50 protein-coding genes and 1 pseudogene (2 of these 51 cut by a window edge) are annotated in these 57,671 nt (G+C 40.5%); 5 read left to right on the forward strand and 46 right to left on the reverse strand.

The window, feature by feature from the left end:
* The 12 genes and pseudogenes from WMO62_RS05380 to WMO62_RS05435 all read right to left on the reverse strand — a co-directional run.
* Positions 1–356: the beginning of a hypothetical protein gene (locus tag WMO62_RS05380; protein ID WP_129974457.1), read on the reverse strand. 520 nt of this gene lie to the left of the window's left edge; only the first 356 of its 876 coding nucleotides appear in the window; the start codon lies at positions 354–356; its stop codon lies beyond the left edge, outside the window.
* Positions 357–505: 149 nt separating this feature from the next.
* Positions 506–748 (reverse strand): annotated as a pseudogene (locus WMO62_RS05385) (tyrosine-type recombinase/integrase); the annotation flags it as partial.
* Positions 749–869: 121 nt separating this feature from the next.
* Complete coding sequence (locus WMO62_RS05390) at positions 870–2,447, reverse strand: recombinase family protein (protein ID WP_227589473.1); 1,578 nt, start codon at positions 2,445–2,447, stop codon at positions 870–872.
* On the reverse strand, positions 2,444–4,135 hold the full coding sequence (locus WMO62_RS05395) for a recombinase family protein (protein WP_227589474.1): 1,692 nt from the start codon (positions 4,133–4,135) through the stop codon (positions 2,444–2,446). The genes WMO62_RS05390 and WMO62_RS05395 overlap by 4 nt, the downstream gene beginning before the upstream one ends.
* 1 nt (position 4,136) lies before the next feature.
* Positions 4,137–5,828: a recombinase family protein gene (locus WMO62_RS05400; RefSeq protein ID WP_117555535.1), complete on the reverse strand. Its 1,692-nt coding sequence runs from the start codon at positions 5,826–5,828 to the stop codon at positions 4,137–4,139.
* A gap of 108 nt (positions 5,829–5,936) precedes the next feature.
* Positions 5,937–6,185 (reverse strand): DUF6870 family protein, encoded by a 249-nt coding sequence (locus WMO62_RS05405; RefSeq protein WP_015568866.1) that lies wholly within the window; start codon positions 6,183–6,185, stop codon positions 5,937–5,939.
* Positions 6,166–6,546 (reverse strand): type II toxin-antitoxin system PemK/MazF family toxin, encoded by a 381-nt coding sequence (locus tag WMO62_RS05410; RefSeq protein ID WP_015568867.1) that lies wholly within the window; start codon positions 6,544–6,546, stop codon positions 6,166–6,168. Before WMO62_RS05410 ends, WMO62_RS05405 begins: the two co-directional genes overlap by 20 nt.
* A gap of 153 nt (positions 6,547–6,699) precedes the next feature.
* Positions 6,700–6,873 carry a hypothetical protein gene (locus WMO62_RS05415; RefSeq protein ID WP_226840949.1) on the reverse strand — a complete coding sequence of 58 codons (174 nt, stop codon included), beginning with the start codon at positions 6,871–6,873 and terminating at the stop codon, positions 6,700–6,702.
* Positions 6,874–7,126: 253 nt separating this feature from the next.
* Positions 7,127–7,600, reverse strand: coding sequence for a sigma factor-like helix-turn-helix DNA-binding protein (locus WMO62_RS05420; protein WP_172677211.1), 474 nt, complete (start codon positions 7,598–7,600; stop codon positions 7,127–7,129).
* Positions 7,601–7,925: 325 nt separating this feature from the next.
* On the reverse strand, positions 7,926–8,357 hold the full coding sequence (locus WMO62_RS05425; protein WP_227589475.1) for a hypothetical protein: 432 nt from the start codon (positions 8,355–8,357) through the stop codon (positions 7,926–7,928).
* Between the two features lie 7 nt (positions 8,358–8,364).
* The gene (locus WMO62_RS05430; protein ID WP_227589476.1) at positions 8,365–8,577 is read right to left on the reverse strand and encodes a sporulation initiation factor Spo0A C-terminal domain-containing protein; all 213 of its coding nucleotides are present in this window, start codon (positions 8,575–8,577) and stop codon (positions 8,365–8,367) included.
* A gap of 150 nt (positions 8,578–8,727) precedes the next feature.
* The gene (locus WMO62_RS05435) at positions 8,728–9,045 is read right to left on the reverse strand and encodes a helix-turn-helix domain-containing protein (protein WP_008688152.1); all 318 of its coding nucleotides are present in this window, start codon (positions 9,043–9,045) and stop codon (positions 8,728–8,730) included.
* Between the two features lie 179 nt (positions 9,046–9,224).
* On the opposite strand from WMO62_RS05435, the gene WMO62_RS05440 reads away from it, so the two are divergent.
* The gene (locus WMO62_RS05440) at positions 9,225–9,431 is read left to right on the forward strand and encodes a DUF6219 family protein (protein ID WP_008688150.1); all 207 of its coding nucleotides are present in this window, start codon (positions 9,225–9,227) and stop codon (positions 9,429–9,431) included.
* Between the two features lie 76 nt (positions 9,432–9,507).
* Here the strand turns inward: WMO62_RS05440 and WMO62_RS05445 are convergent, their stop codons facing one another.
* From WMO62_RS05445 to dinB, 5 genes are all read right to left on the reverse strand, one after another.
* Positions 9,508–9,879, reverse strand: coding sequence for a hypothetical protein (locus WMO62_RS05445; RefSeq protein ID WP_055059686.1), 372 nt, complete (start codon positions 9,877–9,879; stop codon positions 9,508–9,510).
* Between the two features lie 9 nt (positions 9,880–9,888).
* Complete coding sequence (locus WMO62_RS05450; RefSeq protein WP_227589477.1) at positions 9,889–10,461, reverse strand: ArpU family phage packaging/lysis transcriptional regulator; 573 nt, start codon at positions 10,459–10,461, stop codon at positions 9,889–9,891.
* 250 nt (positions 10,462–10,711) lie between these two features.
* Positions 10,712–10,951, reverse strand: coding sequence for a hypothetical protein (locus tag WMO62_RS05455; protein ID WP_054335621.1), 240 nt, complete (start codon positions 10,949–10,951; stop codon positions 10,712–10,714).
* A gap of 12 nt (positions 10,952–10,963) precedes the next feature.
* On the reverse strand, positions 10,964–11,176 hold the full coding sequence (locus WMO62_RS05460) for a LexA family protein (RefSeq protein ID WP_117457280.1): 213 nt from the start codon (positions 11,174–11,176) through the stop codon (positions 10,964–10,966).
* A 14-nt stretch (positions 11,177–11,190) separates the two neighbouring features.
* On the reverse strand, positions 11,191–12,438 hold the full coding sequence (gene dinB / locus WMO62_RS05465) for a DNA polymerase IV (RefSeq protein ID WP_138344134.1): 1,248 nt from the start codon (positions 12,436–12,438) through the stop codon (positions 11,191–11,193).
* A 192-nt stretch (positions 12,439–12,630) separates the two neighbouring features.
* Between dinB and WMO62_RS05470 the strand changes: the two genes are divergently transcribed.
* Both WMO62_RS05470 and WMO62_RS05475 read left to right on the forward strand, forming a co-directional pair.
* A complete protein-coding gene (locus tag WMO62_RS05470) occupies positions 12,631–13,365 on the forward strand; it encodes an XRE family transcriptional regulator (protein ID WP_117457278.1) in 735 nt (244 codons plus the stop codon).
* A 57-nt stretch (positions 13,366–13,422) separates the two neighbouring features.
* The gene (locus tag WMO62_RS05475; RefSeq protein WP_054335619.1) at positions 13,423–13,623 is read left to right on the forward strand and encodes a helix-turn-helix transcriptional regulator; all 201 of its coding nucleotides are present in this window, start codon (positions 13,423–13,425) and stop codon (positions 13,621–13,623) included.
* 58 nt (positions 13,624–13,681) lie between these two features.
* Here the strand turns inward: WMO62_RS05475 and WMO62_RS05480 are convergent, their stop codons facing one another.
* Entirely contained in the window at positions 13,682–14,113 is a 432-nt protein-coding gene (locus tag WMO62_RS05480; RefSeq protein WP_054335660.1) for a flavodoxin family protein, read from the reverse strand.
* Complete coding sequence (locus WMO62_RS05485) at positions 14,113–14,484, reverse strand: MmcQ/YjbR family DNA-binding protein (RefSeq protein WP_054335618.1); 372 nt, start codon at positions 14,482–14,484, stop codon at positions 14,113–14,115. The genes WMO62_RS05480 and WMO62_RS05485 overlap by 1 nt, the downstream gene beginning before the upstream one ends.
* A gap of 249 nt (positions 14,485–14,733) precedes the next feature.
* Here WMO62_RS05485 and WMO62_RS05490 point away from each other — a divergent pair, with 249 nt between their 5' ends.
* Positions 14,734–15,057, forward strand: a complete 324-nt coding sequence (locus WMO62_RS05490; protein ID WP_015528451.1) for a MobC family plasmid mobilization relaxosome protein — start codon at positions 14,734–14,736, stop codon at positions 15,055–15,057.
* A complete protein-coding gene (locus WMO62_RS05495; protein WP_118721484.1) occupies positions 15,024–16,403 on the forward strand; it encodes a relaxase/mobilization nuclease domain-containing protein in 1,380 nt (459 codons plus the stop codon). Before WMO62_RS05490 ends, WMO62_RS05495 begins: the two co-directional genes overlap by 34 nt.
* Positions 16,404–16,418: 15 nt before the next feature.
* On the opposite strand, the gene WMO62_RS05500 is transcribed toward WMO62_RS05495, so the two are convergent.
* The 27 genes from WMO62_RS05500 to WMO62_RS15885 all read right to left on the reverse strand — a co-directional run.
* The gene (locus tag WMO62_RS05500) at positions 16,419–16,655 is read right to left on the reverse strand and encodes a hypothetical protein (RefSeq protein WP_015528449.1); all 237 of its coding nucleotides are present in this window, start codon (positions 16,653–16,655) and stop codon (positions 16,419–16,421) included.
* 123 nt (positions 16,656–16,778) lie between these two features.
* The gene (locus tag WMO62_RS05505) at positions 16,779–17,147 is read right to left on the reverse strand and encodes a metal-dependent transcriptional regulator (protein WP_015528448.1); all 369 of its coding nucleotides are present in this window, start codon (positions 17,145–17,147) and stop codon (positions 16,779–16,781) included.
* 11 nt (positions 17,148–17,158) lie between these two features.
* Positions 17,159–18,907 carry an ABC transporter ATP-binding protein gene (locus WMO62_RS05510; protein WP_015528447.1) on the reverse strand — a complete coding sequence of 583 codons (1,749 nt, stop codon included), beginning with the start codon at positions 18,905–18,907 and terminating at the stop codon, positions 17,159–17,161.
* Positions 18,908–20,692: an ABC transporter ATP-binding protein gene (locus tag WMO62_RS05515; protein WP_138344132.1), complete on the reverse strand. Its 1,785-nt coding sequence runs from the start codon at positions 20,690–20,692 to the stop codon at positions 18,908–18,910. It lies immediately after the preceding gene.
* A 126-nt stretch (positions 20,693–20,818) separates the two neighbouring features.
* Entirely contained in the window at positions 20,819–22,285 is a 1,467-nt protein-coding gene (locus tag WMO62_RS05520) for an ABC transporter ATP-binding protein (protein WP_054335617.1), read from the reverse strand.
* Complete coding sequence (locus tag WMO62_RS05525; RefSeq protein WP_055222061.1) at positions 22,282–23,034, reverse strand: energy-coupling factor transporter transmembrane component T; 753 nt, start codon at positions 23,032–23,034, stop codon at positions 22,282–22,284. Before WMO62_RS05525 ends, WMO62_RS05520 begins: the two co-directional genes overlap by 4 nt.
* Positions 23,034–23,630, reverse strand: a complete 597-nt coding sequence (locus WMO62_RS05530) for an MptD family putative ECF transporter S component (RefSeq protein ID WP_015535748.1) — start codon at positions 23,628–23,630, stop codon at positions 23,034–23,036. Before WMO62_RS05530 ends, WMO62_RS05525 begins: the two co-directional genes overlap by 1 nt.
* A gap of 130 nt (positions 23,631–23,760) precedes the next feature.
* Positions 23,761–24,726 carry a helix-turn-helix domain-containing protein gene (locus tag WMO62_RS05535; RefSeq protein ID WP_015528443.1) on the reverse strand — a complete coding sequence of 322 codons (966 nt, stop codon included), beginning with the start codon at positions 24,724–24,726 and terminating at the stop codon, positions 23,761–23,763.
* Positions 24,727–25,025: 299 nt separating this feature from the next.
* Positions 25,026–25,760, reverse strand: coding sequence for a class I SAM-dependent methyltransferase (locus WMO62_RS05540; protein WP_055222064.1), 735 nt, complete (start codon positions 25,758–25,760; stop codon positions 25,026–25,028).
* Complete coding sequence (locus tag WMO62_RS05545) at positions 25,753–26,853, reverse strand: Gfo/Idh/MocA family oxidoreductase (RefSeq protein ID WP_055222066.1); 1,101 nt, start codon at positions 26,851–26,853, stop codon at positions 25,753–25,755. Before WMO62_RS05545 ends, WMO62_RS05540 begins: the two co-directional genes overlap by 8 nt.
* Positions 26,850–27,875, reverse strand: coding sequence for an NmrA family NAD(P)-binding protein (locus tag WMO62_RS05550; RefSeq protein WP_118721479.1), 1,026 nt, complete (start codon positions 27,873–27,875; stop codon positions 26,850–26,852). The genes WMO62_RS05545 and WMO62_RS05550 overlap by 4 nt, the downstream gene beginning before the upstream one ends.
* Positions 27,865–31,671, reverse strand: coding sequence for an amino acid adenylation domain-containing protein (locus WMO62_RS05555; protein WP_138344131.1), 3,807 nt, complete (start codon positions 31,669–31,671; stop codon positions 27,865–27,867). The genes WMO62_RS05550 and WMO62_RS05555 overlap by 11 nt, the downstream gene beginning before the upstream one ends.
* 3 nt (positions 31,672–31,674) lie before the next feature.
* Positions 31,675–33,414 carry a non-ribosomal peptide synthetase gene (locus WMO62_RS05560; RefSeq protein WP_171030276.1) on the reverse strand — a complete coding sequence of 580 codons (1,740 nt, stop codon included), beginning with the start codon at positions 33,412–33,414 and terminating at the stop codon, positions 31,675–31,677.
* A 19-nt stretch (positions 33,415–33,433) separates the two neighbouring features.
* On the reverse strand, positions 33,434–34,426 hold the full coding sequence (locus WMO62_RS05565; protein ID WP_138344130.1) for an alpha/beta hydrolase family protein: 993 nt from the start codon (positions 34,424–34,426) through the stop codon (positions 33,434–33,436).
* A gap of 13 nt (positions 34,427–34,439) precedes the next feature.
* Positions 34,440–35,873, reverse strand: a complete 1,434-nt coding sequence (locus WMO62_RS05570) for a condensation domain-containing protein (RefSeq protein WP_015528437.1) — start codon at positions 35,871–35,873, stop codon at positions 34,440–34,442.
* The gene (locus tag WMO62_RS05575; RefSeq protein WP_227589479.1) at positions 35,873–43,546 is read right to left on the reverse strand and encodes a non-ribosomal peptide synthetase; all 7,674 of its coding nucleotides are present in this window, start codon (positions 43,544–43,546) and stop codon (positions 35,873–35,875) included. The genes WMO62_RS05570 and WMO62_RS05575 overlap by 1 nt, the downstream gene beginning before the upstream one ends.
* Positions 43,547–43,560: 14 nt before the next feature.
* Positions 43,561–45,150, reverse strand: coding sequence for a (2,3-dihydroxybenzoyl)adenylate synthase (locus WMO62_RS05580; protein WP_227589480.1), 1,590 nt, complete (start codon positions 45,148–45,150; stop codon positions 43,561–43,563).
* Between the two features lies 1 nt (position 45,151).
* A complete protein-coding gene (locus WMO62_RS05585; protein WP_117457266.1) occupies positions 45,152–45,838 on the reverse strand; it encodes a 4'-phosphopantetheinyl transferase family protein in 687 nt (228 codons plus the stop codon).
* Between the two features lie 10 nt (positions 45,839–45,848).
* A complete protein-coding gene (locus WMO62_RS05590; protein ID WP_179961961.1) occupies positions 45,849–46,568 on the reverse strand; it encodes a thioesterase II family protein in 720 nt (239 codons plus the stop codon).
* 89 nt (positions 46,569–46,657) lie between these two features.
* Complete coding sequence (locus WMO62_RS05595) at positions 46,658–47,257, reverse strand: accessory gene regulator ArgB-like protein (RefSeq protein WP_055650139.1); 600 nt, start codon at positions 47,255–47,257, stop codon at positions 46,658–46,660.
* On the reverse strand, positions 47,257–47,415 hold the full coding sequence (locus tag WMO62_RS05600) for a cyclic lactone autoinducer peptide (RefSeq protein ID WP_005344225.1): 159 nt from the start codon (positions 47,413–47,415) through the stop codon (positions 47,257–47,259). Before WMO62_RS05600 ends, WMO62_RS05595 begins: the two co-directional genes overlap by 1 nt.
* 101 nt (positions 47,416–47,516) lie before the next feature.
* Entirely contained in the window at positions 47,517–48,758 is a 1,242-nt protein-coding gene (locus WMO62_RS05605) for a sensor histidine kinase (RefSeq protein ID WP_227233615.1), read from the reverse strand.
* 50 nt (positions 48,759–48,808) lie between these two features.
* Positions 48,809–49,546: a LytR/AlgR family response regulator transcription factor gene (locus WMO62_RS05610; RefSeq protein ID WP_008688094.1), complete on the reverse strand. Its 738-nt coding sequence runs from the start codon at positions 49,544–49,546 to the stop codon at positions 48,809–48,811.
* An 88-nt stretch (positions 49,547–49,634) separates the two neighbouring features.
* Complete coding sequence (locus tag WMO62_RS05615; protein ID WP_008688092.1) at positions 49,635–49,874, reverse strand: helix-turn-helix domain-containing protein; 240 nt, start codon at positions 49,872–49,874, stop codon at positions 49,635–49,637.
* 284 nt (positions 49,875–50,158) lie between these two features.
* Positions 50,159–50,365: a PIN domain-containing protein gene (locus tag WMO62_RS05620; protein WP_024728263.1), complete on the reverse strand. Its 207-nt coding sequence runs from the start codon at positions 50,363–50,365 to the stop codon at positions 50,159–50,161.
* A gap of 27 nt (positions 50,366–50,392) precedes the next feature.
* The gene (locus WMO62_RS05625; RefSeq protein ID WP_227589481.1) at positions 50,393–53,152 is read right to left on the reverse strand and encodes a YodL domain-containing protein; all 2,760 of its coding nucleotides are present in this window, start codon (positions 53,150–53,152) and stop codon (positions 50,393–50,395) included.
* Between the two features lie 80 nt (positions 53,153–53,232).
* A protein-coding gene (locus tag WMO62_RS15885; RefSeq protein WP_349144057.1) for a helicase-like domain-containing protein crosses the window boundary here: on the reverse strand, positions 53,233–57,671 show its 3' portion. It continues 3,244 nt past the right edge of the window; the window shows 4,439 of its 7,683 coding nt (coding positions 3,245–7,683); its start codon lies beyond the right edge, outside the window; the stop codon is at positions 53,233–53,235.

Here is a 57,671-nt window from a genome sequence, read left to right on the forward strand (position 1 = left end):
TTATCAAGCACATCTTCATCCGGCATTCTTTCCACTTTTTCAGGGATTTCGTCCTTCAACTTACAATATATTTCTATTCCATCATAAACATCTTCTATAATCTCATTACATCTAAAATCCTTCTTCAGCATCTTTTTACTATGATAGACCTGAGTAATATAAATAATCAAAACCGCTAAAATACTACATAAGATGCTGCTGACATACGAATTCTTCATAATTGATACTATCGTTTTAAATACAACACATGTACTAAGTCCCTTAAAAACCTCTATTTTAATTGCAATTGCTATAAGTAGCATGAGACAAATCATTAATAACACAAACATTACCTGTCTATACAAAGATTTTTTCAATAATTCACACCTCCATTACTCCAGCCTTTTAATCTTTCATCAGTTTACCACAATTTCTCCCACGTCACAATAAAAACAGCCACATAACGTAGAAAGGGCAGTTGCTCGGATTCAATCCAAGCAACTACCCTTTCATATCAAAATTCTTTCTATACTACTTTGAACATCTTCTGAGTCACAGGCTTCTCCCCAATGGTCTTTTCCAATTCCTTCTTGGCAGCGTTCAGTTCCTCCATACGAATCATCTCGTCTTTCGCATCCTCCAACCCCAAATGGGTGTATGTGTTCATGGTAACGCCGATGTCCGAATGCCCCATGAGGTACTGCAGCGTCTTTGGATTCATTCCCGATTTTGCCATATTCGAGCAATAGGTGTGTCGGCATACATGTGGATGTGTCAAGTATAGGACAAAAAAAATTTTATTTTTTTCTGCCGAAGACTATCTGACGCTTCCATCAGGTAGTCCCAGCACCTTTATTATCTTCTGATAAGTCCTTCTTGTCCTGCTCAAGTTACCTCTGTTCCGAAAAAATATCGTCAAAATTCCATTCGATTTCAATTTCATCCTGACAATGAACACGGATCACCTTGATAATCTCACGCAACTTCTCTGTATCGAACTTCTGAATTCCCAAGAAATCTTTTAGTTTTATTTTATCAGAAAGTTCATTTTGTTCAAGAAGCTTTTTACTATTCTCCGCATCTTCTATCTTTCGTTTTATTTCCTCCAGCTGTACACTTATCTTTCCAGCTCTCTGCTTATACGAATCACGATCTATACGACCATCTTTGTAAGCATCATAGAGTTTCATCTTTTCCGAGGTCAACTGTCGGCTTTGTTTTTGCAATTCTGCGGTATTGATCTCTTTGTCGTCGCATTGCCTGTTGGAAGATACTTTCTTTTCTTTTTCCAACATTGACGCTGCATACTGATGGACAAGCCCAAGGATATTCTCCTCCAGCGGTTCCCGTCGGATCACCAGACTTCGACACACAGGATCTCCATTGGTTCGAGCATCTGAGCATTTTAGCAGATGCTCCGTTTCTTTTAGTAAAGAATGCCCACAGTTGGCACATATCAGTAATGCCGGCTGTTTTTTACGCCTTTCCAGAGTAAAATTGGTGCGTGATTCCGCAACACTTCTCTTCTTTTTCGGATGCATTTCATTTGCTTTTTCAAACAATGCTCTGTCTATAATTGCCGTATGATGATTTTCCAGGCGAACCCATTCTGTTTCATCATTCAGAACTGCTTTATGACCGGTATGCATACTGCAACGTGTTTTTCCCCAGATTCTGGTTCCAATATAAATCTCATCCCGGACAATTGCCGCTACTGTCGTAGGGCTCCAATGTTTCTTTTTGATCGTGTCAAACCTCTGGAACTGCACCTGATCCCCTCTTGATAATTTCTGCTCATCACAAGTGGCAATCGCCTGTCTGTTCAATTCCCTTGTAATATCTGCGAAACTTGTTCCTTCCGCTGCCATCCGAAAAATCATTTTCACGACTTTTGCAGCCTCCGGATCAACTTCCAGTCTTCCGTCTTTTCCTTTTTTATAGCCATATCTGGCATTTACCGGAAGGCGTGTACCATTTCTCGTTCTTGTCTGCAATGCTGATGAAATTTTCTTGGACAAATCCAGGCTATACATATTGTATATCAGATTCTGCAATGCTACATTCATTCCACCAGTCATTCCGCTGCTCGCTGCACTGTCATAGCTGTCATTAATCGAAATAAATCGAATCTGTAGAAGTGGGAAAATATATTCAATATAAAATCCAACTTCCAGATAGTCTCTTCCAAATCTGGAAAAGTCTTTCACAACTACACAGCCGATTTCTCCGCTTTTCATGTCATCCTGCAGCTGTTGAAATCCCTGCCTTTTAAAATGAGTACCGCTAACACCGTCATCCACATATTCCAGAATATCCAACTCAGCTACACCCAGCTCATCAATTGCAAATGATTTTAACAGAATTCTCTGAGAAGTTACACTGTCGCTCTCTTTTTTGGCTCTGCCATCTACATTGTCATCTTCTGCAGACAAACGGATGTAAACAGCTGTTTTTCTAAGATCTGTCATCTTGACTGCGCCTCCTTCTCTTTCTTTAGTTTCTGTAAATCTGCAAACTGATCGTCATATACCAGCTTGATCTCATAATCATACTTACCACGGATAATAATTGAATCTACAAAGGCATCTGCCATTTCTTTTGTCAGCTTACGCTTTGACATATAAGTATGTATCACATTTCCCCAGCCTTCTTCAATGTGGTAATCCTGGGAATACCGAACCTGTGCCGCCAATACTGTGTCCAGACGGCTCTTGATATTCTCAATTTCATTGGAATAGATCCGAGAAAACTGTATGTATTCTTCTTCTGTAATCAAACGTTCGGAATAGTCTTCATATAAATCCGATTTACGCTTACTGATACGGCTTAGTTCCCGTCGAAGTTTCCCCACCTCTTTATCCAAAAGCAGGTACTGTGTCTGATTTTTGGAAGCTGCATTCATTTCCTGAATCATTTTTTCTGTATCCAATACGGTTTTCATATGCGTTTGAATCAGGCGAAGAACATCGTCATCCACATATTCTTTTCTGACTCTGTGCCCTTTGCATTGCTTTCCTCCGGATTTATGGTTAGTATTGGCTCCGCAGATATAAAAGAATGTGCCATTTCTTTCTCTGGACAACGTCATGCGGTTGCCACAGCCTCCGCACCATATCTTTCCTGTATAGAAATTATGGTTTCTAATAGCTCCATTGTTCTGCTGATGTTTCTTCTTATAAGCTTCCGTATATTCCTGGATTTTAGATTGTACCTGTTGAAACAACTCTCTATCTATAATCCCTTCATGCGTGTTCTCCACATGCACCCATTCACTCTCTGGTCGATTTCTCTGTTTATTTCCCTGGAAAACACTTTGCTGATATTTTCCAAATACAGAATCACCTGTGCAATGAACATCCTGAAGAACTCGTTTCACTTCATAATTGTTCCAGGGTTTTGACTCCGGAAGCGGCTTTTCACCGGTTTTATAGAATTTTCTCTGTAAAGTCGGCGATAAAACTCCATCTTTATTGAGCTGTCTTGCAATATCACTATAGTTCCTGCCATCCATATACATAGAAAATATACTTTTCAAATGTTCTGCAGCTTCTTCATCAACGATCAGCTGATGATGGTCTTCTTCTGACTTTCTGTAACCATACGGTTCCCAGGCACTTGTAAATTTTCCTTTTTTCCAAAGAGCTTTTTTTGCGCTGCTGCTCTTTTTGGCAAGGTCTTTCGAATAGAACTCATTGATAATATTCTTCAGTGGAACTGTAAGATCCACACCCTCTCTGAAGGAATCGAAATCATCTGTCACAGCCAGGAATCTTACATGAAAAAACGGAAATACTCGTTCAATATAGTTGCTGGTTTCGACATAATTTCTTCCAAGTCTGGACAAATCTTTTACAATAACACAATTGATTTTTCCATGCTTGATATCTTCCATCATCTGTACGAATCCAGGACGGTCAAAATTTGTACCTGAATAGTCTGAGTCCTTATAAACTTCCGCAACCGAAATATCTTCCGTATCTGCTACAAAGTTTTTCATCAATTCCACCTGGGTTTCTATCGTCCCTCTTTCTAATGTTTCTTCTGTTTCCATTGAAATTCTGGCATACAATCCTGCCCGGAATGGTCTTCTCACCTCTGTCTGGACGGTTGCACTGCCGACTACTTCCGGAATGTTTTTCCTACTCTTTCGTGCCATTTTATACAACCTCCTTTACCTTAACCTGCAGATTATTATCATCATCTATTACCGTATCAACTCCCATAGCCGGTAATTGATTCAGCAATGTCTGATAACAATCATCAAAATCAAAAGTGATCTCTATATTCTTTTTATCATATACTCGGATTTTCCTGATCAGTTCTACCACCACTGTGCGGGACAGTTCTTCAATATCCTGATATTTCACAAAATAATCCAGCCAGGTATTGGCATTGTCTGCTTTTTCCAGCTCACTATCCATTTCTTTCTGGATTGCACGGATACTCTCTTCCGCATTTCTAAGCCTCTTTCCATAGGCTGCATGAAGCTCTACATAGTCTTCTTTTGATACAATGCCCTCTTTCATATCCGAATAGAGCATCATCCGTAACTCCTTACAACGTTCTGTCTCCTGTTTTTTCTTCTCCAGCCTGTCCTGCAGCTTCTTCATATTGATCTCCTGAAATGGCACAGTACCAACAAATTCCAGGACTCTTTTCAGGTGCAGGATATTCTGGATATGCTGTTTCAGCATCACCAGTACGGCATCTTCCAGATCCTTTTCCGGTATTCTATGACTAGAACAGCGTTTTGTTTCTTTATTTGCGGAACATAGATAATAAGCATATTTTTTCCCTGCCACAGTAGAAACCTTTCTTGTCATAGGTGCACCACAATCCGCACATACAGCAATTCCGGATAACAGATATACTTGCTTTTGGTCAGGCGAAGTACGTGTATCCATGCCCAGAAGTCTCTGAACAATTTCAAAATCACGGTCACTCACCAATGGCTCATGATTTTTCTCAATCCGGATCCAGTCATCTTCCGGTTTCACATAAGTCTGCTTCACTTTATGGTTCGGTGTCGTCCTTTTTCCCTGCACAAGGTTTCCGATATAAACCTCGTTTTCCAGTATCCTGCGGACGGTAACGGAACTCCAAAGTGCCTGTTCTTTCTGCCGGAAGCCTGTTTCATAATGACTGCCACTGCTGATTTTATACTCAAATGGGGAAAGAATACCCAGTTCATTTAAACGATTAGCAATCGCATCCTGACTCATTCCCTGCAGCTTCATCTTAAAAATATCCTGTACTACACTGCCTGCAGATGGATCAATCTCTAATTTATGCTTATCTGTCTTTGTCTTCCTGTATCCAAAAGCTACAAACGGAGTCACGCATTCGCCTTTTTTCCTCTTAATCTCAAGATTACTCCTGATCTTAATAGAAATGTCACGGCAATAAGCATCATTGATTAAATTCTTAAATGGGATAATAATTTCGTCTGCCTGATTCTTTCCCTTGAGACTGTCATAATTGTCATTGATGGCAATAAAACGCACACCAAGAGCCGGGAATAATCTCTCGATATACTTCCCAGAATCAATATATTCCCTTCCAAATCGTGATAAATCTTTTACCACTACGCAGTCTACAATCCCACGCCGGATATCTTCCAGCATTGCCTGGAATGCTGGGCGCTCAAAATTAGAGCCTGAGTAGCCATCATCAACTCGGACTGAAACAACTTCTATATCTTTTTTGTCTTTCAGGAAATCCAGAATCAAAGCTTTCTGGTTAGAAATGCTGTTACTTTCCAGTTTTGCTGAACTGGAAATATCGCCATCTTCTTTAGATAATCTGACATAGATGGCGGCATGATAGATTTTATTGATATTCTGATACATATCTTACCTCCTTTTATTACGTCAGAAAATCCATGTAATAAAAGGGGGCTGCATAATTTGTCCTTACCGACATTCTAACACAGTCCCCTCAATCTTGCCAGTACTTTTTCAGACACTCAGAAGCATATTCTCAAATGCCTGCTCCATAGATATACCGTTATTGGCAAATCTGACTTTTACTTTCATATTGCCGATCCGGACCAAATATGGATTTCCTACTTTATTCAGAAAAATATCTCTCCGTTCCTGAAGCGATTTATTTCTGTCTGCTTTTATCATCCGTAGATCAGTCATTTCATTGATATCTACATCACTGAAATCCTGCTCCAGATAGTTTCTATATTCCTCTGCCGTCATGCCCTTCTCCTTCCATTCCCATCTGAATCTGTACTGCTTTCAGTACCCGATCCAGGCTCCACTTGTTCACTCTTCCGCATTTCTCAATAATACATTTCGTAGAAATGCTCATAACCTGTTCAGCCAGTGCCAGGCTTCCTTTTCGGATTCCCGTCATATCATATTTGCTGATAAATACATGTGTTGGCAAATACCGTTTCTTATAAATTCTTGATGTCAGCGGAACTACCGTTATGACTGAACTGTATGTATTGGCTTTATTATTACTCACTACGATCACCGGTCTTACTCCACCCTGAACAGATGTTGTAGGAAACATACCGAGATCTGCCCATAAAATATCTCCTCTGCGGATTGTCATTTGTCCTCTCTCCAATCTATTATTTTTATTTGTAAAGCATCCATAGCGCTATATTGGCTCCACAGGAATACGGCAGAGTTTCTTTCCCATAAGGAAAGCTCTGCCGCATAACCTCTATAGCCAATTTGATTATTAAACAGTGCTCGCTCGATTCTATTTATCCTCGATACCCCGAATCGTTACTCCCGCATATGCAGGAAGGGAATAATAACCTGCCCGGATGCATACTCCGGACCACAACCCGGAAACTCTCGTTTCCAGGCTCCAGCAGTTCATAGGTTTACCAGTTACAGACTTCTCAGGATCTGCAAGTGTATCGCATCTCATACATATCATCGCATCACCAGCCTGCCAGCTGGCTTCGGTCAGTGCTTTTTCGCAGCATTACGGACTGAACTAAAAATCTTTGTTTTGTCTTATAATCCTATAGCGGCATCTTCCTCGTGCTCTTTGCATGAAATGTCACGTCAGTTATTATTGGATATTCAGTTATCATGGTTCATTTTAGGAAGTCCTTTAACTTCCTCTAATTACTAAAGTCAAATGACTTTGGCAGATGCAAAAGATTTTGAAAAATTTTTTAAAAAAATTTATTCATATACATTTCACGCATCTTATTAAGAGTGGATTTCAGCTTGTATGACAGCATCTGTCTGGAAATCCCCATAATCTCCGCCATCTGTGTCTGTGTCTTGTTTTCAAAGAAAATGCCATAAATAATCATGCGTTCCTCTGAGTTCAGTTGATTGATCACTGTGTGAATATCCTGCTGTTCCATTTTTGTCAGTACACAGTGCTCCACATCACAGTTCAGATCTGGAAAATCCTCAATCATGAAGCCTTCTCCATCAATGGACTGACCGCTGTAAGGTACTTCTCTCAGCATCTTATCCACAACCTCACCCAGTTCATTCTTAATCTCAACTTTTTTTGCCTTGCTGCTTCTGTAAAAATTATTCATCGCATACGCAACTTCTTTTGTAATCTCGATCATTTCTCCATCAATATTTGCGTAATACTTTCCTTCGTAAAAATATGGGTGTTCAATATACATATCCGTTCCTCCTGAATTTGAAATCTTGTTGCTCGTTTCAAATCCAGAAGGCGGACCTCTGTTTAGGATCATGCCTGCTCCGCCTTTATCCTGCCGGGATACGCCCGCAGTTATTGGCTGAGAAATTCAGGCACGAAAAAAGCCCCAGTAGTTTTTTCTTAACTACTGAGGCTTTCGTCTCTTTCTTGTATTCAATTATCTATGCCTTCTTTCATCAGCATAATCATTGTATCAGGATAAAGTTCACAAAGTATCCGCAATATATTCCCATAAGTTCATATCATTATTGGAATCGTACATATTTCAGTATAAAAAGTTCACCGTGTTATTCTTCTACTTCTTTTCCATCTATATATAGTTGAAATTTATCAGGATTATTGACTACATCATAGTCCTTTCCGTATTCTACAGGTCTGTATTCAGCTGTCATTACCGATTCCCCTTCTTCAATATTCTCTTTCCATAAATAGATGTTCATATCAAGGCTCGTCGCATATCCCCTGTCTGTGGAGAATTTTGTCGAATGAAAAGAATCATCCTTGTACATCTGCAAAAGTTCTCTTGCAAACGCTTCTCTATCCTCAATATTTTCCCGGTTAGCGACCACAGTTAAATTTTCATCCCGATTTACGGAAAATGTTCCTACTACATCCGGTTCACCTCCCTTATGACCGGATTCAGATTTCCAACAAATACTTCCTGTAGCAATTATCAAGATTACTGCTCCTGTAATCACTGCAATTATCTTTTTCTTCATATTTTCATTAATTTCCTTTTAATTGTTTTACTGCGAAATTGATTACTTCTTCCGGTGTGGGTCTGTTTCCTTTAAGTGTCATTTTCTTCCATTCTTCCTGGACATCCGGATCAGGATTATCAAATCCTGCATCTATGGCTATCTGCATTTCTCTGCGTACTTCTTCTGGTGTTGTGTTGTACTTTTCTGCAATCTTCTCATAAATAGTTTTCTCTCTCATTCATTTTCCTCCAATATACAAGTAGAATTATATCTTGTTCTATAGAACTAATTTAGCATATTTCTATTGTCATGAAAAGACACTTTACAACTTAAAGCTGAATAAAAGGTCAAAAAAAGAAGAGCTACTTGCTCTTCCCAGTTTGTCATATTACTCTTCCAATAATGTATGGATTACTTTGATAATTTTTTTCTGCTCTTTGATCGGAAGTTTTTCTATTTTCTCTGTCAGCTCATTGGTAACACCTGTAACTGAATGTGCCACAACATCAATCAAAAGAGTATCTGCAGAAACATCTAATGCATTTGCAATTGCAACAAAGGTATCCAATTTTGTAACTTTCAAACCTCTCTCTATTACACTCACATGCGTCGGGCTTAAATTTACTAATGCAGCCAGTTCCTCTTGCGTGAGATTTTTTGCTTCTCGTGCTGATTTGATTCGCTGTCCTACTGCTTTCAAATCCATCGTAACACCTCCTCCAGAACGAATAATCGTTCTGAATTTAGTATACTTGTGGATATCTTAAATATACAGAATCGCAAAGCCAAGTTCTAATTCTACAGAACTATATTCAAAGTTTTTCTTTGCATTTTCGTAAAAAAGCGTTATGATTGAATCAGTTAAATCAAAGGAGGTATCAAATCATGAAATCACATAAATACTGGTCCTTAGGCGCACTTTTCTGTATGTTGGGATGCATTTATTCTGGAATCAAAAAATCTATGACTGCACATAAATACTTTGCCTATTCTTCATTGCTTTGTATGGGCATGTCCATTTATTCCGGTCACAAACTGGTTTCTCCAAAGAAGAAAAAAATCACTGAATCAAATAATAGTGAGAATAGTTAAATAAAAAATTGACCTTTATTCATCAAAGACAAAGTTGCTGGAGAATATTTTTTCTCTCCAGCAACTTTCTTTATCTTTAAGCCATTGAGATACAATACTGTCCAATCAGCTTCATCCAACTATTATATTTATTCTTTTCACACACCTTTCGGCAAATTTCATTTTCCATCAATACACAGAACATCTTATCATAATCAAATGCCCAAACAGCACCATTCACATGGTTTTCCACTGCTTTCTGATCTATGCTTTTCAAGCGTGTGACCATTTTTTCAATTTCTCCATTTCCCAAGTTACCGATATTTTTGCAGATAAACCGAAAGAAATTCAACGTTGCATATTCATCATGCCAATGGAACTCTTCTGGATTGTTTTTAATTTTACTGGCTCTCAGCTGTTCTTTGATTATCTGAGCAGCTACACCTTTCATCGAATCTTCGTATCTCATATTATTCACCTACTCTTCCTCAACGCCCAGTGACGGTTTAAATCTTTTATCCTTTGCCTGCGGTACCACGATCTCATAAAAATAAAATCCTAAATACCCAAGTGCCTGCTTCTTCATTTTATAAAAAGAAGTCCTGCCTATTCCTAACTCCTGTTGTACTTCCACATCTGTCTTATTATAATGACTGCAAAAACAGGAATGAAGGATTTCACTGAGCATCACACCATTCGGTGCATAGAACTTCACCAAAGTCATTCCCCGATAGATCATGTCCGACAATCCATAAATAATCATCAGATTATTCATCTCCCGGTGCATCTTTGGCACATTCAGCTGGTTGTTATAAATGCTCAGATAACTCAATGCATATGCCATATCTTCATTGATTTTCTCCTGGCATTCCATATCCAGTTCTTCTAACACAATTTGATTTTCCAAAATCAATTTCTGATAGCTTGTCATCAGTTCCTTGATATCTGTATAATGTCTCTCCATCGTTACTTCCAGATAATCCTGTGCATGGCTTGCCATCTGGAAGGTAATCTCTTTCATTGATTTAATTGCATAATCTCTGTCTGTCATCAGTTTCAAAATCTCCTTATCATCATCACACTAACTGGCGGTCTTTCAGACCAGTTCGCTTTCCCCATGATTTTGATGGGAAGCAATTACTTACTACAACTTGCAGAAGCGGATATCCAAAAGGCATTGTGGGAGCTGCCTTTGCTGACCGGAATCCATCTTCTTATGTAAAACCTACAGGAATATAAAGGGAAAGTGACTATCCCTGCCGGTTAATAATCCAAATAATATCGTCTATACCAATCTCTCCTTATGCTGTTTTTCTCTCCATAAACCATTTATCCACTTCATAAAACAAATGGCTTTCCTGTCCCTGTATCATACAGGTATACATCATTCCTACACCGCCTGCCTTTCTGCTGGCACATCGCTCAATTTTCAAAATTCTGTCAATGTTATATTTTCTTCCATCTTCCCAGGTGAAAAATATAGGAACCAGTTTTCCGTCTTTCCGAAACTCTGCCACTACATCTACATACACTTTATTCATACCGACACCTCACTATAAGATCTCTATTGCTCTTGGCGATGCCGGAATCCTTCGGATATATCCGTTTTGTTCCAACTGCTTAATTCTGGAAAAAGCAGATGACGTTGATCTTACTCCGATCAGTTTTCCAAATTCCCGAACTGTCGGCGGATATCCATGCTCCTTCGTATAATTCAAAATGCACTGATAGCTTTCTTCCTGTTTTCTGGTTAATGTCTGTTTCAAATCTATCCCTCCCATTATCCATGAAAATAACTGTGTGGATGAACTGTATGTGTACCAGCGTCCAAGTGGGATAAGACTTTATCCTGATACATAACTGCTCTCTGTATACTGAAATACCCAAACCGTCGTCTGATCTCATCTACAGTGCGATCCATCTTTTCCAATTTTTCCTGTTTCTCTTGATTACCAAAAAGTTCCAACTGGACGGGAATATCATCCAACACAAGATCTACTGCTCGAATACCAAGGCTTCTGATTGGATGCTCCCATTTATAATAATCCTTAAACAATTGAAATGCTGCTGTAACAATCTCATCTGTTATATTTGTTGGATGATGTAATTGTTTCTGCCTCGAAAAACGAAACAAGCCATTGTCTCGGACCGTAATTTCTATCGTTTTGCATTTAAAACCATGTTTTCTTAATCTTGCTGCAACGCTTTCTGCCAGTGCCATCTGAATGATCCAGACATCCAGATCATCTTCTAAATCTCTTGGAGTTGTGGTACTATTACCAATTGACTTCACCGGAGCTGTATACCCATCTTTGCAAACTGGATCATCGTCCCAGCCATTTGCAAATGACCATAACACAATTCCCATCTTTCCAAAATGGCTTTCTAACATTGCTTCATCACTTTCTGCAAGTTCCCCAATGGTTCGAATCCCCAGCTTCTGAAGTTTCTTCCGAGTCTGTCTTCCAACATAAAGCAGATCCGATGCAGGAAGCTGCCAAATCATACTTTTATAATTCTCCCGGTTAAACTCTGTAATCGCATCTGGCTTTTTGTAATCTGAACCAAGTTTCGCATAAATCTTATTCCAGGAAATTCCAATACTTACCGTTACACCCAGTTCGTATTTAATCCGATGGCTGATTTCTCTTGCAATCGTTATTCCGCTTCCTTTCAGATTTCTACTGGCTGATACATCCAGCCAGGCTTCATCAATCCCATATGGCTCGATCTTGTCCGTATACTCCGAATAGATTTCTCTTGCCATCTGTGAAAATCTCAAATACAAGTCCATCCGTGGTGGCACAAAAATGATTTCCGGACAAATCTGTTTTGCCTGCCATAATGCCATTCCGGTCTTTACACCTTTTCGCTTTGCAATATAATTTGCTGTCAGCACAATTCCATGTCTGGCTTCCGGATCACCGCCAACTGCAAGAGGCATTCCGGCAAATTCCGGGTGATGCAGCATTTCCACACTTGCATAAAATGAATTCATGTCGCTATGAAGAATTGTCCTGTCTCCCATTAACTCCACCACCTTCTCTCTGTTTGGTTTATTGTCTTATCAATTTCTGTATGCTTAGTATATATCTCCGTATTGGAGATAGTCAAGCGACATCTTGGTCGTACTATCTCCTTTTCGGAGATTTTTCTTGATTTTTGATTTTATTCGGGTTATAATGCATATAGAAAAATCAAAAAGAAATGAGGCGAACATATGCGTGCTTTCGGAGAAGTATTAGTAGAAAACAGAAAAAGGAAAGGCTACTCCCAGGCGGATCTGGTGGACTTACTTGCTCAGGAAGGAATTGAAGTTACTACGAAAGCAGTCTCCAAATGGGAGAATCTAACAAGAGAACCCTCCTTACACACAATCCTGACAGTTTGTCAGATTTTAGATATTGAAGATATATACGAAGAATTTTTAGGTGAAAATCCATTTGATCATGTCATGGAAAATTTGAATGAAGACGGCAAAGCTAAGATTATTGAATTTGCCAATCTTCTGCGGGCGTCCAGAAAGTATCTTCCGCATAGAGCCGATATCATTCCATTTGAAAATTATCAGCCGATTGCAGTAGAGCCAGCTTCTGCCGGTACTGGAAATTATATTGAAGACAGTGTAAAAGAAAGTTACAATGTCGGTCATCTCGCACCTGAAAAGACGGATTTTGGAATCCGTATATCTGGTGACAGTATGGAACCAATGTATCATACCGGAGATGTTGCATGGGTTCATAAACAAGACAGTATCTCCAACGGTGAAATCGGTATCTTCTATCTCAATGGCAATACCTATATCAAAGAGCTACATGACGGTCCGGATGGAGTTTATCTGGTTTCATTGAATGAAAAGTATCATCCAATCCAGATTTATGAATCTGATTCTTTTAAAATCTTTGGGAAAGTAATCGGAAAATGCAAAGGAGCAGAAATCCCTGGTTTTCATTAAAGATCAACTGCAGACTTCTAGCCTGCTCTTGCTGAAAATAATAAAGGAAGTGATAAAATGGCAATTAACAACACACTTAAAGATATCCGTGAAGAACGAAATCTCGTTCAGGCAGATCTTGCAAAAGCTGTCGGTTCTTGCAGTGATACCATCGGACGCATTGAGCGTGGTGAGCGAAATGCCTCTCTCGAAATTGCAATCCGTCTGGCACATTATCTGAAAATGCCAGTAGAAGAGATTTTTCAAATTGAAGACTGAACCGCAAATATCAGAAAACCGAGGACTGTTCCCCGGTTTTTCTTTTTCGCTAAACTATTTAGAGTCCTTTTACAAACTCAACTGCATTTTTTATATCTTTTCCATCTGGATGTCCTTTTGCTATACCACCCACCAGTTTAAATGGGCCAAATGTGTCATAGCCCTTGCATCCGAATTTTCCGATTGCTGTAGAATGCTTCTTGCCCAAAATCTGCTCTATGGATTTATAATTCGCACTTCCACCATAAGTACAGATCAGAAATACCCCTTTGTCGTCCGGTAGATTCTTCTCTGCAAATCCCAATATCGACTGATGAAATTTTGAAAAATAGATTCCTGATGCAAACCCAATCGTATCATAACTGCTCAGATCTGCATCTGGCTGTTTTACAGCATCAATCAAATCAACCTGACACTCTTCTGCAATGCTCTTTACTAATTTCTCTGTGTTTCCATGATGCACAGATGAATATACGATTACCTTTCTCATCATTCTTCCTTTCCTCTATTCCCATCAATCATATCATAGCTCATATCCAAAAAATCTAATGTCTTTGCTTCACTTACTGAACCATCCAGTAAAATTGTGATCCAGTGCTGTTTGTTCATATGGTATCCTGGCAAAAATCCAAAGGTCTGAATAATCATACTTGTCATTTCCGGATCACATTTTACATCCATAATATCGACAAATTCATTTCCTTCTAATCCTAGTTTGCATTTTTCAACGCTCATGACCACAGCATACCATTTTCCATTCTTATGTCGCAACACAGCATTATCTGGTGATTGTGCCCATAAATACTCCGGCATCGTACCATACTGTTTCTTCACATATTCAAAAATTTCTTCTTTCTTCACAATCTATTCAACTCCTGATTCTCCTGATATCCTGCCCATAATCATACCATATTTTCACTTCCCGTGCTACCTGCCAAATTCTTTTGCATTTTCCCGGTTCTCCTGACTTTAACTAATAGAGGGGTAAAACAGCAAGGACAGGAAGTGAGGATACACTTCCGGGAAATCCCAATTTAGGGTACCCTGCCCTAAATTGAAAAACGTTGAAAGCAACGATACTACTGTCCTCTCAGAAAGGAGAACCCACCAATGGCTGAAAGAAAGAGAAACAAAGAAATCCATTTTTATGTCACCGAAGAAGAAAGGAAGCTTATACGCAGGAAGATGATAGAATCAAAAACCAAAAACATGGGAGCTTATCTGCGTAAGATGGCAATCGACGGTTACATCGTCAACACCGATACCACCCCACTGAAGAAACAGTATGAGGAAATGCACAAGATTGGTGTAAATATCAACCAGATTGCAAAAAAGGTAAATACCACCGGAGATCTATATCCAGAAGAAATGCAAGAATTGAAAGAGATGGTGAAAGAATTATGGCGTATCTTAAAATCTTCCCCATTAAGGTAACTGACAAGAAAGCTCTGGACTATATTACAAATCCAGATAAGACAGATGAAAAACTGTTAGTTTCCAGTTTTGGCTGTTCCCCGGAAACTGCAGATCTTGAATTTTCTATGACAAGAGAAATGGCAAAAAAGAATGGAATGGATAAAGGCGATAACCTGGCATTTCATCTGATCCAATCATTTAAACCTGGAGAAGTTGATGCCGAAAATGCCCATCGCTTAGGTCAACAATTTGCTGACGAAGTGCTGAAAGGAAAATATGAGTACGTGATCAGCACACACGTTGACAAAAATCATATTCACAATCATATCATCTTCAACGCTGCAAGCTTTGTTGATCATCACAAGTATGTTTCCAATAAGCGGAGCTACCATAAACTCTGCAGAATCAGTAATCGTATCTGCCATGAAAATGGACTTGCCACCAGCATGCCAACCGGAGAAAAAGGTAAAAGCTATAAAGAGAACATGGAATATCATCGTGGCACCAGTTGGAAAGCCAAGCTACGTGTCGCAGTTGATAAATCAATCTGGACTTCCATCAACTATGAGGAATTTCTGCAAAAGATGCAGTTAGCCGGATATGAAGTCCGGCAGGGAAAGCACCTGTCCTTCCGTGCACCGGAGCAGAAGAACTTCACTTATATGAAATCTCTCGGAAGCTATTATTCCGAAGAAAATGTTCGCATCCGTCTGGCTAAAAATCGTAGCAAAGTAAAAACTCCAAGACATCTGTCCAGAGAAGCTCGCTTGTATATCAATATCTCCACTTATGTCACAACTGGAAATCGAGAGGGATTTGAACGATGGGCAAAGCTCAATAATCTAAAAGAGGCAGCCCGCACCTTCAACTATCTTTCCGAAAATAACTTGCTGAATTATGACGATTTCAGGCAGCATGTATCTGACATTGAAGCTTCTGTGAAAGTTGCCGACCAAAGAATAGCACAAATCAACAGTGAGCTGAGCACGCAGAAAGTCATTCAGAAACACTGCAATTCTTACCGGCTTTGTCGTAAAGTAATTGAAGATTGTAAATCTGCTAAAAATCCAAAAGCATACCGCACCAAACATCAGGCAGAATACCAGCTCCACGATTCACTAAAAAAAGAGCTTCAGGATCTCGGTATCACCAAAATCCCAAGCTCTAATAAAATCCAGAAGCGGATTGAAAATCTTGAATCTGAACAGGATGCTACTGTCCGGGAAAAACAGGAATTGCAGAAAAAGCAGAAAACCCTAGAGATCATTCAGCAAAATTTCACTGTACTGCTCGATGCTCCAGAGATCAGTTCAGACTTACTTCCGGCAAAAAAGGAACCTGTTTCTGTCACAAGAGAAAAATAAGATTGCACTGGCAACTCACTCATTTTCTTCCAAATCTTCCCAAGGTTTCAAATCCTTTTCCTCCCAGGTGACACCATACGGTGCACCTCCGGAGGTATAACCAGCAATACAGAAAAATCGGTCATCTTGCAAGATCTCTTCTTTGGTCAGATTATCTCTTGCTTCTTTTTTCCGTTTTGCTCGCCTCTGTTTCCTCTTTTGTTTCGCAACAGCTGCTTTTTCTTCCGGCGTTTTCCTATGTCCTTTTGCCATAAGTGTTTCTAGTGTAATTCCACTCTGAATGTCTTTTAGTATACGAGTTTCATACCCTGTTTCACGTTTCTCAACAATTCTATAGTATGATGAACATAAAAGATTCGGTGAATCAACATTGTACTAATACTTTTTTTCAACCGAAGTTTTCAATTTTTCAAAAGCTTCTTCACTGATTACATGTTCTATCCGACAGGCATCTCTTTCTGCAGTTTCCCGATCAACCCCGACAGCTACAAGCTGCTCCGTAAAGAACTGATGGCGTTCATAAATTTTCTCGGCAACCTCCCGCCCGGCATTAGTCAGATTGAGGTATCCATCTTCATCGACAGTCAGGAAACCGCCATTCTTTAACACACCTACTGCATGGCTGATGCTCGGTTTACTGAATCCCATGTGCCGGGCAAGATCAATGGATCGGACCATACCCTGCTTCTTTTGAAGAATCAGCACAGCCTCCAGATAATCCTCCCCGGACGCATGAATCTTCATCGGTTCCTCCTTTATGCAAGGCTCCAGCCGGAAGCCTTTTTACGGATATTTACAAAATCCTGATAAATCCCGGCTTTTGCCATAAGCTCGTCATGGGTTCCCTGTTCGCTGATCCGTCCATCAGAGATCACCAAAATCTGATCTGCCTGACGGATGGTATTCAGGCGATGTGCAATCACAAGTAATGTTTTACCCTTTACCAGCTCATTGATTGCCTCCTGGATATAGCTTTCATTATCGGTATCAACACTTGCAGTCGCTTCATCCAGAATGACAATCGGTGCGTCCTTCAAAATGCATCGGGCGATAGAGATTCTTTGCTTTTCGCCGCCGGACAGAGTAGCGCCGCCTTCACCGATGACTGTCTGGAATCCATCTGGCAGCGCCATGATAAAATCATAGCAGCGGGCTTTTTTTGCAGCCTCATAGACTTCTTCCTCGGTAGCGTCCGGTTTACCCATGCTGATATTGTTGTAAATGGTATCCTGGAACAAGTACACCCTCTGGAAAACCATGCTGATCTGTTCCATCAGTTCGGCGAGAGGTACATCCCGAATATCTGTACCACGGATTGTCACTTTGCCGGATTTCACATCCCACAGCCGCGCCAGAAGGTTCGCAATCGTGGATTTGCCACCGCCAGACGGTCCCACAAGTGCGGTCATGGTATTCTTCTGCATAGAGAAGCTGATGTTGTGCAGGACTTCCTTGTCCTGATAGGCGAAGCCCACATCGCTAAATTGTACTTCTGGCTGATCCGGCTGTGCCTGTGACAGAATATGTTGATTTCCGTTATCGGGAAGTTCGGGCTCGTCCAAAACAGCTTCAATGCGGTCTAATGCGGCATTCATCACGGTCAGTCGGGTTGCTTCTCCATAAAGAGCTTTCAGAGGTCCAAAGAGATCAAAGACAAACAGCAGCACGCCCAAAAGATAAGCCAGGGAGAGTACGCCTTCCTGATGTAAAAAAACGGATAAACCGAAGATAGCGGCAATACCCACGCCATAGAGAATGTTTAAGCCAGTGGTCCACGGTGTCATTTTCTGCTCAAACTTCGTATTGACATCCCTTGATTTTTTGAAGTTTTCCGTTAATTCGTCAGATTTTTCTCCGAGCAGATTGTAACTTTTGATAACCCCAATTCCTTCAGCAAAAGACAAGACCGCATCCGTCAAATTCTCGCTTTGGTTTTGACGCCCGACAGCCTCCTTGAAGGAAACCTTATTCATATATTTTGCAACCAGTGATGCCAGCAAGGTAATGATTACCGCAATCAGCCCAAGTCTCCAATCCAGTACGAACATAAAAACAGCTAAAACCAAAGTAGACAGCATATAGCTCATCATGTTGCCAATGGTACTCATAGAAACTTCCTCAATGAATACCATATCCGTACTGAGAACAGAGCTGATTTTTCCAATATTCCCCGATGTAAAGTAACCCATCGGCATTTTTCTTAAATGATTTCCCAACTCCATCCGTTTATCAGCAAAGATCATAAATCCAGCGGCACTTTGCAGACGGTCGCTCAAATAGTGAACCACTGTCTGAACCACTACAACAGCTAATAATCCAAGTCCGACAAACAGACAGGTCTTTCCAGTCAGCGTATTATCAGCAAACCCGGCCAAGACAATAAACGCCATGAAGATCGGCATTTTGGAGAGAATGGACTCGACAAATGCACATAGAAATGCAGCCTGAATACGGCTTTTATACCTCCCGGAGAGGTTCAGGATTCTTGAAATCAATGCAAACATTTATCTTCCCTCCTTTGCAGTAGATACTTTCCACTCGGCGCTGTCCTGAGCCGCTTTCCACAACTTTTGGTATTCTGGGCAAGCTTGAATCAGCTCCTGATGTTTTCCGGTTGCCACCATCTTTCCGTGATCCATAACGCATATTTGATCTGCGTTCATTATAGCGGGAAGTTTGTGAGCGATAACTACCAAGGTTTTTCCCTCCACCAGCTCCGCAATAGCAGCCTCCATTTTTTCCTCATTTTCTGGATCAGCATAGGCCGTAGCCTCGTCAAGCACTACAATCGGGGCATCCTTCAATATTGCCCGCGCCAGGGAAATTCGCTGGCGCTGCCCCCCGGAAAGCATTTTCCCCGCATCGCCCGCCATGGAGTGAATACCTTGCGGCAGCTTTTCCAGAAACTCCATACACCGGGCTTTCTTCGCCGCCTGCATTACTTCCTCATCGGTAGCATCCAAACGTCCAAGACGGATATTTTCCAGCAGGGAGGTGTTAAACAGGTACTGATCCTGAGCCACATAGGAAATGCGGCTGTTCAATGCCTCCAGGCTCATATCACAAAGTTTATGCCCGCCAATGGAAATGCTCCCTTTCTGCGGGTCATAGTAGTGGATCAACAGTTTTGCAAGGGTGCTCTTGCCAGAACCGGATTCACCAACTAGGGCAGTTTTTTGTCCTGCTTGTGCCACAAAGGTAATATCGTGGAGGACTTCGTTTTCCGCTATTATCGGTTTCCCATCTGGGCCAGGCTGTGTCGTCTGATACGCAAAGGAAACATGATCGTAAGAAATGTTAAAATCCTGTCCGTGGAAATCATCCTCAGCAGCTTGCAGCGGTGCCGTATTTAACATCTGTTCAAGTGCCGTGATCTTATAATTCAGATTCGGAATCGTCTCCATAAAGCCCAGTGCTTTCAGGAGAGGAATCCCAATGCTGAGGGAAAGGCAGAGGACTAAAATCAAATCAGGTAAAGTGCTTATGCCACAGAGAACAAACCATGCCCCAAGAGGCAAAGTCAGAATAACAGTGCAGGGCAGTAGACTTCCGTATATCGCCATCCAGGGCCAGGCGGCCTTATACCATGCCAAGGTATAATCCCGATAGTCCGTTACATCCTTGCGGAAGTTCTCGTAAGATTCGCTCTCCCGGTTGAAAACCTTGACAACCTCCATACCATTGATGTACTCAATGATCGTGTTGTTCATTTTCTGTGCAGACTGATAGTAGGGACCCATGCGCTTCATTCCAACAGAGTACATAATGACCATGGAGAGCAGGCTGATCGGGATAGAGGCCAAAGACATAAGAGCCAGTTTCCAGTCCGCACAAAACATAGCAACATAAATCACCAGCGGGATCAGTAAATTTGCGATACCCTCTGGGACTGAATGAGCAAGGAGCAATTCCAAGCTGTCCACATCATCGACAAACAGCTTTTTGATTGTCCCTGTCCCTTTTTCCTCCACAATGCCAAGGGGAAGTTTCTCAAACTTCTTTTGCAGAGATACCCGCAGCCGCAACAATGTGTTATATGCTGCTTTATGAGAAATTGATAATCCCCATCCATAAAAAAACGCCTGCAAAACAAGACAGATCAAAACCCCTATAACACGCAATAAAACAAATTCTGTTTCAACAGAATCGCCCATAACCAATGGCGAAATGACCTGATAGGCCAGCACAAAAGGCAGGATACCCGTAAGAACGCTGACCAGTACGACAACCGTGGCCACATACATATTTTTCTTATATGGCCCTGCGTACTCAAAGATTTTTTTGAACATAAGCCCTCCTTATATTGAGCCGTACTGTCTGTGCTTCAAAAACAAGAGGCCGCCAAAGTAAAGCGGCCTCTTATCATTATCTTTCTGTCCAGTCAAGGCGGCCCTGACATTCATAATTTCTAAAATTCACTGGCGGATTCGGAAAAAATCCAAAACCTTTTTACTGCCGGATTCGTCCAATGGATAGCTTTCTTTTACTTGCCCTTTTTCCATATGGACTACATACGAACATCCCGCCATCACCAACTCCGGATCATGCGTAATAACAAGAAGCGTTTTGCCCTGATCCGCGAGTGACTTCAAACTCCGCGCAACTTCCCTCATATGTTTGAGATCAAGCCCGCTTGTTGGTTCGTCAAACACAATGATCTCCCGGTTACTCACAATGGCAGACGCGATCGCTACCCGCTGTTTTTGCCCGCCGGAAAGAGAAAGCGGGTGCCTGTCTTTATATTCCAGCAGATCAAACTGTTTAAGGATTTTATCCACAACAGTTTCATCCTTGTTGTCCATGCTCAGAAGCACTTCATCCGCCACGCTTTCGGTAAATAGCTGATGGCTGGTATCCTGCATTACCATGTAGCAATGTTTGAGCCGGGCTTTCCAATCAAGGGTTTTCCCCTCAACCTGCAAAAAGCCACACTTCTTTTCCAGTCCGCAAATACAGCGGGCCAGAGTAGATTTTCCAGCGCCATTCAGACCGATAATGGCAATCGTTTCTCCAACAGGCAGTTCTGCACTCGGAATATGGAGGCTTTCCGGTTCGCGCTTTTTATACGCAAAGCAGAAATTTTGAAATTCCATCTGTTTAGCTGTATGCGCCTGATACTGATTCGCAGGCTTCAACTTCGAGAGAGAAAACGGCCGCAGCCCTATTTCTTTTCGAGTGCCATCCGATAAGCTGTCAAATTCAGCAGGCGTGTATTCCCGTTCAATCTCCCCATCTTTTACATACAGCACACGATCTGCAAGATCGTGAAGGTAGTAAAGGCGGTGTTCTGCGATCAGAATTGTTTTGCCCTGCTTTTTCCAGAGGCTTAGGACCTGCCGCAGGTCATCAATAGCAGCCATATCCAAATTAGAAGATGGTTCGTCCAGGACCATAATTCCCGGCAGCAATACACTTGATGAAGCACAGGCTATTTTTTGCTTTTCGCCTCCGGACAGAGCAAACACGCTTCGCCCCATCAAATCTTCAATATGATAATCGGAAACTGTCCGGTCAATCCTTTTCAGGATATCCTCCTGAGGATAGCCTAAATTTTCACAGGCAAAGGCTAATTCACTATCCGTATCCACGTTGAAAAACTGACTTTTGGGATTCTGGAATACAGATCCCACCATAGCAGCCAAGTCATAAAGCGGCGTATCTGATACGCTTTTTCCGTCCAGAAGGACATCGCCCTCTAATTTGCCCTCGTAATAATGAGGCACCAGCCCGTTTACCAAACGGGTAATCGTTGTTTTCCCACAGCCGGATTCTCCCGTGAGTAAAACAAATTCCCCTGTGTTTATGGTGAGATTGACATTTCTAATCCCTCCGCCGCTGGATTCTTCACCATAAGAAAAAGAAACATTTTGAAAATCTATCATGGCAAAATCCCTCCTGCGGAAATTATCGGGGAAGCAATCGCCCAAAACACTACAAAGCAACAAAACAAGATCAGCACCACATCGGCAAAATTGAATTTAAGCTGGCAAATGTTTGTGCGTTTGACAGGAGCGCCGAGGCCACGGGTAATTGCCGCAGCGGAAAGTTCCTCACCGATTTTCACGGAGCAGGTAATCATCGGGATCAGCTTATACTCCAATATTTTTGAAGATTTTTTCCCTCCAAGTTTAATCCCACGCATTTTCATAGCGTCACTGATTGCTTCTGACTCCTGAAAGACAGTTGGAAAGAAGCGGAACATGACCGTTAAGGGGATCGTCACTTCTTTAGGCATATGGATTCTTTCCATGCCGGAAATCAATTCACTGACCGTTGTTGTTTTCACTGCATAGGCAGCAATCGCAACACTGGGAAGGATTCGGCAGAAGAATCCTATTGTAAACAGAACAAGGAAATTCAATATCCCCGTAAGGTGCGGCAAAACATAAATTTGGACAGCATAAAAAACAGAAAACACAGCAATATAGCCCACAGCTTTTGCACATTGTTTCGAGGTAAGCAGCAATATAGCCGGAACCACACAAAGAACAAGGCGGATCAGTCCCATAGCTTCTCCGCCTGTTCCACCCATGACAAAAATGCTTATGATGAAGATGAGCAACAGTTTTGTACGCGGATCGAGCCGCAACCCTTGTTCTGTTTTTTTGCTGAGCAGAATTTCCCGCGCCATTATGCAATACCGGCACGCTGGAAGTGCTTTTTGCAAATGGCTTTCCCAATCATACCTCCGACAAGGCCAAACACAAAGCAGGCAACCAGCAAAATAGGCGCAATCCACATAGGCATATATGTATTAAGGGTAGCTGCATATTCAGCGCCGTATCCTTCAGTCAGCATTACCATATAGCTTTCACGGTTCAGGAAAATGGGAGCAAAGTTGCCAAACACCCAGATGCTGAACACACCGCAGGAAAGGACTGTACTCTTTGCACTTTTGTAGTCTGCCTTTTTCAGGATCACGTCAGCCAACAGGCCGCCAACAAGACCAGTTACCATAGTAAGATAGCCGTTGCCGAAGAACACCATGATTAGGCCAATCAGGAAACCCATGATTGCAGTCATCCCGAATTTTTTAGCCTTTGTAACATACAGCATATAGGGGATGCCGCCAATCAAAGGACACAGCACCGCCATCAGCGGAATAAAAATGGGGATGAAGCCAAGCATCGCCACCAGCATAACAATGACGACATAGATGACGGTGTAGATGCCGATAGTAATTAAATCTTTTCCCTCAAGCCGGGAACTTTTTTTCTGGGAACTCATACCAGTATCCTCCTATCTAAAAAATGGTGTAGTTAGCATTTTCTAACTACACCACATATAATAACAATTTACGCCTACATTTCCAACCCAAAAACGGTTTTATTCTACCCAAAATCGGTATTTTTTAATTTTAACCAATCGTATTTTCCGTTTTATAGTTTTTAGGAATTACCCCATACTTCTTTTTGAATGCCGCAGCAAAGTTACTCGGTTTTGAATAGCCTACAAATGCTGCCACCTGACTTACGTTCAAATTACTTTCTAATAGTAGACTTGCCGCCTTTTCCAATCGCTGATCTATAATATACGCATGAACCGATGTTCCAAACAGCGAGGAAAAACCCTTTGACAATTTTGAAGTACTAATATTGACTTTTCGCGCCAATTCCTCACAACTTGGTGCCAAAGCAAGCTGACTGTCAATGATTCTCTTCGCTTCTATGATGGATTCTCGGTCACTTCTGGAAATTGCTATATAAGTTGACGCAAGAATACTCAGTTCCAAAATCTCACTCAAATATACAGATAACAACTCAAAAACTTTGCTTTCCAAAAACAGGTATCCCAATCCGCCGCGATATTGCGTGAAGTCTTTCAGTTCCGCAAAAATGTGCTCCATATAGGGAGTAATACCTACTTTTGATATACCTTCCAATAGTTTTTTCTGATAAACCTCAATCTCACCAACATCAAAATAGTCATTCATAATTTTACGGAAATACGACAATGGTACTTTTACATTTTTGAAAAGGAAATCGTTTTGTTTGGAATAGCACAGATATTCCATTTTCCCGTGTCCACGATAAATACAGGACTCACCTTTTTGTATGCTGATACTTTGTCGGCTATCTGCAATATTCCAGGAAACTCCATCATTGAAGCAGAACAACATTTGAATGTATTCTTCGCTACTCACTCCCTGCACGTTCATATCTGAAAAATAATTCATTTTCCAGTCCGAAACAACTGCTCCCTGTTTCGTGACCACCTGTAAAATCTGCCCTGTCCCCATGTCTGCTGGAATATCTATGGTTATTGTCTGCGGTGAATTAGAGAGCAGATCACGATAAAGATTATTCATGTATTGGTTTGTCATGTACAAGCATTCCTCCCGAAGTTAGATAAGACTAATTAAATTTTACAACTTCCAAAGTAAAAAGTCAAATTTTGTAATCATGTAAAAAGCAGACACTACTTAATGTAAATTACAAACTTCACTTACTTCCATTTCTTTCTGCATCTCACAAGACGATAAAGTCACTTTTAAAACCCATTGTACTGACAATTTAATATTAATTCTCATTATTCTCCCTGCACATCGCTAAATTATCTTATAAATATGGCATTTTAGGAACACCTGACAGTTCGAGAGTTAATTTTATCTGAAGTTCATATTTATCGTGCTTTTATTGCAAGTAATAATGTTTCTGATAATTTAGCTGTTCTAAAGTGCATTTTTGTCAATTGGTTTAAAATTTTTTCCACACTCTGATAATTCCACGACATTAGGCTATCTACAGTACTAACTATGTTTTTACCACAAAAAACTTTATAGGTCAATCTCCATGTCCATTGATCCATCCCCACTTGCTTTATATCGGTAATATACGTCTCATAGCGCAATCTTCCTTGAGTAGCCACCGATATTCTGCTTCCTACTGGCGCAACAAGAAATTTCGGTTCTAAAAGTTCTATCAGGATTGGGACATTTATATTCAAATTTTTATCTAATTTATACAATAATTTTTCTTGTTCATCCCTTTTTAAATGACCAAGTACTCCCATGCACATTACACCACTTATTTTATCTCGAAATGAATATTTACCTACATCTATCGGCAATAGAGAAATTCTCTCTTTAACTTCATTATGCTCCATTAATCTTGCCATAAACGCTGTTCTCATATAAGCCGATGGTTCTAAAGCAATTATTTCTTTATCACATATCATATTAGCCATCTCTATTGTTGTTTTTCCAGTTCCTGCACCTATATCCAAAATGATTCCATCTAAATCCTTAACCATATCAGCAAATTTGTTTAAAACAATTTTTTTGTTCCCTATCTGTGAAAGAGCTGATAAATCATAAAATTCTACTGTCTCTCCGTATACATTCTCAATTTCATTCAATCCCGTCATTCTCCTTTTTTATTAAATGTCTTTTTTCCAAATCATAAAATATATTTTTTATGTCACCAAAATTGTCATAATCAACGATATTCATATAGCCCACTTTCTGACATATTTCAGACCATAATTTTGATACATATATTTGATATTGCGCCATGGACATTTTTTCTGTTCTATTTTGCTTAAATAAAATCTCTAAAGCTTTCTTTACTGCATCCGGCCATATTTGTTCAAACGTTTCTTTTACTGATGGTAACATTACATTTCCTATAGTAACACCAGAGGGTATATTTACTTCCTCTTCTACATTAATACTTAGTGTTCCATATTCATCTCTTGGCATATGCAAGAAAGGAAGCCATATTACCGGACCATGGGTATTGACCAGACAGAGCCGCCCTGTGGAAAATGTCAATTCTATTCTATGATATAAATGTAATGGATGGTCTATATCGTTACGATCCACATTGGTATTCACTATAAATGTTACCGGAACCATTCCAATTATACCACTAATAACTCTGTTACCCCCTCCTGCCATAGAAGTTGTATAAGATTCTGCTACATTTCCCAATTTCCATGTTGATAAGCCTCCCAACGCACACCCCAATATATCTATTCCATCATATAATACATGTATAGCGCATTCCAAGGATGCATTTATAAGATGAGCATGTTTACTTATTATTTGTGCCGCCTCTAAAAAATCTCGAATTGGCTTGATATACCGATAAAATGGATTCAACATAAAAGCGGCACTTCCGGATTCTCTTATACAATTAACAATTTCTACCTCATGAGCAGGATGTTCTAATAATGTTGGTATCCCTTTTGCAAGTATACTTTTAGCTATATTGGCACCGTTTCCACCTCCAGCCGCATTAGGTACAACTACACATGCTGCATCAACATTTTGATTTATTTCTTTAATATCCGTATACATTGGCACATTTAGATTCTTTGAAAGAAGTCTGGATCTATCGCTTCCTTTTCCCAATATACCCATAAGCTCATATTCTTTACTTTCTGCAATAGCTTTCAAATAAATTTTCCCAAATCCTGTTCCACATACTAAAATCTGTTTTTTCTTCATATCTTTCCCTCTGATTTGAACTTATCTATTTTTTTAAGTTCATCTAACACTTGATATTTTTCAAGATAACTTGCCATTGTATAAATTCCATCCTTCCTAGGCATTTCAAATATTGCATTGGCAGTAATCGCTAATATTTCGCCAGTTAAAACACTCGGATTTTTTCCTTCAAAATAAATGCATCTACTATCATTTCCTTTATTTTGTCTTACCCATATAAAAGCTTTTTGGTTGCTATTTTTCTGTCCCATTAATGCATTTACTAAATCTTTTTTTTGACAATGCGCCTTATTTACTATTGAAAATAAACTTACAGGTGCCGCCGTATATGAATCAATATTAAGCATATATTTCCCTTGTATAATTTCTTGAATTTCTTCTGTAACATATGGCAATATAGATAATTTCGAAATTCTTGTTGGAAGATTCAGCGGACTTCTTTTCTGAGCAGGTAAAATTTTTCCATTTCGCACACATGCCATAGGAATTCCAGCTTTATAACTTTTTATTTCTTCCACATAATCGATTGCGGCAGCTTTTGAAAAATTATAGACACCTCCAATAATCATCTCTATTAAGTCATCATTGAAAGCTTCTTTAAGCACAGAAGACAACATCCATCCTGATAACCCCGGAAATATTCCCGAACCAACTATAGCGGTACCTTTCATGCTAGAATTCCTCATTTTTCTAATTAAATGAATTCCTCCTGGGTCAACATACGGAATATTCTCTGCCATTGCTCCAAGTAACATTTTTTCACTATAGTCTGCGGAAGGTCCGATTGCTCCTATTACCAAATCACTTCCTTTAAAGAATTTTCCAATATTACTTTCCTTATCAATATCAAGTTCAAATAATTGGATGTTGGGAGCCATATACATTCCTGTATCTTTTATTGTTTCTATATTCCGTACACTGACTCTTAATGAATAGCCTAACTTACTTAAAACCTTACACGCTGTCACACCAACAGTACCTGTTCCGCCAAGAATACAGATTGTTCTGCGATTATTTATCATTTTCTAGTTCCCTCATAATAATATCAAAAATGTCATTACTATTAGATTCAAATTCTCTAACGTTACCTAAAACAGCCTTTTCCCAAGATTTAATAGCAACTGAATTTCCGTCAATTATGCTTATATCTCCTAAATATAAATCACTTTCTTTTGCTTTAGATGGATTTATTAAAAAAATGCGGTTAATAATAATGTTTTCCCCCAATAGTTCACTTGCCTTAGTTATGCATAAAGAAGCCATTTCGGAAAAGGCAATAATATATTTCTTTTTAACATTTATGTCTTCATGACATCTTTCAATTATTTCTTGCCCTCCCACTCTCTTACAACTTATGTTTGAAGCGCTCAACTTTTCTATAAGAACATCTCTTATTTCATTTTCGTTATCCCCAAATATATATACAACAGTATATGAATTTCTTGTTTGATTTCCTGCATTACTATGCATTTGATTTTTTGAAGGATTTTTACAATCCGATATATACTGAGCAATCCCCATAATTGTTGGCATCGTCAACGATGCCCGTAATATTTCATCAAATCTCATGCCTTGTGCTTCTTGTATGTCACTAACTATGCGCCCAGAAATCTGAGATAATAACAAAGAATCAAGTCCATTTTCTAATAAATTATCTTCATAATCAATATAATCATTTCCAGAAATAGAGCATACGATTTTTTTGATACTTTTAGCAAGTTCTACATATTCCTTCTTTTGCGAAATTAAAGTTGCTTTTGCATTATGCTTTACCTTGATGTTCTTTTGTATACTCTCTGCCAGTCCTTTTCTGTCTATTTTGCCATTAGTAGAAAGTGGAAAACTCTCTACATTTACAAACTCTGAAGGAATCATTGCTGGTGGCAAAAAAAAGGCTAACTGCTTTCTGTATTCTTCTTTCGTATAGGAAATGCTCGATATTTTATTTTTTATAAAAGCTATCAGCACACCCTTCCCTATACTTTGATTATAAACCACGCAACAATCTTCAATATTTTGCATTCCACGTATTGCATTTTCTATTTCCGCAATTTCTATTCTATGCCCATTGATTTTTACCTGATTATCTAATCTGCCTAAAAATTCAATGTCGCCATTCTCTACATATCTTCCATTATCTCCAGTGAGATAAATCCTGTTCTTTTCTTCTTCCAGATAAACAAATTTTTCTTTTGTTAATATTGTATCTCCTAAATAGCCTTCTGCCAAAGAATATCCTCCTATGGCAATTTGCCCCGAAACATATTCCGGACAAATTCTCAATTCCTCGTCTACAACTCCCATCCACTGTCCAAGCAAAGCTTTTCCATATAATATAGTAGGCCTTTCTTCTATTTCATCAATTTCATGATATATAGACCAAATCCCACCTTCCGTAGCGCCTCCCAAACTAATCATTTGAGCGTTGGTCATAATCTTTCTTAGTCTTCCTGGCAGACTAGTATTTATCCAATCTCCGGATAACAGTACTAATCTAACTGTCGGATAACTCTCCGATTTAGACGCAAAAGCATCTAACATTTCCGCCTGCGCTGGAACACTATTCCACAAGGTCACTTTGTATTCATTAAGTAATCTGCCCCAATGGGATGCATCTGGTCCTTTTTCTGGATTCGGTAATACTAATGTTCCACCAACTCCCAATACACTAAATATATCAAATACAGAAAGATCAAATGACAGTTCCGCAATACCAAGGATTGTATCCTCTTCCGAGATATTATACATATTTTCAATAGATATAAGAGTATTTTGTGCCGCAGTATGTGACATTACTACACCTTTAGGCTCTCCTGTAGAGCCAGAAGTAAATATTACATATGCAATAGGATTTTGGAATTCTGGATGCTTTTCTAATCGGTATTCCAAATTCTGAAGTATCATATTTACTTTTTTCTCATCCAATTCCACAATAACATTTGCTTTTGATAAAATTTTTTCTTGTCGTGCCAATGGCTGTTTTATATCAATAGGTAAATAAGAAAATCCAGCAATCAAAACACCCATTACTGCTGCAATTTGATTTACAGATTTTTTCATTCTTATCGCAACCAGTCCAGTTCTATTTTCCACAAATTCTTTTCTTAAATAACCTGCTATATATTCTGCTCTTTCCAACAATTCTCCATATGTCACTGTTTCAACAGCATCTATTACGGCAGTTTTATTAGAATTCTTTTTCGCATACTTAACAAATCTCTGTTGAATACGAGATTGATTCGTAATACCTTTATTTCGTTCGCAAATTACTTTTTTCTTACTCGCACTTGGCACTATAATTTCCAATGGATTCTTCCATTCTTCCGAATGTTTTATTCCAAGTATTCTTATTGTTTCAGTAAAAGACTCAAACATCTCCGTTACAATAGATTCTTTTATCGCACCTTTTCTTGTATCCCAGCTTATCATCAGGCCTTTTTCTTGATCTTCTGAATCTATCTCATCGACTATCTGACAATCAATCCATACTTGAGGGGTATGACTAAACCCATATTCAATAGTGCCTACAGTGCCATCAGTCTTCAAAACCCCTGTAAATACGATCGGCATTAATAATTCCTTTTCTTCAGACACTTTACTCAGTTCTCTTAGCACTTCGACACCAGAAAAAGAATTATGCTCTAAATCCTCCATCAATCTTTTTGTAATTTCTTTGACTCTTTCTATAAAACTCATATTTTGAGTTACATTTACTTCTAGCAAGTTCACTGCTGTAAAGTCTCCTACTATGGAATTAGTATTATTTCCGATAGTTGGTCTATTTTGAATTGGTAAATTGAGTGTAAAATGTTTATTCGAACTCCACCTTGAAATAACTTCTGCGTATATACCAATAAGCACCGATGAAACTGTTACTCCGTATTCTCCTGCAATTTCCTTTATACGTTTCCAGTCAGACTGATTAATATGTTTCTGAAATCGATAAAATTCATATGTATTTTCACACTTATCTGCGGCTCGTCCATCTTGTGGAAGAATTGGAGCCTCCGGTAATTTTTTCAGTCTTTCTAACCAATACATTCTATCCTGATGCCATTTTAAACTTCCTTTACGTTGTTGATTGAACATTGCATAATCTGAAAACTTATACCTTATTTTTTCTAATGAAGCTCCTTTCAAAAGTTCTCCCATTTCAGAAATCAGAAGTTGCACACTTGCAAAATCTGAAACAATTAAATCAACAAGTAGATGGAAAAAATTTCCTTCTATACGCTTCGTTATTAGCACTTTAAATAATGGAGGTTCCTCCGTATGAAAAACATATTCACTAAAATCTTCCCTAATCTTAGATAAAGTATCTACTTTTTCCCTCTCTGCCATTTTTTGTAGATTTACTATTTTAATTTCATAATCAATCTCATCTCTCTCTAAAATTTCAAATCCGACCTCTGTTACTTTCGCTCTTAGCATTTCATGCCTATTTACCAATACTTTCCAAGCTCTTGATAGTTCTTCTGCACTGTAGGAACCAAAATCAACCTCAATATATCCTTTACATCCAATTCCACCCCACTTCACAGCTTCTGTTTTTCCAACTAAATAGGCTGCTTGCACATCAGTCAAAGGATATACATTAGTTTCATAATCATTATCCGTAATAAACTCGTCTATCGTTTGTTTTTTCTTCAAAATTTCAATTATTTCTTCTTTATATTTTTTAACTTTCTCTTTAGAATTTTCTGTAAAATTCCCTTTGGAATCTTTATATTTTAATTTTCCATCAACAGTTTCAAAAGTAACGCCTTTTTTTTCAAGCTCTACTAATAATTCTCCTGCTACTTTTTTCGTGTCCTGCATTTTTTAAATTTCCCCCTCTTCTACAAATTCTGCTATATCTGTATTTTTTCTCTTATCAACCAATTTTGTTAGTGCGTTAATTGATGGATTCATAAAGACCTCTTTCATGCGTACCTCTATTCCGCAACGAGCATTAATAGCCGCAACAAATCTAGCCGCAAGCAAGCTGTCTGCACCTATCTTAAAAAGGTTCTCATCCAAATCAGCCACTTTATTTTTCAATAGCTCCTCCCAAATCATCAGTACAATATTTAATACTTTGTCAGACATTATTTCCACACTATCAGTTTTCTGATATTCTGCCAATCTTCTTCTATCAACTTTTCCATTTGCATTAAGAGGAAAATTTTCTAATCTGTTTATAGAATTCGGTATAGAATACTCAGGAAGATGTATCTTAAGATAATCTTCTATTTCACTCTCTGCAATGTACTCTCCCAAGTAAAATGCAACTAATTCTTTATGGTATTTATCCCCCTGAGCAACAACTACGGCTTCTTTTATTCTTGAAATACTTTTTAATACACTTTCAATTTCTCCCAACTCAATTCGATGTCCACGTATCTTTACTTGGGTATCCATTCGCCCTAAAAACTCTATCGTTCCATCTGCCCATCGCCTTCCCCGATCTCCTGTTCTATACCAACGTTCCCCTTTTACATCCGTAATAAACTTTTTCATTGTTAGCTCTTCATCATTAATATAGCCTTTCGCCAGACTTCCACCTCCAATTTGCAATTCACCAGGAATATCAACTCCGCACTCCACAAAATTTTCATCCGTAATCCTATATTTCTGTTTTGGTAATGCTTGCCCATAAGGAATAGAATTCCACAATTTATCTACTTTTGAAACGCAATAATAGTTGGACCAAATTCCGCCTTCTGTCGCTCCGCCCAACGCTACAAATTGCGAGTTTGCTGAAGTTACTTTATACCATTTCTCCGGTAAATATAAAGGAATCCAGTCCCCTGACACTAATGCCAACCGCAATTTACCAAAATGATTATTTTCCCCCATTATCAAAAACATGTCCAATAACGCGGGGGCACTATTCCAAATAGTAATTCCATAAATCTCTATCAGATTTTTCCATACTTCTGGATCTCTAAAGTCGTCTTCATCAATTAAAACAATTGTCCCTCCAACAGTTAAAAGACCAAATATGTCAAAAACCGACAAATCAAAATCAAATGCTGATATATTTAATACGGAATCTTCCGCACCAATATTCCACATATGTAAAATTTCTTCTATTGTATTCATTGCAGCCACATGACTCATTTCTACTCCTTTAGGTTCTCCGCTAGAGCCCGATGTATAAATAATATAGGCAGTATCTTTTGAATTATTTTCAATACACCCAGTCCATGGATTCTCTTCTAAAAAGGCTTCATCCTGCAATACAAGAGCCGGCTTGACATTTTCTATGATTTTTTTCCGACGTCCTAACGGCTGCTTCATCGCAATCGGAACATACGCTGCACCTATTGCAAGAATTCCTAACAATGCAGCTACTTGTCCAATACCTCTCGGCAATATAACTACAATCTTATCATTTCTTCTTACTCCTCTTTGCCACATATAGTTTGCTGCACGCAACGCATATAAACGCAACATCTTATAAGAAACTTTCTCATTTTCATAGATAAGCGCAATTCTCTCTGGATATTTCAATGCATTTTCATAAAATTCTCCATGTAATGTTTCCTTTCTATTAGAAAACTCTCGATCGTTCATCATATACATTTCCTTTCCTCAACTATTCCACATTCTTTTTAAGCCATTCTACGACTCTCACAATAACCTCATCTTCTATAGTACCGCCTTCATCCTTTAATGGAGAACTTACCTTAGAAAGTGAATGTCCCAACCCTTTAAACAAAATTATATCTGCATTATTCCTTGCTGCCTTTGCTATTTGCACAGCTTCTACCGGAGAAATCCATCCGTCATTCAAACCATGAAGTACTAAAATAGGTAATTGGATTTTTTTTATGTCATCTAATATTCCTGCCCATGTTTCTCCAGGAGCATTTTCAGCAAATCGAATTAAAGTAGTAGGATCTGCAACTATTTCATCTGCCAATGGTATCCAATTATCTATTATGCTGAATCTTCCTTTCCCTTCTGGATCAAGTTCTTCATTAAATTTCATATTTCCCTCCTTATCCGTACCAAGAATAAGTAAATACAGAGAGAAAGAGATAGATGTGGAGTCCGGTATGCAATTCAAAAAATCCGAAATTTCTAATATGCTATCATTATTGTTATCCAACTCTTTCAACTTTTCTACTGTAAGTTCGCGCAATATATAAGAGAAATAGGAACTCCATCCTTCTGCAATACCCGACTGAAGAATCAAAGCCTGCGCATTCGGAAAATCTGAAACTAAAGTTGTACAAACTCGTACTCCTTCACTCCATCCATAAAACAGAATTCCTTCCACTTCAGACAAGCCAGAAACAAATCTCGTTACCTCTCTGGCATCCCGAATAATTATTTCTATATCATAATTTTCTCTTTTATCATAACGAAATACCGCATATCTAGCTTTCACAAACCCTTCGCTCAATAAATCAAAATTACGGGATACTATACCTCCCATGGATTCAACTGTAGCGTGCCGATCAGATGGACCGGAACCATGAAATAAAATAATCGTTTTCCATTGACCTTGCCTTTCTGGCAAATCTAATTCTCCTGAAATTTTCATTCCATTTTCCAAAGTAATTTCCAATTCTTTTACAAACATATTTTTATTCTCCCTAATATTTTTCCATAAATTTCTTTATATTATTTACATAAGCGCCAAAAATATCAGTAATATATTGTTTATCAAAGATGTCAATAATATAATCCCATGAAATCTTCAAATATCCCAAATCATCTCTTACATGGTGATCTAAAACCACCTGCGGTGTTTGGCTTATCGCATATTCTTCTTTGAATGAATATCTTTTTTTTGTTACCTTAGACACATTCCCCTCCAGCATACAAGTAAACACTACTGGCATAATCGCTTTTCCTGCTCTACCTGAAGAAAGCATTTTTAATATATTGCTTCCTTCAAATTTTCTATATTGAACTAACCGCCACATCTGTTCTTGAGTTGCTCGAATAGCATCCAATAAAGAATCCGTTTTTTCTTGGTATGATATTACTGCATTGTTAGTAAATTCACCCAGTATCCCATTCACATCTTCATGCAATAACTGTCTATTAAACAATGTTACATTTATGGAAAGTCCTGGAGTTTCACTATATTGTGCCAGTGTTTTCATAAAAATTGTAGAAATTACTGCAGCAGGAGTAAAATGATAGTTTTTTATTTTCTGATATAATCGTTGTGTTTCTATAAAAGAAAAATCACATTCAATTCTATCAAATCTTACATTCTGCACTTCTGCAAATTTTTTCTGGTAATTCAGTTTGGGAAAGCTCGGCATATTTTTTACTTTTTCTTTCCAGTATTCTTCAGCTTCCAAATCTCCTTTATCTGTTTTTAATCTCATGTAATTCATAAAAGAGATTCGTGGAAATTTAACATCTTTTCCATAGTACAAACTGAAAATCTCGTTCAACAGTAATTTTGCACTCCATGCATCCAAAATAATACAATCAAAATCTACATGTAAAACACTTGTCTTTCCTGATGTTTTCCCAACGCAAAAATGGAACATGGGCCATTTATAATAATTATACCTATGATGACTTCTCTCTAGCCGCTTTTGCTCTCTATCATTCCCATCATATAATGAATAAACTGGCACAGAATAATATGGCACATTATCTAAAAAACTCGCTTTCCCCTCATGTGTTACAATCAACCGTAATGCATCATTTTTAGAAATAACCAGATTTATCATTTGCTCAAGTCGTTCAACATCCAAAGATTCTATTGTATATTCGATGTAATAATGCGCATTTATATTTCCCAACTCACACCCAGCCGTTTGTCCCACAACATAAGCTGTTTGTATTGATGTTAATGGAATCACATTTTTTTCGATCATTCGAAAGAAATCTAAAATTTGACCTTTAGCCATTTTAAGAATCCTTAATGTTTCCGGTGCCAATTGTCTGTTTTTAGATCTGTATCGAATTTTCTCCCCTTCTCCCCAAATTTGAATGCCATTCTCTCTAAGTTGCTCCAAAAACTCCAAAATATCGGTATCATTATTAAATATGTATTTACTCATTACGTTTCCTCTAATATATATCTTTCGATTTTGCTGATAGTCGGATACTCAAATAACTTGCCGATATCCATAAAACACCCTATTTTCTCCGTCATTTGGTTAGTAATTTGTATTGCCTGTATCGAATTTCCACCTATTTCAAAAAAGTTATCATTTATATCAATATTTTCAATTTTTAAAACTTCTCTCCAAATTGCGAGTAATTGCTCCTGAAGTTGAGTAAGCTGTTTACAATTATTATTCTTTTTAAAAATAGGCTTTCTATTTTTTTCTGCAACAATCAAAATTTTATGAATATCCTTTTTCCCATTTGAATTAAGCGGAATAGCATTCGTTTTAATATATTCTGTTGGAATCATATAGATCGGAAGATCTTTTTTTAACATTTCCTTATAAAACTTGTCTATCCGGTCACGATACCTTTTTTCCTCTACTAATACAGCACATATGTCTTCTATCGCATTATCCCTTTTAAAAAAAACAAACGCTTCAGTTATACCTTGAATCCTTCGTAATGCAGCTTCAATTTCGCCCAATTCTACCCGATATCCATTGATTTTTACCTGATTATCCAATCTTCCAAGAAATTCAATATTACCTTCATTCCAATACCGTCCCACATCTCCAGTACAATACAATCGTTCCCCAGTTCTATCTAAAACAACAAACTTTTCTTCTGTTTTTTCATTATCGTTTAAATATCCCTGTGCAACGCCATCTCCGGCAATATAAAGTGTTCCCGGTACCCAGTCAGGGCAATCTTCCATATTCTGATCCAGAACATAATACTTCTGGTTTGCAAGCGGTTTCCCATACGGAATACTCTTCCAATCTTCCGGCACAATCTCTGGGATCTCGAAATGATTGGACCAAATACTGCCTTCCGTCGCTCCTCCAAGTGCAACAATCTCAACATTCTGAAACAGATTACGGATTCTCCCCGGAAGTGAAACCGGAACCCAGTCGCCACTCATCATTACCAACCGCAACGATTGTGAAGTTACCTGCCTTTGATATTCCTCATATTCTGCCAGCATTTCTACAAAAGCTGGCACGCTGTTCCATACGGTAATATTCTCATGATTCAACCAGTGAATCCAATGCGCTGGATCTTTTCCATATTCCGGATCCGGAAGAACCAATTTCCCACCTGCGCCTAAAACGCCAAAAACATCATAAACAGACAGGTCAAAATGAAGATTGGAGATTCCAAACGCCGTATCCTGTTCTGTAATCTGATAGCGTGCATTGATATCCAGTATTGTATTCACTGCATTATGGTGAGTAATCATTACTCCTTTCGGCATCCCGGTTGTTCCCGACGTATAGATTACATACGCAAGGTCTCCCGCCTTATTCTCCTGTGCTTTGTATTCAGAATCGGTTTTTAATCCAGACACAGAAATACAATCCCACTCGTGCAGCCATTCGGTATCCTGATCATACGCCTGATTCTGCACAAGAATGATTCTTGTTCCACTGTCACGGAGAATCTTTTCAACTCGTTCTCTCGGATTATGGATATCTATCGGAAGATATGCGGCTCCGGCAAACAGGATTCCATAAACAGCAACTACCTGCTCCCACCCTTTTTCCATAAATACAGCTACCGTCTCTTCTTTTTTTATTCCCATGCTCTTCAACTGCCCGGAAATGTAAAACGCCTCTTCTTTTATCTCCCGATAAGTCATCCGCCTGCTGCACGTTACCAGCGCCTCCTTATCCGGAAATTTGTCTGCCGCCTCCAAGAATAATCCATCCAACGTTTTCTCTTCAAATTCAGCCGCCGTTTCATTCGCCTGACGCCGTTTTTCTGAAATTTCCGCTGTTACCAGACTTGCCGTTTTTTCCTGCATGATCTCCGGATGAACTGCTAGCGTATGAAGCAGGCCGGTATATGCCCGGAACATCTCATCCAGCATTCCCGGATAAAATAATTCGTCCACGGAATCCCAAAACAGGCATAAACAGCCATCCATTTCAACCACCTGATGATCCAGCCACACCTGCGGCGTCTGTGAAATGTTATAGTTCAGTTTTCCAAGCCACTTTCCTTCATTCCACTGCTCCACGCCAAGGCCACTGGTAAACACTACCGGCATAATAGCGCCCCGCATATTTCCAGTCTTTTTCTTTAATTCGCGCTCCAGTTCAACCGCGCCATAAGCTGTATGCTCCAGATCTTCTGTAAGCTGCTTCTGAATTGCCTTTGTCCTTTCCGCAAAATTATTCCCTGCATTCTTTATCTCCAGCAATGTCAGTGTTGTAAAATCTCCAACCAGATTGTTCACTTCCGGATGCAATTGTTTCCGGTCAAACTGCGTCAGATTAAGTGTAAAATCCTTATTACCGCTCCACAAGCGGAGAGTCTCCGCATAAGCACTCATCAAAAGAACAGAAGGCGTTACCTCCAGTCTTCCCGCCGCGTCTTTTACAGACTGCCATTCTTTCTGTGACAGTTTTGCGCTCCGGCGACAGAAACGCTGCTCTGTAATCTGGCTTTCGTTCTTTGCAAGCGGCAGATCCGGTGCGTCCGCAAAAGTCTCCACCCGGTCTTCCCAATATTTTTTATCTTTCTCATAAGCAGAGGTAGACTTTATCTGCTCCAGTCCCAGCACGTAATCCCGGAAAGACAAAGTAATCGGCATTTCCGCTTTTCCATTTCGATATACTTCTGCCCACTCATTTAAGAGATGGAACATACTCCAGCCATCAAAGATAATATTGTCAAAACTGATATGGATTCTATGCTTCTGGTCCTCTATTTTAGTGATTCGCACATCAAACAGAGGCCATTCATCTGTCTGAATTACCTGATGAGACATCTCTGCCCGTTTTTCATCCAATGCCTTTTCTTTTTCTGTCACTTCCAATTGTCGGATATCCGTCACGTCAATATGATACTGGGGAGTATTCTCCAGTATGCGCTGCATACCATCCGGCTGGATAATAACACGCATCATCCCATGCCTCTGTATCAACAGATTCCATGCCGTCTCTGCGCACTCAGTATCAAGGCCGTCTGCATCCAGTTCAAAATAACAGTGCGTTGCAACATTCCCCAATTCATACAATCCGCTTCTGCCAAGCCAGTAAGCATACTGCACATCGGTTAATGGGAACGGATGATATGCTTCCTCCAGATTCGGTTTGATCTGCAGTGTATCTTCTTCTTTCTGTTCGGACTGTTCAATAGCTTTTGCCAGAGATTTTACGGTCAGATTTTCAAAAATCGTGCTGATCGTTATTTTGCAGCCGAAGGTTTTCTGTACTTCCGAGATCAACCTTGTGGCAATCAGCGAGTCTCCCCCAAGGCTAAAATAATTATCTTCAATTCCGATATTTTCATATCCAAATAATTGTTTCCAGATATCTAAAAGCTTTTCTTCTGTTTCTGTCGTTGCCTTTGAAAATCGGATAACCGCAGTTTCTTCTTTAAAATCTTCCCGCAATTGCTTCCTGTTAATCTTCCCATTGGACAATGTTGGGAGCTGCTCCATGAAATGATAATTCTGTGGAACCATATACTCCGGCAGTTTTTCTGACAGATATTCCCTTAGTGCTCCATTATGATAGGACAGGACAGACGCCTGCTGTCTGCTGCAGCATATACATCTTCCATATCTCTCTGTCACAGCACAGTCTTCGCCCAATCCTGCCTCTGATAAACATTCTCTCCACAGCAGGCAATCCGGGGTAACCAGCCCTGCTTCTTTTCTCTTGTCCCGAATATCCGCAAAACCATTTTCCAAAAAAGCCGCTGTAAGTTCCTGAAGGTATGTCCTTACCACAAGGTCAGTCATCAGCAATATTCCGTTTGGCTTCAGTAATTCCGCTACTTTCTTTACCGCATCCGCAGCATCAATATTTCTATGTAAAGCATTTACCGATATCACAATGTCATAACTATGCAAGGACATCTGCTGCTTATCCATGCCTTCTTCCAGATTCAGCATCTCAAACTCGACTCTCTCATATCCCGCAAGTTCTTTCTCTGCTTCCTGCAGAAAATATTTTGAAGAATCCGCATAAGTATAAGCCACGCTTACATCTTCCAGTGCATTCAAAAACTGTCTTGTAATTGCAGTGTCCCTTGTACCAATTTCTATAATCTGGAGTGGCTCTTTTCTGCGTTCTTCTGCCAGAAGCCTTAATCCCTGCACCAGTCTTTCCACTGTTTCCTCGCAGCCCGGAATCCTCCGAAGCAGCATATTCGGAGCCAAAGCCGGCTCTTTCTGGTAAAATACGTCCAGCGGAACTTCATTCCCAGTAACCATATGCTTCAGATACGGCTTCAGTTTATTAAAATACGTTTCCGTATCTCCAGCTTTTTCCGGTACAGCCACTTCCTTCCCGGTACGCGATAGTCTGCCGTCCTCTTCTCTCAGGATTCCTTCCTTCTTTAAAATTTCCAACCATCTTGCCACAGTATTCTTCTGTGTTTCCGTAATGCTCCCTTTTTCAAAAATTTCCTTCTGCGAAAGAACTTCCTTCTCTGATACAAAAATGCCTAACTCTATGAGTGTCTCCAGCATAAGCTGTACACATCTCTGGTCTGCATAGGCAAGGAAATTTTTGTATGCTGTCTTCCGTTCCTGCTGCATCTGCCAATTGCTGACATCATCCTTCAGTTCTTTCCAGCCCCCGCCAAAGATATCTGTGCCGTACAAATACGTTGTAACTTTAGAATCTTCCTGTATCGGCGCTCCGATATAAGCAGCCAGCGTTTTATTGCCATGACCATCACTAACTGTATCAACAACTGCATGAGCCACACCCGGAAACTCCTGAATCGCATGTTCAATTTCTCCCAATTCAATCCTGTGTCCACGGATCTTTACCTGATGATCTTTTCTTCCCAAAAATTCAATTATCTCATCATCCCAGATTCTTCCGAGATCACCGGTCCGATACCATCTTCCATACTGATCTGTGATAAATTTCTGCCCCGTAAGCGCAGAATCTCCCCTATATCCTTTTGCTACACCAAAACCGCCAATCCAGAGTTCGCCTTCTGCCCAGTAAGGGCAATCCCTTCCATACTCATCCACAACACGATATGCCTGATATCTGAGTGGCTTTCCATAGGGAATAGATTTCCAGTTTTTCGGCATCGGCAGGGTAACATTCTGATAATTGGACCAGATACTTGCCTCTGTAGCTCCTCCCATAGCGACAAACTGGCAATCCTCTGTCCATGCCGCAACCCTCTGCGGGAGATCCATCCCAATCCAATCTCCGGAAAGCATAACCGCCCTGATCGGCAGTTTCTGTTTCATGGATTCCGCCCGTATCAAAAGCATATCCAGAAGCACCGGCACTGAATTCCAAACGGTAATCTGATATTTCAACACTTGTTCCAGCCAGTAATCCGCATTCCTTCTCTCCTGCTCTGGAAGCAATACCAATGTTCCTCCTGCGCCTAAAATTCCAAAAACATCATATACCGACAGGTCAAAATCCATAGCTGATACAGCCAGCGCCCGATCTGCACTTGTCACATGGTACTTTTCATTAATATCCTGAACCGTATTCCATGCGCTTTCATGCGCAATCTCTACACCCTTCGGAACACCTGTAGAGCCTGACGTCATGATGATATAGGCGCTGTCCTTCGGCGACACCTCTGGCAGTCTCACATTTTCCTGTCCCTCTTCCATACCTTCCATCACAAGGATTTCCGTACCTTCCGGCCAGTCCAGTTTTTCGGATAATTCCCGATTCGTGACCACATAGCGGACTCCCGTCTTCTCATGGATTAACGCTCTCCGATCTTTAGGCTGGCTTAAGCTGACCGGAAGGTATGAATTTCCGGAAAGCAAAATTCCTAATGCCGACTCGATCTGTTCTATCCCGCGCGGCAGGGTAAGTGCAACCGGGACGCCCTTAATATCCTTTTCTGAAATTCCTGCCGCCACTGCTGTTGCCCGTGCTTTTAATTCCCCATAGGATACCGATCTTCCGCTTCCCGCATCAATAAGCGCAATATCTTCCGGGCAAACTTCCGCATGGTTCATAACAGCCCAATGCAGGCATTCCACACGCTCCGGCACTCCTGTACGCGCTGTATCTTCAATTTCTCTTTTTCTTTTTTCAGGAAGCACATCAAATCTCTGATTCCAGTCCTTCTTTCCCAATTCATGCAGAAGAATCTCAAAACTCTCCAACATATCCGGGATCATATTCTCCGGGAATAACTCATCCACGCTGTCCCATGTAAGCTGTACGCCATTTTCATCTTCATAACTCTGAAAATCATTCCACACCTGCGGCGTCTGGGAAATCATATAGGAAAACTGCCCCAGTTCATTCCGGAACGTATCATTTACCAACGGCGTTCCCAGATTGCAGGCAAAAACAACCGGCGCCACTGCCGATGCGTCACCACACATCTGCGCAATGTCTCTCTGTACTTGCACGCCGGAATATGCCGTATACTTCATATCCTCATGAAGCTGCTTCTGAATCCTGTCCAACAATTCCGCAAAAGTCGGATTTTCTTCGCAGTTAATCTCCAGCAATAACAGAGTAGTAAAATCTGCTATTACTTCCTCTAACCCCTGCTGCTCTGTTTTCCGGTTAAAAAACGGAATGTTAATAAGGAAACAATGATTCCTGCTCCATCGTTCCAGAACCACCGCATATGCAGTAAGAAGAACCATTGCCGGAGTTGTCTGGTATTTTTTTGCCCGCATTTGCAAATGATCCCATTCTTCCTTTTCGATTCTCACAATCCTGCGGTTGAACACCGTTTTTTCCACTTCTTGCGGACGTTTTGCCAATGGAAGGTCAGGGCCTTTTGGCAAATGCTCTAAACGATTCTTCCAGTATTTTTCTGCGTTTTTCCGTTCCTCCCCTTCTTCCTGTTTCTGCCGTTCTAGATAGGAAGCAAAATTCCACCCTTTTGATTCTTTCGGCAGGTTTTCCCCTCGGTAAGCAGATGCCAAATCCCTCAATAATATCTGCAGACTCTGTACATCAGCAACCAAAAGTGCCATGTCCACATGAAGGCGTGCCTTATTTTCAGGAAAAAGCGTAAGCTCTATTCCTGCTACTTCGCCTTCCTCAATCTTTAACTTCCGATGGGATAAACGTTCTCTGACAGATACTGCCATTGCCTCTGCTTCCTCAGATGACATCCGGGAAAAATCATGAACCTTTATTTTTTCACAATACGGCTTATCCAGGATTTTCTGTGTTCCATCATCCAAAAAGCAGGCGCGCAGCATAGGATGATGATACTGCAGTACATTCCATGCTTTTTCCAGACGCTCCGGATCTATATTTCCCCCATCAAACTCTAAATACGCATGACAGTCTATTCCTCCAAGAGCCTGTTCTTCATCCCTGCCAACCCAATATGCATACTGTACGTCTGTTAAAGGAAACGGCTGTTTCATATCCTTTTCCGGCGTTATCTTAGATTCTTGCGCCCGTTTTTTGCCCGCTTTTTTCTTCATGCTGCGCTGGATCAGCGCCCACCAGCCTTCAAGGGTAGGATTTTCCATCAATGAACCGAATGAAACCTTAACCCCCTGTTTTCTCCACTGGTTTACCAGACGCATGATTGTCAGGGATGAAAGCCCAAGCTCCAGCAGATTTTCGGAATCCCCCAAATCTCTGGCTACCGGCAGCTTTTGTTTGATCTGTTCCTTTATCTCTATATATTCCATGATTCTGTCTCCTTCTATTTTTCCTGCGCCATACGTTCTAATGCTTTCTTATCTATTTTTCCTACGCTGGTCAGCGGCCATGTCTCTACCCGTTCTATCTGATCCGGCATTTTATACGCCGCAACGCCTATTTCCCGCAGGAACCTGTGTATTTCCTGCAAATCGATCCCGGTTTCATCATCGGTCACAAGGAATGCACATATCCGGTTTCCAAGGGTTTCATCCGTAACGCCGACAACGGCTGCCTCTTTGATTTTCGAATGCCTGCAAAGATAAGCTTCAATCTCTGAAGGCATGATCTTTTCTCCGGCGCGGTTAATCTGCTCTTTGATCCTCCCGCCCAAACGTAACCTTCCGTCTTTCGTCCACATAGCTTTATCGCCCGTCCGGTAAAATCCGTCCGACGTAAAGCTCTTTTTATTCGCTTCCTCCGCCATATAATAACCATCAATCGTATACGGGCCTCTGGATAATAATTCCCCAAAAACTCCTTCCGGTACGGCCTTATCTTCTTCATCCACAATCTTCACTTCATCCGCAGGAGACACCGGAGTTCCCTGGCATCTTGCGATCAGGGAACCTTCATCCTCCGGGCTAGTAAAGGACAGTAGCCCCTCCGCCGTACCAAATACCTGCATCAGTTTACACGGCCATTCTTCAATGATCTTATCCGCAAGGGAATCTTCCAGCATTGCGCCGCCCACCTGCAAAATCCGCAGGCTGGATATATCATAATCTTCATCCCATTCCAGCATTTCCATGCACACAGTAACCATAGCAGGAACCAATGCCGTTATCGTGACACCTTCCTCTGTAATTGCGTCAAGGATATCATCCGGGCTGGTCGCAGACGCAAGCACAACTTTTCCTCCCACGTCCAGCGTGCCTAAAAGCCCCGGGCAGCATAACGGGAAATTATGAGCTACCGGAAGAGACGCCAGATAAACGTCACTGCTATCCAGACGGCATCTCTTCGCGGACATGCGGGCATTATACATATAATCCGTATGGGTGCGCGGAATCAGTTTCGGAACCCCTGTCGTCCCGCCGGACAGCAAAAGCACCGCCGTTTCATACCCATCCACAGCCGGAAATGCTCCATTTTCTCCATACGTTTCCGCAATCATTCCACTGATATCCCCGGATTCGCTATCTACAAATATATGCCGGATACATGAATATTTCTCTTTCATCGCATTTGCCATCGGCACATATGAAAATCCCAGATATTTCTCCACCACAATATAAGCGGCCGGCTTTGCCAGTTCAATAATTCCTTCCAGTTCCGCCTCCCTGTGGGCCGGCAGCATCATGATTGGCACCGCCCCAATCTTGGAAAGCGCAAAAAACACGATCACAAAAGAAATCCTGTTCGGAAGCTGCACAAGCACTTTGTCTCCCTTTAAAATCCCTTTACGCAGAAAAGCTGCCGCAAGACAATCTGCTTTTTGCTTTAATTCCATATAACTGATCTCGTCTTCACTGTCCGTGACCGCAATTCTTTCTCCATATTTTTCCGCCCACCTATCAAGCTGTTCTCCAAATCCACATCTCTCCCAGCCTTCCAGATTCTCATATTTGCTCATATCTTTCTTATAACCCATTTTATCTGTCTCCTTTCTTATGCGCCGCCACATACGCAGCATATCCTTTGATCCTGACCGGATACAGAAACCAGTCCTGATCTTTCTTATCTTTTTCTGCAATTTTCTCGTTTCTGACAGAGAAGAAATCCATTCCTCTTCCTAATCCAATTCCAAGCGCCTTTACATATGCCTCTTTCGCCGCCCAGTACTGAAAAAACAGATCCGGTCCTTCATTTTTTACATCTTCCGCTTCTTCTGCAGTATAAAAATTTTCCGCTATCTCCCTATAGTCCGGGCACTCTGCCATCTCCTGCACATCTACTCCGATATCCATTCCGACAGCGAATACCGCCAGTATGAATTCACCCGAGTGCGAAATGTTAAAATCCACTGTCCGCTTTCCCGCAATCTTTTTATGATAAGGCTTACCCAGTTCATTGACAGAAAAATCAATCGTTTCCATATCTAAGTATCTTTTTAAGAGGATCCGCACGACAACCTTCCCGGCTATATAACGCATCCTGTCTTCAGGAAAACGGAATCTTCCGGCTTGCTCCAATTCCTGCCCACTCAGGATATATTCATGGTTCTTCCAGAAATCTGTCATTTCAGGCCAGCGGATACACCATATATGTATCTCATTTTCACGGATATAAAGTTTGTCTGCTGACAGAAATTCCTTTTCTCCGTATCGTTTAATCTCCATTTTTCATTCTCTAAAGCAGTCTCATGACCTCACTTATTACTTCGTCTTCACAATCCCTCAGATAAAAATGTCCTCCCGGAAATATCCGGTAGTTAAAATCATTGTCCGTATACTTTCCCCATTCCAAGATCGCACTCTCATCCGCTTCGTCGTCCTTTTCTCCGCCAAATGCAGAGATAGGTGTATGCAGCACTACTCCCGCTTTATCATAATACGTTTCATCCATGGTAAAATCCGCCCGCAGCATAGGCAGAAAGAAATCCAACAATTCCTGATTCTCTAGTATCTCTTTTGGCGTCCCTTCAAATCTTCCCAGTTCCCTCTTAAACGCTTCATCCGGAAGATGATAGATTGGATTTGGCTCCGGAATACTAGGAACCCGGCTGCCGGAAATAAACAGACATTTTGCAGTATATCCCGCTGCCTCCAACCGTTTTTCCAGCTCATAAGAGATCTTCCCACCCATACTGTGTCCCCATAAGGCATACGGTCCGTACACAACCTTTCTTACAGCCTCTTCCAGGTCATCTAACATAACCGACATATCTATATACGGTTTCTCCATGATCTGTTCTTCCCTTCCCGGAAGCTGAACTGGACATACCGTTACTTTCCCCTGCATCTTTTTCGCCCACTGGTTATAAGCAGAAGCACCGCCTCCCGCAAATGGCAGACAAAACAAGGTTATTTTCTCTTTACTAATATTTTCCGTATTTTTTATCAATTTCATATTCACTTTTATATTCCTCTGGCATAATGTTCTTTTTCTCTCTGTTTACCATCATTTTGTAATATGTTTTTCTCAATCACTTCTTATTTCTACCTGTAATTAGTTACATCTAACTCTTTGTCAAAAAAATTTTTGATCCATCCCAATATCAAACCGGACGCCAAAACAATATGCGCTACCATAATCCCGTTTACGATCAGGGAATATCCAATCACAGAAAAAACACCTGCTATCGCGCATTCAATAACTAAAATTACCCTCGCGCGCATCCCATAAACTTTTTTCTCTTTCGCATCCAACTTCTTGCTGCTGGCATCTACCGGCGCCATGATAAATATAACGCCAACTGCGACAAACCATATGATCCGCATTTGCCATATTACAGCCGGAGCAGACGCCAGATACAGACTGCATAGAAGGACAAGGATACCGGAAACAGCCATGCAGCCCCCTGCCTTTTCCAAATGAATCCCTCCGGCATACTGCCTTAAAACAGTAAAGGGCAATAAAAAGACTATCATCTCCATCCAATTCCCCGTTATGATGCCAAGTATGACGATGATAAGGTATATTACCACCCTGCCCAGCAGTACGCCGTAAGCATATTCATACAGCCTGCGGTCTTTCTCTTCAAGAATCCCATTCCTGCTTTGTAGTTCAAAAAGCCGGCCAGCCATTTTTTTCCACACTAGAATTTCCTCATTTTCTTAACTTCTTCCGGCTCATCTTCCTGATAGTACAGCCAGTTGCACGCCAGATTTGCCGTATACGCCGTCAAGCAGAGTGCAAGACAGTTTACAGCTCCAAGCAGTTTGATTCCCAGGTTTTTTCTGATTATTTTTTTCATAGTTACAAAGCCTCCTTTTTTCCGAAAGTTTACACAAAAATCGCCCTCTTTTCAATTACCGTGGCAAAAACGGTAACTTTTTGGGCGATTTTTGCACGTCCTTATTTGATTGTAAAGATCAGCTTAACAGAGAACTCCCGTTCTCCTGCCTCCACTCGCATAATTCCCGCATACTTTTTAACCAGTTTTCCAACCGTGTGCAGTCCGATCCCGTGACTGTCCGCGTCTCTTTTGGTGCTTATGTACCTGTCCTTGTCCTTTAACAGAGGGACGACATACCCATTGCAAAATTCCATGACAAGGAAATGCCCCGCATTTCCCATATACATCCTGCATTCCACATATCTGCCATCTTCTGTCTTTTCTGCCGCTTCCAGTGCGTTATCCAAAAGATTCCCTACGATCGAGATCAAATCCAACTCTTCCAGAAAATCCAGTCTGAGATCATTACCCAGGGTAATCCTATAGGATATATCCTTAGATTCTGCAAGAAATTTTCTTTCACATAGGATGCTGTTCAAGATCGGATGCTCACAATATACACTTTTTTGAAGATTCTGAATCCGGACGCCTAAATGTTCCATGATGTCCTTAACCTCTTGATTCTCTCCTTCTTCTATCAAGCCGGCTACTGTACAGATAAATTTATTTATATCGTGTAAGAATGCTCTGTTATCCTCATTAACCTTATTCATATACTGCAGATTGGCAATCTCCGCCCTGCTTTTCTGGTATAGCCGGTCCATCTTCTTCACTTCTTCTGATTTTTCTACAAACCTGTCAAATACTGTGAAAATGAAGATATTCGTCATTAACAGAAGCGAAGCTCCTACCGGAACCATGACCCTGTTCATTCCTTCAAAAGAAGTGTGCGAATAAAACATACATCCTAACATAACGATCGTTGCGGTTGGCAGCATGAGCAGCACTGTAAATGTTTTATTTTCAATCGTCAGATAATCCCTTTTCCTTGTTACCTGATTAATGCATTTAATAAACAGAAATGTCATGGTACTCATCAGCAGGAGTGCTAATGTCTTTTCTGTTTCAGTCCTGAAGCCCTCGGACGCACCAGTCACGCCATATGCATTCGTAAGTGCCGCAAAGAGAAATTCGGGAATAATTGCCAGCACATAATAGCAGCATACCGTAACCAGCTTCTTCCATATATTTCCCCGGAACACAACCATAGACGCAATCATATAGATTACCGGAATCATTACCATATTAAGTATTGAGGATTCCAGGCGGTTGGTTCCGAACATTGCCAGTGCTGCGATACAATATACGAGAAATTTTTCCCAGAATCTTTCTCTTCTGTATGGGAGTATGTTCTTTTCCAAGTCCTCCAACAGATACATCTGAAGAAGACAAATCAAATAATCTCTTATTATCATACCATGCCGTTCCTTTCCCCAAGAAATGTTATCAGTGCGTCGGCAAACTGTCCTTTTCTCGACCTCGAAACATTCAACTGGATTCCAAACGGCAGCAACGCAACGTTCTTTTCCAATCCTTCCACTTTTGCCAAATTCACAATATAGCTGTTGTGTGCATACTCAAATCCCCTTCCGGCCAGACACTCATACAGATCACTTAAAGATTCCTTGCAATGCATCTCTTCTATCTTTCCCTGTCTGGCAATGTATATCGTACAGCCCCTTTTCGCCAGACAGATATATAAAATGTCTTCCGTATGGATGCGCATTATCCTTCCCGCCGATGTAACTGTCACGGAAGAATCTCCACAGCACAATTTCACTTTTAATAAAATCATAGGTATTTCCTTTTTCAGACTTCTGTCATGCAGATCCTTCATGATGTACCGGAACGGTTGTCCAACATTAATGCTGTCAGGAGTCGGTTCAAAACAGCCGGAGCAGAACACCAATATCGCTGCTTCATTATATTCCCTCAGCTTCAGTACTGTTTTATTTCCATCCAATCCAGGCATACGCATATCCATAAAAATCAGATCATGCAAAATATCCGCATCTTCCAATAATTCTTTTCCTGATTCATATTCATAAAACCGTATCTCATTCGAAGACAGAATCCCTTCCGTTTCTATGACCGTCTTTATTTTCTCCCTGTATTCTTTATCATCGTCGCAAATTGCTATTTTACACATATTCATCCTCCAGTGTTAGTTTCTTCTAACCCTTTCCCATAAAAAAACCATCTTGCAGAATCTGAATCCTAAGATTATTTGCCTGTTCCTATAACTCCGGTTCCAAATCTGCAAAGATGGGATCTTCAAAAAATTCCTGTATTGTAATATCCAATCCATCGCATATCTTTTTAATTGTAACTACGCCAGCATTCCTGCTTTGTCCATACAAAATATTTTTCAGTGTTGAAGGCGGGACGCCTGAGCGCACCGCCGCTTCATTCACTGTGATATCTTTCTGCTTAATCAGATCGTTTAACCGATATATGACCGCTGTTTTTATATCCACGGTATCGACCACCTTTTTTTCTTCTATTTTATATAAATCGGCTTTAAAAGGTCGCCCATATATAGTCTTTTTGATCTATGCACGATATTTTTTTAACAGTTTTTCTTATTCTAGCAGAAATCCGCTAAATTTCTATATTTTATTAGATACATGAAACCCTGTGAGAACATTTCTGATCCTACGCAGGGTTTTCCACTTTGTTATAAAATTTTTATATTTTGCAGTATGCTGGATCGGAGTTATCATTCAACTTTCCTTCTGCTGCCGATTGTAAAAACATATTTTTACGAATAAATATTCAGCAGTTCTTCCGGAGAAAGCAGTGTAATCCAAAAGGAAAGAAAATCCTTTTTATTCCTTGTCACAATCGCATCACACTGATTCTCCTTCGTACAAGTTGCAAGTAGGCAGTCTTCAAAATCAGATACTCTCTGCAAATAAGCAGGCAGCACATCTTCGTTCGTCACTGTCAGCACTTTTGCTATGTCCAAAACGGAGCCAAGTGCCTTTCTATAAATTTATACCGTTCTTACATCCCGATCAGCTCCTCTCTCCAGCTCATCTTTTCCCTGCTTTTCTTGGATTTTTCTCTTATTGATTTCCAGTCGTTCATGAATAGATGGCTTCTTTGCCTTCGTAGTTGCTTTATTCTTTTCTGTTTGCATACTCGAAACTACCTTTTTCACAGCTTTGTCATTATCCCCTTTTGTCACATTCGCTGCTCTTGACGCTTCTACTCTGCTGTCCTGCTTTTCTGCAACCTGCCGTTCCTGCTTTTCCTGCACACTTTTTTCTTCCAGACTGCAAAAGCTCTGCAAATATGGCAGCACATGGTTCTGCATATCGGTCAGATCTTCCATACACTTCTGAAACTCTTCATTTCCCTTGTTTTTCAGATAACCAATCCAGCTTTCATCCGTAAGTTTCAGTTCATTTTGGAGTTTCAGCTGACTTAAAATACCGCCATTTCCTGTTCCAATATCTATTTTCCCTTTGAAATGTTGCATCATTTTATCGCCTTTTTCCGCATAATATATAGTAAAAAACATCTGGGCTGTTACCATCGGCTCATCCGTCCTCGGATTACGGTCTGCGTACCATTCCTTATCCTTCTGTGCAGTACGGGAATCCAGATCTGAGAGCTTCTGACAGCGTGGTTCCATCAGCTCTCGCTTTTCACAGTAATTCACATACACCATCGGCTCTGTTTCTTTGGATATATCTGGTGCGTAGGATTTCAGCCGTTCCAGCAAAACACCTGCCCACACGGACTGCTCACAGTCTTCTTCAATCACATCCTTCAGAAAGGAAATATAAGAACCAACATTTCCACTTTGCAGATCCAGCATGACTTCCTGTATGGTATCCTGCCCTGGCTCTACATGGTCCCGATAGTCATACGGATCGAAGTCTTCCGCAATCTCATCCAATGCTGCTGCCAGTTCTTCTGTTGTCATTTTTTTCGGATACATTGCCTCACGCACATCCTGAATCGGGATATATTTATAATCAGGCAATGCTTTATGAATCTTCTCCAAACCTTCACGCACCACCGGCTGATCTTTTAAAAACCGCACATTATCCAAGAAGTCGCCGTGTATCGTTGTTCCCATTACAATTAACAGTTCTGTTTCATCAAACAAGCTATCCTCCGGATCACGATAAATAATCCCCATTCCACTGCCTTTATAAGCGTTTTCCGGATCTTCTCTGTACTTCTCATAGATTGCTGCGATTTCTTTCACATCTGTGCTTTTCTCATAAGCTCCCATATCATGAATTTCATCACATTCTGCAGCATAATATTCCAGATAAGCTTCTTTCTTAGGCGGCATATTATTGAGTACATTATCAATCATGTTATAATTGGCCTCTTCCAGTTCCTCCACCTTTGCCAATGGCTTATATTCGCCCTGGCTTTTCTGAATCTCTGCCATTACAACTTCATCCATTTCTTCTACTTTCTCCATCAACCGATCATAATCTCCACGGATGCGTTCTCCAGTCCAGCCTTCGTCTTCCAAAAGTTCCTCCGCCGCTTCTTCAATAGAAATTTCATCATTCTCATAAACGCCACCATCCATCAAGCGGAAATCTTCATCGTAAAAGGAATAATCATATCCTTCTTCTGTTCTCTGAATAGCAAAGTAACGTTCTCCTACCTCATATGCCAGTTCACTAAGGACCTGTTCTTCCAGATTCAGGAAAGAATCTAGCTGTTCAAAACTGATACTGTCTACAAAATGAGCAGTTACTTTTTCCCCGTCATTCAGAACTACGATATCACTGACAGACAGGGAATGCCCACGGAAATCTTCCGGTCTATCAATGTTGAACCTTTCAAAAATATCATCCAGTGACATATTTCCTGATAATTCACCAACATAGACCAGCTTGTAATCTTCTTTTTTTATCTTCATACCATGACTTTCAATAAAACTCATATTCATAAAAGCATAGTTTTCGCCCGGTGAATCATCCCGGATCTGATAAATACCAAATACCCTTCTTGTTCCTAACAACAGGTTTGCTTCTTTCAATGACTGAATCTGTGGATATTTCTGCATTTCCCATTCCAGGTTACGGAAACGCTCCAGTTCTGTCATAGACATCTGATAATGCTCTGGTCCTCGTTCAATTTCCATACGTTCTGTGACATACATCGGTGATGAAAAATTAGTGATCAGATAGATATCTGCTCCTGCATCGTATAATTTCAGTGCTTCTTCCTGCTCAATGACACTCATAGGCTCCTGAAATGCTCCTAAATTTTCTTCTGCATAATCTAGGTTGTTATCCTTTATCCGTTCCCACATCTGCAATTCCATTCCAAACAAACCGTCGTGTGCCTGTATCATTTCTTTACTCGCATATTCACCTTTACTGCCATCACTTCCAAGGCAATAAATCTTAGAACCCATTCTGTGATAATCCAAGGCTGCTTCTTTTCTAAGTGGCACCATATCTTCTGCTGTATATCCATAGTCACGTAATTCCAGCTTACCTATGGTTGGATCCAGCAGTTCTTGAATATCCATTCTTGCGTCATCCAGCAAATCCTCTACACCTTCTTGATCTGCCTGACTCACTGCATCTGCCAGATTTCTTACCAAATTCCTAACTTTCTCTTCCTCGCCGATCAGATTCGCATATTCAAAAATCTGTTCTTTTACATCTGTTGAAAATTCTATATCTCTACGCTCTGCCTGAGCAATCCGTTCCTGCGTATATTCCTGCATTTTCTGCGTTTCTTTTCCTGTTATCATATTTCTCGCCATTCAAATTCCTCCTGTGTTCTAAAAAATGGCATAACAGGCAGAACCTTCTTCTACCAAATTATGCCATCTTTCCTGTTTATTTATTCCAGACCGAAGTCCCGTTTTCTGTTTTCCTTGCCAGTTTCACTTTCCCGCTGACTCTTTTCTTTATAAATCTGCAGTTTTTCATGGATAGAACCACGTGTCGGTCTTTCTTCTTTCTCATCTGATTCAGACACCTCTGTTTCTGCATCTTCCCGTTCATCCATATTGAGCAATGCATTTAATTCTGACAGTCGCTCCAGTTTCTGGTTCAACTCCTCTTCTTTTGGAAATGGCTTTCCAACCTCTTCTTTTGCATTTGCAAGCTGTTCATATACTGTTTCCAGTCTTTGTTGTGCTTCTGAAAGCTTCTCTGGATAACTGTCCAACAGATTGTTGATACGAGTAATATTTCCAAGTGCATCTGCTCCAAGATGAACTTTCGAGACAGCCTCATGTTTGACAGATAGAATAAATTCTTTACTCCATCCATCAAACTGAATCCTCATATTGAATCCCTGATAGTTTCCGATATCCATCGCAGCATCTACAGCTTTAATATCTTTACATACCGCCAGAAGTGCTGCTCCTGCCTCTTTCTTTTCTGTGAACTCTTTGCCGCCAATCTCCATAGTAAACTGCTCTGGATCTGTGATTTTATGCTCTGAGTAATGAGCGATGTCTGCCTTGTAGCTGTCAATGATTTCTGTCAGTTTTGCAATCTGTTGTGGAAAATTCCTTGCAATATCATCTTCCAGGCGGTACTGGTTATTCATGTGGTTGGCTTTTAAAAGTTTTAATTTTGCCACATCAACATCCAATGCCATCTTCTCTTTTACTGCTGGATTTCCGGTTGCAAGAGCTTTGACCTCTGCATAGGAAAGTGCCGCTTCGTCCACATCCTCACAGCTTCGCACAGGTGCTTTGCTGGTCATAATCTGAGAAATGAATTTCTGCTTGTTCTCAATCAACTGCCACATGTAGCTGTCAAATGTGGATTCAGTTACATACCGGAAGATATGAACCTTTTTATTATGATTTCCCTGACGGATAATACGCCCTTCCCTCTGTTCCAAATCAGATGGTTTCCAGCCAATATCCAGATGGTGCAACGCAATCAGACGGTCCTGCACGTTGGTCCCGGCACCCATCTTTGCTGTTGAGCCAATCAAAAAACGAACCTGCCCGGATTTCACTTTTCCAAACAGCTCCGTCTTCTTTGCTTCTGTATTTGCATCATGAATAAAAGCAATCTCTTTTTCCGGTACACCTTTCGCTATCAGTTTCTGCTTCAAGTCATCATAAACATTGAAACTGCCATCACCTTTCGGTGTGCTCAAGTCACAGAAAATCAATTGTGCAGATTTCTGTGCTGCCGTGTCTTTCCAGATCTCATAACTTTTCTCTGCACAGACTGATATTTTGCTTTCTGGATTATCTGGCAATAATTCGTTCACCAAACGCTGATCCAATGCCAATTTTCTTCCATCATTGGTAATTTTCAGCATATTATCAACCGAAGCATCTACCCCTCCGTTTCTGACAACTTCTGCACGTTCCCCCAGACTTTCTACGATTTCTTTCTGCTGTTCCGTTGGTTTCAGCACCACTGTTTCATATTCCGCCTCTGGCACAGGAAGCTTTAACTGATCGGAAGTCTTGATATCTGCAATCTCCTTAAACATATTCATCAGTTCCGGAATATTATAAAATCTTGCAAATCTTGACTTTGCACGGTAGCCTGTTCCTTCTGGTGCAAGCTCAATGCTCGTGACTACCTCGCCAAAGGTGGAGGCCCAGGAATCAAACAGTCCAAGTCCCATATTTTGTAATTTGCTGTTCTGCAGATACCTCTGCATAACATATAATTCCGTCATGCTGTTGCTAATCGGTGTGCCCGTAGCAAAGGTAATGCCTTTTCCTCCGGTAATCTCATCCAGATACTGACATTTATTAAACATATCCGCCGACTTCTGTGCTTCATTCTGTGCAATCCCGGCTACATTTCTCATTTTTGTATAAAGAAATGCGTTTTTATAACTGTGTGCTTCATCTACATATAAATGATCCACTCCCAGTTCTTCAAACGTAACTACCTGATCTTTTTTCTCTTTCTGATTCAGTTTCTCCAGCCTTGTCTGCAATGTTTTTCTTGTCTTTTCAATCTGTTTGACGGTATAACGTCCACCATCCTGTTCATACCTTGCACTCTGGATTGCCATTTCCAGATTATCAATTTGCCTCTGAAGCATGGCTTCCTGTTTCTCATCAGAGATTGGAATACGCTCAAACTGGGAATGACCAATAATAACAGCATCGTAATTTCCCATAGCGATTCTGGCACAGAACTTCTTTCGGTTTGCCGGTTCAAAGTCTTTCTTGGTTGCTACCAAAATATTTGCTCCTGGATATAACTGCAGGAACTCCGCTCCCCACTGCTCTGTCAAATGGTTTGGCACAACAAAGAGATTCTTTTGTGATAATCCCAGACGTTTGCTCTCCATTGCCGCCGCTACCATTTCGTAAGTCTTCCCAGCTCCTACTACATGTGCCAGAAGCACATTATCACCGTATAACTGATGTGCGACTGCATTTTTCTGATGCGGACGAAGCTCTATTTCCGGATTCATTCCTGGAAAACTCAAGTGACTACCATCATATTCACGGGGACGGATACTATTGAAACGCTCATTGTACACGCTTACCAGCCTTTCTCTCCTCTGCTGATCCTTAAAAATCCAATCTTGGAATGCAGCCTTCAAGGCATCCTGCTTTTGTGATGCCAACATAGTTTCTTTTTTATTCAAAACTCGCACTTCATCCCCATTGTCATTTACGACTTTATCATAGATTCTAACATCTTTTAGATTCAAGGTATCTTCCAGAATCCGGTAGGCATTTGCTCTCTCCGTTCCATACGTTGCATAAGCAAACGCATTTCTTGGACTGTCGGCGTTCTTTCCTGTAATCCTCCACTCACCATTTACCTCAGAGAATTTTACCTGTATTTCCTTCTGTGCAAGATACCTCGGCGTATGAAGCAGTTCCACCATAAAATCCTGATAATCCGAAGGTTCAATCCAGGTGGCTCCAATACGCACTTCAATCTCCGACGCTTCCAGATCTCTTGGCTGAACTGCCTCCAATGCACGCACATTCGGTGTGAATTCCGGATGATTCTCTGCAAAAGTTCTCGCTGTATTTAATTTATCTCTGACGTTTCCAGACAGATATTCATCTCCGCTTTCCCACTGGTCTGTCAGTGGATTTTTGAAGATAACTCCAACCAGCTCTTCTGTGATTTTCTCTTCGGTCTTTCCGGTCAACTGTGCCATATATGGAAGATCTACTTGAGCCTTTTCATTTAGGGACAGAGCAAGTGCTTCTGTGGCTGTCTCCACACTTGTCACAGCGACCGCCTTTTTAATGGTTCGTTTGGTGAACATGTCCGCTTTCCGCTTCAATGTTCCATCTTCATTCAAGTCTTCCAGGGAACACAGCAGACAATAAGAAGAGTCATCAGAAAATGCACGTTTGTTAGCATTACTTCCAATAACTCCATACTTTGCTGTGTAGGTATCATACACCTGATTCAGTTTTTTCTGCTGTTTCTGGATTTCTTCGTCTGTGACAAATTCTTCCATCTGCATGGCGATCAGTTCACGAACGGTATCACGGATTGCAACCATGCCTTTTACACGTTCTGCAGTGGCTGCAGGCATTTTCACCTGATTCATCAAAGAATTGACACGGTAATATACCTGATCATCTACCACCGTATAGCTGTAATTTCGGACATTCGGATCTGCCGGAATACTCTCTGGCATCTCATCCAGTTCTGCCTCTATATCTACTGCCGCTACCATGCTTCCTCTGATGTGTTTTACAGCTTCTTGTAACTGTAATTCCAGATCAGCTCCTTCCATTGGAGCACAGGTTGTTTCCATACCATACGGACCGGACACTTCTTTCATCTCACCAAGAATCAATCCCGGATGCTGAACAAAATACTTGTTAATGGTAATCCCATTTGCATCACTCTCCAAATTCACCCAGTCTGGCATCTCTTTTGTGAAACTCTCACGCTTCTGGAAAAACAAAATATCAGCACTGACTTCTGTTCCTGCATTTGCCTTAAAAGCTGTGTTCGGCAGTCGGATAGCCCCCAGCAGGTCTGCACGCTCTGCCAAATATTTCCGGACTTCCGGTGATTCCTTGTCCATAGTTCCCTTTGTTGTGATCAACGCAGCTACACCACCTGGACGTAACTGATCTATAGTCTTGGCAAGAAAGTAATCATGAATCATAAAATTGTAGCGGTCATATTGACGGTCATTGACCTTATATGCACCGAATGGCACATTTCCGATTGCCACGTCAAAGAAATCATTGGGATAATCCGTCTTCTCAAAGCCTTTGATCTGGATATTGGCATCTGGATAGAGAAGTTTAGCAATTCTGCCACTGATGCTGTCCAGTTCCACTCCATAGAGTTTGG

The sequence above is a fragment of the Hominiventricola aquisgranensis genome, from assembly GCF_040096225.1.
In the GTDB taxonomy this organism is placed as follows: Bacteria; Bacillota; Clostridia; order Lachnospirales; family Lachnospiraceae; genus Hominiventricola; species Hominiventricola aquisgranensis.

Coding starts and splice junctions, on each gene's coding strand:
- WMO62_RS05390 (WP_227589473.1), bottom strand. CDS start 2,447: ATGACAGATCTTAGAAAAACAGCTGTTTACATCCGTTTGTCTGCAGAA.
- WMO62_RS05395 (WP_227589474.1), bottom strand. CDS start 4,135: ATGGCACGAAAGAGTAGGAAAAACATTCCGGAAGTAGTCGGCAGTGCA.
- WMO62_RS05400 (WP_117555535.1), bottom strand. CDS start 5,828: ATGTATCAGAATATCAATAAAATCTATCATGCCGCCATCTATGTCAGA.
- WMO62_RS05405 (WP_015568866.1), bottom strand. CDS start 6,185: ATGACGGCAGAGGAATATAGAAACTATCTGGAGCAGGATTTCAGTGAT.
- WMO62_RS05410 (WP_015568867.1), bottom strand. CDS start 6,546: ATGACAATCCGCAGAGGAGATATTTTATGGGCAGATCTCGGTATGTTT.
- WMO62_RS05415 (WP_226840949.1), bottom strand. CDS start 6,873: ATGAGATGCGATACACTTGCAGATCCTGAGAAGTCTGTAACTGGTAAA.
- WMO62_RS05420 (WP_172677211.1), bottom strand. CDS start 7,600: ATGTATATTGAACACCCATATTTTTACGAAGGAAAGTATTACGCAAAT.
- WMO62_RS05425 (WP_227589475.1), bottom strand. CDS start 8,357: ATGAAGAAAAAGATAATTGCAGTGATTACAGGAGCAGTAATCTTGATA.
- WMO62_RS05430 (WP_227589476.1), bottom strand. CDS start 8,577: ATGAGAGAGAAAACTATTTATGAGAAGATTGCAGAAAAGTACAACACA.
- WMO62_RS05435 (WP_008688152.1), bottom strand. CDS start 9,045: ATGGATTTGAAAGCAGTAGGACAGCGAATCAAATCAGCACGAGAAGCA.
- WMO62_RS05440 (WP_008688150.1), top strand. CDS start 9,225: ATGAAATCACATAAATACTGGTCCTTAGGCGCACTTTTCTGTATGTTG.
- WMO62_RS05445 (WP_055059686.1), bottom strand. CDS start 9,879: ATGAGATACGAAGATTCGATGAAAGGTGTAGCTGCTCAGATAATCAAA.
- WMO62_RS05450 (WP_227589477.1), bottom strand. CDS start 10,461: ATGACAGACAGAGATTATGCAATTAAATCAATGAAAGAGATTACCTTC.
- WMO62_RS05455 (WP_054335621.1), bottom strand. CDS start 10,951: ATGAATAAAGTGTATGTAGATGTAGTGGCAGAGTTTCGGAAAGACGGA.
- dinB (WP_138344134.1), bottom strand. CDS start 12,438: ATGGGAGACAGGACAATTCTTCATAGCGACATGAATTCATTTTATGCA.
- WMO62_RS05470 (WP_117457278.1), top strand. CDS start 12,631: ATGCGTGCTTTCGGAGAAGTATTAGTAGAAAACAGAAAAAGGAAAGGC.
- WMO62_RS05475 (WP_054335619.1), top strand. CDS start 13,423: ATGGCAATTAACAACACACTTAAAGATATCCGTGAAGAACGAAATCTC.
- WMO62_RS05480 (WP_054335660.1), bottom strand. CDS start 14,113: ATGAGAAAGGTAATCGTATATTCATCTGTGCATCATGGAAACACAGAG.
- WMO62_RS05490 (WP_015528451.1), top strand. CDS start 14,734: ATGGCTGAAAGAAAGAGAAACAAAGAAATCCATTTTTATGTCACCGAA.
- WMO62_RS05495 (WP_118721484.1), top strand. CDS start 15,024: ATGGCGTATCTTAAAATCTTCCCCATTAAGGTAACTGACAAGAAAGCT.
- WMO62_RS05500 (WP_015528449.1), bottom strand. CDS start 16,655: ATGGCAAAAGGACATAGGAAAACGCCGGAAGAAAAAGCAGCTGTTGCG.
- WMO62_RS05505 (WP_015528448.1), bottom strand. CDS start 17,147: ATGAAGATTCATGCGTCCGGGGAGGATTATCTGGAGGCTGTGCTGATT.
- WMO62_RS05510 (WP_015528447.1), bottom strand. CDS start 18,907: ATGTTTGCATTGATTTCAAGAATCCTGAACCTCTCCGGGAGGTATAAA.
- WMO62_RS05515 (WP_138344132.1), bottom strand. CDS start 20,692: ATGTTCAAAAAAATCTTTGAGTACGCAGGGCCATATAAGAAAAATATG.
- WMO62_RS05520 (WP_054335617.1), bottom strand. CDS start 22,285: ATGATAGATTTTCAAAATGTTTCTTTTTCTTATGGTGAAGAATCCAGC.
- WMO62_RS05525 (WP_055222061.1), bottom strand. CDS start 23,034: ATGGCGCGGGAAATTCTGCTCAGCAAAAAAACAGAACAAGGGTTGCGG.
- WMO62_RS05530 (WP_015535748.1), bottom strand. CDS start 23,630: ATGAGTTCCCAGAAAAAAAGTTCCCGGCTTGAGGGAAAAGATTTAATT.
- WMO62_RS05535 (WP_015528443.1), bottom strand. CDS start 24,726: ATGACAAACCAATACATGAATAATCTTTATCGTGATCTGCTCTCTAAT.
- WMO62_RS05545 (WP_055222066.1), bottom strand. CDS start 26,853: ATGAAGAAAAAACAGATTTTAGTATGTGGAACAGGATTTGGGAAAATT.
- WMO62_RS05550 (WP_118721479.1), bottom strand. CDS start 27,875: ATGATAAATAATCGCAGAACAATCTGTATTCTTGGCGGAACAGGTACT.
- WMO62_RS05555 (WP_138344131.1), bottom strand. CDS start 31,671: ATGCAGGACACGAAAAAAGTAGCAGGAGAATTATTAGTAGAGCTTGAA.
- WMO62_RS05560 (WP_171030276.1), bottom strand. CDS start 33,414: ATGATGAACGATCGAGAGTTTTCTAATAGAAAGGAAACATTACATGGA.
- WMO62_RS05565 (WP_138344130.1), bottom strand. CDS start 34,426: ATGTTTGTAAAAGAATTGGAAATTACTTTGGAAAATGGAATGAAAATT.
- WMO62_RS05570 (WP_015528437.1), bottom strand. CDS start 35,873: ATGAGTAAATACATATTTAATAATGATACCGATATTTTGGAGTTTTTG.
- WMO62_RS05575 (WP_227589479.1), bottom strand. CDS start 43,546: ATGGAATATATAGAGATAAAGGAACAGATCAAACAAAAGCTGCCGGTA.
- WMO62_RS05580 (WP_227589480.1), bottom strand. CDS start 45,150: ATGGGTTATAAGAAAGATATGAGCAAATATGAGAATCTGGAAGGCTGG.
- WMO62_RS05585 (WP_117457266.1), bottom strand. CDS start 45,838: ATGGAGATTAAACGATACGGAGAAAAGGAATTTCTGTCAGCAGACAAA.
- WMO62_RS05590 (WP_179961961.1), bottom strand. CDS start 46,568: ATGAAATTGATAAAAAATACGGAAAATATTAGTAAAGAGAAAATAACC.
- WMO62_RS05600 (WP_005344225.1), bottom strand. CDS start 47,415: ATGAAAAAAATAATCAGAAAAAACCTGGGAATCAAACTGCTTGGAGCT.
- WMO62_RS05610 (WP_008688094.1), bottom strand. CDS start 49,546: ATGTGTAAAATAGCAATTTGCGACGATGATAAAGAATACAGGGAGAAA.
- WMO62_RS05625 (WP_227589481.1), bottom strand. CDS start 53,152: ATGGCGAGAAATATGATAACAGGAAAAGAAACGCAGAAAATGCAGGAA.